The following is a 57119-nucleotide window of genomic DNA, read 5'->3' as shown; positions in this document are numbered from 1 at the left end:
GAAGAGCGTGCTGATCAGGGCCGTGCCACCGGCCGAGATCAACGGCAGTGGCACCCCGAGCACGGGGAGAAGACCGAGGACGACGGCGATGTTCACGAGCCCCTGTCCGAGGAGCCACACCAGCACCGTGCCGGTCACCACCCGTGCGAACGGATCCGTCGCCGCCGTGATGATACGGCAGAAGCTGAACGCCAGCAGCACGAACAGCGCGAGCACCAGGATTGCTCCGATCAGTCCGAGCTCCTCCCCCGTGATGGCAAAAATAAAATCTGTCGAGGACGCGGGCAGCCACGACCACTTCGAGCGTGAATTGCCGAGCCCGACGCCGAAGATCCCGCCGTTCGCCAACGCGAACATGCCCTGCTGGATCTGATAGCCACTGTCGGTCGGATCCGCCTTGTGCGGCTGAAAGAACGCAAGGATGCGGTCCACCCTGCTCGGTCTGGACAGCGCGATCACGACAGCGGCGCTGCCTGCGACCAACACATACATGATCAGGTGGCGAATCGGCGTACCCGCGAAAAACAAGGCGCCGACCACCATCATGGCCATGATTACGGTCGTGCCGAGGTCGCCGCCGAGCATGACCAGGCCGATCGCGACGCCGCTGACCAGCGCGGCGGGAATCACAGAGTGCCGCCACTGGCCGATCTTGTCCCGTTTCTTCAGCAGGAACATGCCGAGCCACAGCACGAGCGCAATCTTGATGGCCTCCGACGGCTGGAAGACGACGGGGCCGATTTTCAACCAGTTCTTGTTCTGGTTGATCAACACGCCAAGAGGTGTGAACACCACAAGTGCTTGCAGAAAACAGGCGACACCGAGCCCCAACCACGCCCACTTCTGCCAAAAGCGCGCTGGCACCCTTGAGACCACCAGCATCAGCGGAACCCCGATCGCTGCGTACACCCCTTGACTGAGGAAACGGGCGAAAAAGTTGTTGTCGTCCACGTGAGAGACGACGGCGGAGGAAGACAGCACCATCATCAGACCGAATGCGACCATGAACAGGGTGACGCCCAATAGCAGAAAGTAGTTTGCAGATTCTGCTTGAAAGACTCGGCCGAGGGAAATCCGCGCCGACGTCATGGTACCTGCGCCGCGCTCATCGATGGGATGCGCAGTCGGAACAGCGGCGCGTTGCCTAGCGGACCGGGCCGCGCGAGGCGGACTCGTCGTCATCCGCCTCACCTCCCAAGTAGTCGTGCACAGCACCGGCGAAACGTCTGCCGCGTTCTGCATAGTCGGTGAACTGATCCATCGACGCGGCCGCTGGGGCAAGGAGAACGGTGTCTCCCACGCGGGCCACCCGCGCCGCCAGACCAACTGCGGTCTGCATCACATCATCAGTTTCGTCGGGGTCGACCTCGAAGATCGGGAAGGCCGGCGCGTGTCGTTGGAATGCCGCGCGCAGCGCAGAGCGATCGACGCCGATCAGCACGGCTGCGCGCATTCGAGAAACGTGCTCTGCGACGAGCGCATCGATGTCCACGCCCTTCAGGAGCCCCCCTGCGATCCATACGACGGACGGGTACGCGCGCAGCGATGCGGCCGCCGCGTGCGGGTTGGTCGCCTTCGAGTCGTCTACCCAGGTGACGCCATGCGCGCTGACTACGACCTGGATGCGGTGCGCATCGAGGTGGAATTCGCCGAGCACGAGACGGATGATGGCGGGTTCGACCCCGTACGAGCGCGCTAGAGCGCATGCCGCCAGAATGTTCGCGACGATGTGCGGTGCAGCCAGCCCCACCGACCGCAACGCATCGAGTGTTGTGAGTTCGACGGCGCTCGTGGCGCGGTTCTCGACGAACGCCCGATCGCACAGGATGCCGTCGACGATTCCGAAATCACTCGGCCCCGGGATGCCGAGGCCGAACCCGATCGCGCGCGCACCCTCCACCACTTCCGCGTCGCGCACGAGCTGTTCCGTCGCGGCGTCCGACTTGTTATAGACGCACGCGATGCGTGTGTTCGCGTAGACGGCGCCTTTGGCGGCCGTGTATGCCTCGACCGAGCCGTGCCAGTCGATGTGATCGTCGGCAATGTTCAGGCATGCGCTGGAAAACGGTGACAGCTGTCCGCCACGATTGCGATTGACCCAGTGCAACTGATAGCTGGAAAGTTCAACAACGAGTACATCGAATCCATTCGGGTCGCGAACGGCATCCAGAACCGGCACCCCGATGTTCCCGCATGGTGCCACGCGCAGCCCTGAGGCAGCCAGCATGGTCGCCGTCAGCTGCACGGTCGTTGTCTTGCCGTTTGTGCCGGTGACTGTGATCCACTCGGCGGGTACGCCGACCTTGTCGCGCAGGCGCCAAGCGAGTTCGATGTCGCCCCATACCTCGATCGACGACGCCGTAGCCCACTTCAACACCGCGTGGTCGGGATGGAAGCCGGGTGAGACAATAAGCAGTTCGGGGCCGAACTCGATCAATCGGGCCGGAGGGGCGGCGAGTTCTGGCTCTACCACGAGTTGCCCCCCGATCACCGCCAGCAGCCGAGAGCGCTCATCGTCGGCAGACGCAGCAACGACCAGAACCTCCGCGCCCAGTTCGGCCAGTGTGTCTGCTGCAGCGAAGCCGGTCACGCCGAGTCCAAGAACGGCCACGCGAAGCCCGGACCAGTCGCTATGCCAGCTGGTCAATGACGCAAGTCGAGACGACAGCGATTCAGAGGGCACTACTGTGACAGCCATTCAAGATAGAACGTGCCGACGCCGGCAGCGACCAACATCCCTCCAATAATCCAGAACCGCACGACGACCGTGATTTCAGCCCAGCCTTTGAGTTCGAAATGATGATGGATCGGGCTCATGAGAAAGATCCGTTTGCCGTGGGTCAACTTGAAGTACGCGCGCTGGACGATGACCGAGCCGGTTTCGATGACGAACAAGCCGCCGACCAGGATAAGGAGGAGCTCTGTTTGGCTGAGGATCGCAAGCGCAGCGACAGCACCGCCCAACGCCAGCGAACCCGTATCGCCAAGGAAGATCTGCGCGGGCGACGTGTTCCACCAGAGAAAGCCGACCAGTGCCCCGACGATGGCGGTGGCGACGATCGCCAAGTCGAGCGGATCTCTGACGGTGTAGCACTTGTACAGATTGACCGCAGGAGTCTTCGCGCTGAAGCAGGACTGGTTGAACTGCCAGAAGCCGATGATGATATACGAACCAATGGCGAGGACCGATGCCCCGCTGGCGAGTCCGTCGAGTCCATCGGTCACGTTGACGCCATTCGAGGTCGCCGTTGCGATGAAGTTGATCCAGAGCAGGTAAAGCAGAAATCCGATCGCGGGGATGCCGCCCAGGGCGATCAGATCGATCGGTACGTTGCGGATCACAGAGATGTCTGTTGACGCGGGGGTATAGCCCTGCTGGTTGGGAAAGTTGACGGCCAGAATAGCGAAGACCGTTGCGACGATCACCTGTCCGGCGACCTTCGCCCAGCCACCGAGACCGAGGCTGCGCTGATGACGGGTTTTGAGAAAATCGTCGACGAATCCGACGATGCCCAGACCGACCATCATGAACAGTACGAGCAGCGCAGAGACCGACCAGCCGTCCCCGCCACTGGTCAGCACCGCGATGAAGTAACCGACGAGTGTCGCAACGATGATGATGATGCCGCCCATAGTGGCGGTGCCTCGTTTGGCGTGGTGCGACTTGGGCCCGTCGTCCCTGATGAACTGGCCCCACTGCAGACGATGGAACAGTTTGATGAACAGGGGGGTCAGGAAGAGCGAGAAGGCCAGAGATATCGCGCCGGCGGTCAGGAGTGCTCTCACGAGAACAATTCTCCCAGTCGATCGCCTAAAAACCGTAAGCCGGCAGCGTTCGACGATTTCACGAGCACGAGATCGCCTGGCCGCAACGTTTCTGCGAGCAGTTCGTACGCGTGTTCCGGCGTGTCGGAAAACGTCGACTCACCGTCGAACGAGCCTTCGCGGATCGCTGAAATGTGCATCCGGCGCGCGCCGGCGCCGACGACAACCAGCTGATCGATGTTCAATCGCACCGCAAGCAGCCCGATGCGGTCGTGTTCCTCTCCGGAAAGCTCTCCAAGCTCTGTCATTTCGCCGAGCACCGCGACGGTGCGCGTTCCGGGTTGCGCCAACTGCGCAAGTGTGCGCAGGGCCGCGGCCATCGAGTCGGGAGACGCGTTGTACGCATCGTTGATAATCGTGACTCCGCCTGAACCGCCGAGAACCTCCATCCGCCAGCGCTCTGCGCGCGTGACACGCTCCAATCCGGCGACGACATCGTCGATCGGCACGCCGAGGGCGTGCGCCGCAGCCGCGGCGGCCAACGCATTCGTCACGTGATGTTCTCCGAGCACTCCGAAGTGCACCGGGCGCCGGGCGCCATCAGGGAACACCAGGGTGAATGCGGTGCCCGTTCGGTCGGCCACGATGTCGTACGCCGCGACATCGGCACCGGCGCCGAGCCCGAACCACAAGACGTTCGCAGCAGTCTTGTCCGCCATTGAGGCCACACGTGCGTCGTCCCGATTGAGCACGGCAACGCCGCTCGCGTCCAGATCACTCACCATCTCGGTCTTGGCGGCCAGCGTCGCCTCGATGCCTCCGAATTCACCGGCGTGGGCCAGGCCCACCGTGAGGACGATTCCGACATCGGGCTTTGCCATGCGCACGAGTCGTGCGATCTCGCCGATGGCACTGGCCCCCATTTCGGCGACCAGGTATTCAGTCCGCTCGGTGACCTCGAGCATGGTCAGGGGCGCGCCGACCTCGTTGTTGTACGATTCGCGGGCGGCCACAGTCGATCCGATCGGTGTGAGGATGCTGCGCAGCAGGTTCTTCGTCGTCGTTTTGCCGTTCGAGCCGGTGACGCCGATGATCTTCAGGTAACCTGCCGCCCGGGCGCGTGCGATGACGGCCGTCGCGAGAGCGCCGAGTGCCCGCACGGTGTCTGCCACGAGCACCTGGTCGACGTCGAGATCGAGCAGATGATCCACGACGAGGAGCACAGCGCCGTTCTGCACCGCCTGGGGAGCGAACAGGTGTCCGTCTGTCACCTCGCCCGGCTTGGCGAAGAAGATATCGCCTGGGGTCACTTCACGGGAATCGGTGTGCGAGAGTCCCGTGATGACTCGCGAATCCGGGCTGTCACCTGCGTGCAATTCACCGGATACAGCCCCGGCGATTTCTGCAAGAGTCATGGCGATCATCTACAACCACCCTGCTTCTCGCAGCGCCAGCCGTGAATCTTCCCTCGCCGAATACGGGATGTGCACACCCGCGACCTCCTGATAGTCTTCGTGCCCTGGACCGGCGTAGAGCACAACATCACCCTCGCCAGCCAATGCCAGCGCCGCGCGGAAACCGGCACGCGGGTCGGGGACTTCGTACAATTCGGCATCAGGAACCGCTTCCCGGGCCCCCGCCAGCAGGGCGGCTCGGATCGCAGCGGGATCTTCATTTCTGGGGTGGAAGTCAGTGATCACCACCGCATCGGCGCCGCGCACCGCAATCGCGCCCATCTCGGCCCGCTTGGTGGTGTCTCGATCGCCGTCTGCGCCGAAGACCATGATGATGCGGCCGGTGACGACCGCGCGCAACGCGTCGAGGGTGCGCTGAAAGGCATCCGGGGTGTGCCCATAGTCGATGAAGACGACGGGGCCGTTCTCCCCCGAGATCCGTTCTGCTCTGCCCGGAATGTACGCGTCGATGCCGCCGTCGCGTTCCAGCACGTGGGCGATCGCCTCGAGATCGAAACCTGACTCGACAAGCATCACGATGGCCAGGGCCGCGTTGGCCGCCATGAACGAACCGAGCAGCGGAACGCTGGTGACCAGTGACCTTCCGTCGGGTCCCTCAAGCCGAAATGTCGTTTGGAAGATCGACTCGGCGAGCACCGTCATGCGCCAGTCGGCTGCAGACACTCCGTCGGTTGCGAGCGTGGTCATTGGAATGCGTGATTCTTCCGCGAGCCGTCCCCCCCACGCCGTGTCGATGATGACGACACCGCGTTTGGAGCGATCGGGCTGGAACAGCGCAAGCTTGGCCTGGTAGTACTCATCCAGATCCGCGTAGTCGTCGAGGTGATCGTGGCTGAGGTTGCTGAACCCAGCTACGTCGAAGGTGAGCCCGTCAACCCTGTGCCTGGTCAGCGCCTGCGCGGACACTTCGATCGCGACGGCCCGCACGTTCTCTTCATGCATCCGGGCGAGGAGAGCGTGGAGTTCGCTCGCCTCCGGCGTCGTCAGGCTGCTGACAACGGCGGTGTCGCCGATGCGCCGCTCCGCCGTCGAACTGAGTCCTGTGACGACACCGAGCTGTCGCAGGATGGCGCTCAGAAGGTAGACGACGCTCGTCTTGCCGTTCGTGCCGGTCACCGCGAACAGGGTCGCCGGGTTCTCGTCGGTGCGGTAGATCCAGGCGGCGACATCGCCGAGCGCGGCGCGCGGGTCTGCGGTCAGCACGATCGGCAGGCCTGCCTCTGCGGCGAGCTGCGCACCGGCCTCGTCTGTGAGAACGGCGACAGCGCCGCTTTCGGCAGCGGCGGATGCGAATCGCGCACCGTGTGCATGCCGGCCAGGGACCCCGACATACAGATCGCCCGGTTCGACAGTGGCCGAGTTCAAGCTGACGCCGGAGATCTCGACGGGGTCGATCGCCCCCCGATGCTCCAACGCGAATTCGGCGACCAACTGCGACAGCGAGCGAGCCACGGGATGCTCAGGGCGAAGGGAGGCCAACGCCGGTACGGTCACGTGGCTCGCTTTCAGTAGTAGGGCGGGAGGTTCGACGGTGCTGTCGTTGACGGCTTGACGCGGTACGTTTTCAGCACCTGACTCATGATCGTCTTGAACAGCGGAGCGGCCGCAGCCGACGATGTAATCGTAGTCGGATAGCCGATATTGACCGAAACGACGTATTGCGGATTATCGACCGGTGCCACGCCCATGACGGAGACGTAATAGTACTGCTGGTAGCCGCCGTTACCGTCCGGCTCCTGCGCTGTTCCGGTCTTCGCGGCAACCCGGTAACCGGGGATCTGCAGCTGCTTGGAGACCTCGCCCGTTGTAACAACGGATTCAAGCATGTCAAGTACGGTGTTCGCCGTCGCCGCGGATACGACGCGTGTGCCCTTCGTCGACGGTTTGTCTGTGATGGTGCCGTCCGCCTGTTTGCAGCCTTCGACGAGCGTCAACGGCATACGCACCCCCCCGTTGGCAAGGGTCTGATACGCGCTGACCATCTGAGCCTGCGTCGCTGAGACACCTTGCCCGAACATCGTCGCGTACTTGGTCTGGTCGTCCCACTGTGAAACCGGCGGCAGAATTCCGCTGGACTGGCCAGGAACCTTGACGGCCGTGTTCGAGCCGATGCCGAATTTCTTCAGATAGTCGTAGCGGGTCTGATCATCGAGTTTGGAGCCGAGGATCGACATCCCGGTGTTGGAGGACTCCATCAGCACACCGGTCAAGGTGAGCCGCTCAGGCGCATGGTACCCGGCGTCGTGCAGGTCTGCTCCGTTGCCGGACATAAATTGATACGGCGCAAGCACCTCGCTGGTCGGCGTCGCCTTGCCTGTGTCGATCAGCGCCGCTGCCGTCAGCGATTTGAACGTTGATCCCGGCTCGAACGGCGTACTGAACATCAAGGATCCCCGGTAGTTCGGGTCTGTCGCCCCCACATTGTTCGGGTCGACGGCGGGATATTGCGCAGCCGCCTTGATATTTCCCTTGATGTCCGTCACCGTGACCATGCCGAATTGCGCACCGAGAGCCGGGACCGTTTGCGCCAGCTGCTGGCCGGAGAACCAACTCAGATCAGGGTCGAGCGTCGTGATCAGCGTGCCTCCCGGCTTGGCCTTCTTGGTCACGATGGTCGACCCCGGCAAAGTAACACCGTCTTCGCTGTGCTGATACGTCTCCTGACCGTTGTGCCCCGCAAGACAGGAGTTCTCGCTAAGTTCGAGACCTGCCTGCGCTTGCCCCTCCGATCCGACGAAACCGATGATGTTGCCTGCGACCGCACCGTTCGGGTAGACCCGGGCCGGGTGCGATTGCGCGTACAGCCAGGGAATGTTCAGCGCCTGCAGCTTTTCGTATGCGGGCACGTCCAGGTTTTTGGCGATCAGCGCGTACTGCGAATTCGGGTTGGCCTTGAGCGCGTCCGCGATGATCGCCAGGATCTGCGCTGCGGTTTGCCCGGTGACCTTGCCGATCTCGGCGGCCGCCTGTGCGCGCGTGACCTTTGTGGTCTTGCCCGACGCATCCGTTTGCGGGAAAGTCCCCGCGACATTCGGCGCCGCCGCGAAGTCGTAACGCAGCACGCTGTCAGCCAACGCCGTGCCGTCCGCCGCCACGATGGCTCCTCTGGCGCCATAGATCGGCACCGTGTTACCGCGGCTGACGGCGGCTTGCGCGTCGAGCGAGTCCGCATGCACGACTTGGATGTCCACCAGTTTCACCACGAGAACAGCAACAAGCGCCAGAATTGTAACGATGGCAACGGCCGCCCGACGCCTTGTCGATTTCACGGTCGTTGTCACAGCGCAGCACCTTCCGATTGAAAGTCAGTGCGTCGTCGGTGAAGGCAACGCACCATTCAACGCTACGGGGCCGCTAGGCGTAGGCGTCGCATTCGCCGCCGGTGTGGCTGCAGTCTTCGCAGCAGATCCAGAGGTTGCCGCCGCGGGACCATGTCCGGTAATGGGTTGTCCTGCCAGGGGCACGCCAGCCAGGAGCGCGTTCGGCACGAGATTGCCGGATGGGCCGGTCACTGCGCCCGCCGCCGCTGACGCGGGGGCGGGCGACCCGAGAACGGCGCCATCCGAAAGTCGCAAATACACCGGGGTTCCGTTGCTGACCATGCCCAACGCGTTGGCGTTCGCGGCAAGGTTCTGCGGAGATGACAGCGTGTCAACCGCTTCGGATGCCGCCTGAAGACTGCGTTGAAGAGCTGCGTTTGCGCTGTTCAAGCCGCCGATCTGATACGCACCCTGCGAGACACCGATGCTGAGCAGGAGTTGGGTGACCACGATTGCCAGTACCGTTGCGACGGTAACGCTTGCGTAGAACAGTCGCGGTTTTGCCCGACGCCGTGCCCGACTTGAGACCGCTGCCAGATGAGTCGACCGCTCCTGCGGCGTAGCGCGACCTCCCCAGCGGCTCGGCTGCGCCGGCTGGAGCGGCTCGATCTGGGCCGTTGCATTCATGAGTTCCCCCGTACTCGTTCGGCTGCGCGCAGACGCACGGGCGTCGCCCGCGGATTCGCCGCCTTTTCACTGTCGTTTGCGAGCTCGGCCCCACGCACGAGCAAACGCAATTCCGGTTGGTGTTCTGGCAACTCGACCGGTAGGCCGAGCGGTGCGCTCGATGACGAGCGCGCGTGCAAGAACTGCTTGACGATCCGGTCTTCCAATGACTGATAGGCCATCACGACGATGCGACCGTGCAGCGCCAACGCGTCCACTGCGCGCGGAAGCGCTCGCTCGAGGGAGCCCAACTCCTGGTTGACTTCGATGCGCAACGCCTGGAAGACCCTCTTGGCCGGATGCCCCGCACGCTGCACCGCGGCCGGTGTCGCCGCAGCGATCACATCGACGAGCTGTGCTGAATGCACGAACGGTTCACTCTGCCTTAGCTGCACGATGCGCCGCGCGTAACGGGCGGCCAGCTTCTCCTCGCCGTATTGGTGGAAGATGCGCCGCAGGTCCGCCTCGGAGTACTCCGCGAGGATGATCTCGGCGGTCAACTCGCCGGTGGAGTCCATCCGCATGTCCAGCGGTGCATCCTTCGAGTAGGAGAACCCGCGCTCGACGCGATCCAGCTGCAGTGAGGACACGCCGAGGTCGAACAGCACCCCCTGCACGTGCGCGATGCCCAACCCGGCCAGAGCATCGTCGATGCCGTCGAAGACCGTGTGCACGAGCCGCAACCGGCCGCCGAAGGCGGCGAGGCGCTGGCCGGCCAAATCGAGGGCCTCGGCGTCGCGGTCGAGACCGACCACCGTCAGGTGCGGAAACCGGGTAAGGAGTGCTTCGGTATGCCCGCCCATGCCGAGCGTCGCATCCACGAGCACGGCGCGATCGCCCTGGAGCGCAGGTGCGAGCAGTTCGATGCAGCGTTCGAGCAGTACGGGGGTGTGCAGGTCGCGAATCGCCATACTCGGCCGGAGTCCTTGCCCCTGATTCCTGATCCCCATCCATTCCGACCTGGCACCGGGGAAGTGTGTCAGGGCGGTGAATGGCTGGGAGTCGGGCGCCAGGCGCTAGAACAGTCCCGGGATCACCTCCTCGGTCGTGTCTGCGAATGTTGCTTCCTGCTGGGCGAGATAGGTCTCCCATGCCTCGCTGTCCCAGATCTCGGCGCGGGATCCGGCGCCGATCACAATCAACTCGCGGTCGAGCCCCGCGTAGCTGCGCAGCATCGGCGGAATCGTTACCCGGTGCTGCTTGTCCGGCGTCTCAGCGCTCGCGCCGGACAGGAACACGCGGAGGTAGTCCCTGGCCTGCTTGCTGGTCACCGGCGCCTGACGGATCTTCTCGTGCACCGATTCGAACTCGCGCTGGCTGAACACGTAGAGGCAGTGCTCCTGACCGCGTGTCATCACGATTCCGGATGCGAGCTCCTCGCGAAACTTCGCCGGCAGGATGATCCGCCCCTTTTCGTCGAGCTTGGGGGCATAGGTGCCAAGAAACATTGGCTTTCCCCCACATCTTCCGGCCAAGGTATCGGTGTTGCCCCACTTTACTCCACATCCATCCACAAATTGGGATCATTTGATCAAATCCGGACTCAACTCGGATATGAGCCCCGGAAATCAAGGGTCCTCTAAGTGGAGGAGAATGGAGCAACTGGAGCAATCTGGGTCAAGTTTCGGCCGCAGGAGTCGCACTCTCGCGCAACACGACCCGATTTTGGGCGCAAAAAAAGGGCCGATCAGATGATCGACCCTGGTGTGCCCGTGCTCAGCTGCTGCCGTCTTGCCGCTTGTCCCACCGTTCGTTCAGCTTGTCCATGAACCCCTGATTGTCGCGGCCCTTTTCGGCTGCAGCCGTCGCATTCGGCGACTCGTCGGGTTCTCCTGCTCTGTGCCGCGGCGGTGCGATCGCCATCAAAACACCACCGAGCATAATCACGAAGCCGAGAATACCGACAAGTGCGATCTGAACGAGGACGCCAACGACCAGGCAGGCGATCCCGACAACGGTGATCAGAATACCGAGCACAATCGACCGGTAGGCCGGTTTACCCCGTCGACCACCGACAGTCGCGACGAAATCCGCGTCGTTGTGATAGAGGCTGCGCTCCATCTCTTCGAGGAGGCGCTGCTCGTGCTCCGAAAGCGGCATCCCAATCCCCCTCTTTTCGGGTTCAATGCGTTACGTACATCTCATTCTAGCCGCGTCCGCGCGGCTAGGCTAGGCGCGTGGCTGAAAGCAATCGACTCGCCGAACTCGTGCAAGCTCGAATCGATCGATTCCTTGACGAACGCACCTCTATTCTCACCTCGATCAGCGACGATCTCCTGCCATTCTGCGAGTTCTCCCGGCAGTTTCTCAGTGGCGGAAAACGGTTCCGGGCACAATTCTGCTACCGCGGTTGGCAAAGCGTGCACGGAGCGAATGCCAGGCTCGGCACGCACGACGCTGCGATCGGCACCGCAGCCGCCTTGGAGATGTTCCACGCCGCCGCCCTGGTGCACGACGACATCATCGACAGCTCCGACACCCGCAGACGCGCACCCAGTGCGCACAAGCGTTTCGAGGCGATGCACGAAGTTCTCGGTTACGCGGGAACCGCGCACGACTTCGGTGCAGCATCCGCACTGCTCCTGGGCGACCTGCTGCTCGGCTGGAGCGACGAACTGCTCGACGAGGCGCTCGGCAGCCTCGACCGCCCGGAGCGCGCGAGCGCAGCGCGCAGCCAGTTCAACCGGATGCGCACCGAGGTGACCGCCGGGCAATACCTGGACATCCTCGAGGAACGCGCCTGGAACGCCCGGGCCGAGGACGAGCTGCTGGCTCATGCCCACAGGGTGATCATCTACAAGTCAGCCAAGTACAGCGTCGAGGCCCCACTTCTGATCGGAGCGACAATCGCCGGCGCCAGCGTGGCGCAGCGCGAGACGCTGCACGAGTTCGGCCTGCCGCTCGGCATCGCCTATCAACTCCGCGACGACCTGCTCGGCGTGTTCGGCGATGCCGAGGTCACCGGCAAGCCGAGCGGCGACGACTTGCGCGAAGGCAAACGCACCGTGCTCGTCGCCATCGCCCGCCAGAAACTACCGGGCTCGGCACGCCGCCTTGTTGACGAGCTGCTCGGAGACCCCGACCTCGACTCTGCGCAGATCGCAACGCTTCAGCGGACGATCCGAGCCAGCGGCGCGGTCGAGGATGTCGAGCGGCTCATCGAGAGCAACGCCGAGCAAGCCAATGCTTCCCTCGATGAAGCGCCGCTTGACCCTGCGGCGATCGCGCAGCTACGCACCCTGGCCCGTTCCGTCACGAACCGCGCGGCGTAGCAACCAACCGGGCCTGTTCAACCCGGCGCCAGTTCAACCCGGCGCCTGTTCAACCCGGCGCCAGTTCAGCCCGGCGCCTGTTCAACCAAGCGCTTGAGCGACGCGACGCACCTCCGCCTTGCGCCCGGCGAGCAGCGCGTCGATCGGGGCGATGCTCAGGCTGTCCTCCGCTGTGAGCAGCCAATCCATCGCATCCGCGTCGGAGAAACCCGCGTCCGCGAGCACGAACAAGGTGCCACGCAGTTCGTGCATCGGTTCGCCGTCGACGATGAAATCCGCGGGAACCTGTAGGACACCGCCGCGACGAACGGCCAACAGGTGGCGGTCCTCGATCAGCCTGTGCACTCTGCCGACACTGACGCCAAGCACTTCGACGAGGTCGGGGATGGTCAGCCAGGTTCGTTCGATCTTCTGCTCGGTCACAGCACTAGATTGCCACGAATTTCACCCTCGCCGCGCACCGCGAGAAAGTCACGGTTGCCTCAATCTCGTCACGCTGCGCGAGGCTCGTTGACTCTTGCGCCTTTCCGTGTCAGCGTGTGCCGCAGACAGCAATCGGTTGAGCCGAGTGCGAACCACTGGGGGTGTTCATGTCGCCGTTGCGGCCACCGGACCTACCCGAACCAGGCGCCGGGAGGGTTTCCGAGTCACCGGACTCGCAGGAGCAAGCAACATCGCGCTCATCAACGGCGCGGGAACCGCGGCATCTGGTCGATCCGACCCCCGTGCGCCGGGCAAGGGCCCTTCTCGCGACGGTGCCGCTGGTCGTCATCAGCACGATCGCGTTCTCGGTCGGCCTCGCCGGGCCAGCCACTGCTGCGCAGTCCCGGCGAGCCGATCGCGTGCGGCCGAATGACAGCGCGCCACGCGGCATCCGGCCGACGGTGCAACCGCGAACTGGAGAAAATGCCCCGCAGTCCTACATCGTGGTCGGCGGGGATACCGTCAGCGGCATCGCCGCACGCTACGGGCTGTCGACTGCGGGAATTCTCGCGTTGAACGGCTTGAGTTGGAAGAGCCTGATCTTTCCGGGGCAGACGTTGATCTTGACAGAAGGACAACTCCCGCCCACGCCGCACGCACAGGTCAGCACAACGCCGATCACGCGCCACACGGTCATCGCGGGCGACACCGTCAGCGGCATCGCGGAAACCTACGGGCTCAGCACCCGCACCGTGCTGACCGCGAACGGGCTCGACGAATCCAGTGTGATCTACCCGGGCGAGACACTTGCAATTCCGGATGCCGCCCCAGCCGATGCTGAACCTGTCACGGCAGCGACCCCCTCCTCCGCTGCCACAGCGGCCCCTGCCGGTTCGCCGCCGGCCGACGCGGCGTCGGCTGACGCGGCGTCGGCTGCGGATTCCGTGACGCCGTTGAGTGCCGAAATGCGCGCGAATGCCCAGACGATCATCGCCGTCGGGCGAGCCGAGGGTGTCGATGACTACGGGCTGGTGATCGCCCTTGCGGCGGCCATGCAGGAGTCCGGCCTGCGCAATGTGCAGGTCGGCGATCGAGACTCGCTCGGCCTGTTCCAACAGCGTCCGAGCACCGGCTGGGGAACCCCGGAACAGATCATGGATCCAGAGTTCGCCACGCGGTCGTTCTTCGGTGGCCGGGGCAATCCGCACCCCGGGCTGACAAAGGGTCTGCTCGATATCCCCGGTTGGTCATCGATGACGCTCGCGCAGGCGGCTCAAGCAGTCCAGCTGTCCGCGCATCCCGAGGCGTACGCACGATGGGCGGCATCCGCACGAGCGTGGCTTGCCGAACTCGGATGACCAGGCCTGCGCACCGGCGCTCACGGTGTTTTATCCGGATAGCTGCCCCATCGATCTCTAGACTCGAACGGTGAGCACCAGCCAGCCCGACCCGATGATCGGCCGCCTCATCGACGGTCGATATCAGGTGCGCTCACGGATCGCCAGAGGAGGCATGGCGACGGTGTATCTGGCCACGGATCTGCGCCTCGAACGGCGCGTGGCGATCAAGGTGATGCACGGACATCTCGCAGACGACAGCACGTTCAAGAGTCGCTTCGTGCAAGAGGCGCGCAGCGCGGCGCGGCTGGCGCACCCCAACGTTGTCAACGTGTTCGACCAGGGCCAGGACTCCGACATGGCCTACCTGGTGATGGAGTACCTTCCCGGCATCACCCTGCGTGAGCTGTTGAAGGATTACGGCAAGCTCACGCCGGAGCAGACCACAGACATCATGGAAGCGGTGCTCAGCGGGCTCGCGGCTGCCCACAAGGCAGGGATCGTGCACCGCGATCTCAAGCCGGAGAACGTGTTGCTGGCCGATGACGGGCGTATCAAGATCGGAGATTTCGGGCTGGCACGCGCGGCGTCGAACAACACGGCAAGCGGGCAGGCCCTGCTCGGCACGATCGCCTACCTCTCCCCAGAACTCGTCACCCGTGGTGTCGCCGACGCGCGCAGCGACATCTACGCGCTCGGCATCATGATGTTCGAGATGCTGACGGGTGAGCAGCCGTTTCAGGGTGAACAGCCGATGCAGATCGCCTATCAGCACGCGAACGAGTCCGTGCCCGCGCCGAGCACGAAGAACCCGGACGTGCCCCCAGAGCTCGATCAACTGGTGTTGTGGGCGACGGCGCACGACCCCGAGGACCGGCCGCGTGACGCGAAGGTCATGCTGGAGCGGCTGCTCGAGGTTGAGCGAGCCCGGCGCGGCGGCACAGAGGCCCCCGCCGGGTTGCAACCGACGATGGTGTTACCACCTGCAGCCGATTTCGCCTATCAGACCGGTGACACCCAGGTTCTCGCCGGCGTGCTCCCTCCGACGGCGCAGGTGCGACCGGAGGCATCGGCAACTGATGCTGTGGTCACGCTCGCCACGGCGGCTCGCAAACGCCGCAGCAGAGGCTGGTGGGTGTTCGCGCTCGTGCTCCTGCTGGCTGCAGCAGCCGGAGGCGGCGGTTGGTATTTCGGAGCGGGCCCCGGCGCACAGGTTGCGGTGCCGAGCGTGGCATCGCAGCCGCAGGCCGCTGCGACGGCAGCGTTGAAGCAGCTCGAGTTCACGGTGAAGGCCGATCGGGTGTACAGCCTGACCGTGGCCGCCGGCCTGGTCGTCGGCACGGACCCGGCCGCAGGAGTGCGCGCGCACAAGGGCAGCACCGTGACGCTGCACGTTTCCCAGGGTCGCAAGCCGATCACGCTCCCAGCCCTTGCCGGTCTCAGTCAGGCCGCAGCGGAAAAGGCGATCACGGATGCCGGTGCCCTGGTCGGCAAGGCCATCGACAAGCAATTCAACGCGGATGTGCCGAAGGGCACCGTGATCTCCGCTGCGAAGGCCGAAGACGACAAGGCCGACCTGTCCAAGGGAGGCGGTTATTTCGAGGGCCTGACCGTCAATCTGGCAGTTTCGCTCGGGCCGGTGCCTGATGTGTCAGGAGCATCCGTCGCCGACGCGCAAGCCAAGCTTGTGGCGGTCGGCCTCAAAACCCAACCAGGGTCGCAGTCGTACAGCGACACGGTTCCAGATGGAGCTGTGATAGAGGGTGTGCAGCAGAATGCAGGCGTCGTGCGCCCTGGAGACGTGATTCTGCTGAACACCTCGCGGGGGCCGGCACCCGTCGACGTGCCTGGCGTCGTCGGCAAGACCTGGGCAGACGCGAAGAAGGCTCTGACGGACGCCGGGTTCAAACTGTCATACTCGGCGATCGCCGACGGCGCGCCGACACTGTTCGTCGTGCAATCCACTGACCCGGCCGGAGGCGTTTCAGCCGCGAAGGGATCCACGGTGAAGGTCACATTCGCAAACCCGTTCGGCGGGTGATCCGACCGGCAAGCGACACGGCCAGCGGGCTGGGCCCGTCGGCAGCAGTGTCGGCCGGCAGGGCAGCGGTTTCGGACGACTGGTCAGTGGCGCGGGGCACCGAGCTCTTCCGCGACCAGGAACGCAAGTTCCAGGGACTGCATGTGGTTCAGTCTCGGGTCGCAGAGCGATTCGTACCGCGTGGCCAACGTCGCCTCGTCGATGTGTTCGGACCCGCCGAGGCATTCCGTGACGTCATCCCCCGTCAACTCGACATGGATGCCGCCGGGGTGCGTGCCCGCGGCACGATGTGCGTCGAAGAAGCCTTTGACCTCGTCGACCACGTCGTCGAACCGACGGGTCTTGTACCCGTTCGGAGTCGTCAGCCCGTTCCCGTGCATCGGGTCAGAGACCCAGAGTGGCAGCGCATCACTGGCCTTGATCGCCTCGAGTAGCGGCGGCAAGGCGTCGCGAATCCTGCCGGCACCCATCCGGGTGATGAATGTGAGGCGTCCTGGTTCGCGTTCGGGGTCGAGCTTGTCGATCAGTCGCAGCATGTCGTCAGCCGAGGTGGTCGGGCCGAGCTTGACGCCGATCGGGTTGCGCACCCTGGCCAGGAAGTCGACGTGGGCACCATCCAACTCACGCGTGCGCTCGCCGATCCAGATGAAGTGCGCTGAGGTGTTGTACGGCGTGCCGGTGCGGGAATCGATCCGGGTCATCGGCCGCTCGTAGTCCATGAGCAGGCCCTCGTGGCTGGCATAGAATTCGACGCGCTTGAGTTCGTCGAAGTCGGCCCCCGCCGCCTCCATGAACTTGATCGCGCGATCGATCTCCTTGGCCAGGCCCTCATATCGCTGGTTCGCCGGATTGGCCGCGAATCCGCGGTTCCAACTTTGCACCTCGCGCAAGTCCGCGAAACCACCCTGTGTGAACGCACGGATGAGGTTCAGGGTCGACGCCGCCGTGTGGTAGCCCTTGACCAGCCGTCGCGGGTCGGCCCGTCTCGACTCCGGCGTGAAGTCGTAGCCGTTGACAATGTCTCCGCGGTAGGCAGGCAGGGTCACGCCCCCGCGCGTCTCGGAGTCACTAGAGCGAGGCTTGGCGAATTGCCCCGCCATCCGCCCCATCTTGATCACGGGCATGGACGCACCGTAGGTGAGCACGATGGCCATCTGCAGGATGGTTTTGACGCGATCCCTGATCTGGTCGGCAGTCGCACCAGCGAAGGTCTCAGCACAGTCACCGCCCTGCAGCAGGAAGGCCTGGCCGCGGGCGGCCTGCGCCAGGCGCGTGCGCAACTGGTCGACCTCTCCGGCGAAGACGAGCGGTGGCAGGGTAGCGATCTCGGCGGACGCTGCGCGAACCGCTTCGTGGTCCGGCCAAGTCGGCTGCTGCTTGATCGGGAGCGTTCGCCAGTGGTCAAGCCCCGCAATCACGGTCTCGTCAGCCAGCACGACGGGCTCGTTCGGATCTACCACACGAGGAGCCTATCGTGAATGCGAAGCCTGCTTTTCCTTGACGGTGGTGGCGTACACGTCCGAATACTCTTGCCCGCCGAGCGAGTGCAGGTTGTAAACGATCTCATCCGTGATCGAGCGCAGGATGAACCGATCACTCTCCATGCCTTCGAACCGAGAGAAATCGAGTGGTTCGCCGACGATGATGCCGATCCGCCCCACTTTGGGCAGCCGTGTGCCGATCGGCATGACCTTCTCGGTGTCCACCATGACGACGGGCACGACTGGAACGCGCGCTTCGAGAATCATTCGGGCGACCCCGGTGCGCCCACGATAGAGCTTCGCATCCGGGCTTCGCGTGCCCTCTGGATAGATGCCGAGCACTTCACCGCCGGCAAGCACTCGCAGGCCGGTGTTCAATGAGGCCTCCGACGCCTTGCCGCCCGATCGATCGATCGGCAGCTGGCCCGTCGCCTTCATGAAGCTCTTTGTGAACCATCCGACGAGACCTTTTCGCGTGAAATATTCGCTCTTAGCAAGAAACGAGAGCCGGCGCTCGATCATCAGCGGCAGCACGATCGAATCGATGAATGAAAGATGGTTGCTCGCCAGGATCAGGCCGCCGTGTTTGGGGATCTTTTCGGCGCCGATCACCCACGGCCGAAAGATTGACTTGATGATCGGGCCTGCGACCAGATACTTCATGAACCAGTAGAACATCGTGGATGGCGCCCCCTCACACCGTGCGTTTCAGCTTAGGACCACAGCTGACTCCGTGGTCCTGCTCCAGCGCGTTCATCGCGTTTCAGCGTGCAGTCGGGCCAGATCTGCCGCGCCAACCACCCCGGCATTGTTGACCAGTTGCGCGATCCGGAATTCCGGTTCCGGATGATAGCCGCGCGCGGGAAGGTTCTCCAGGAATGCTGCACGAATCGGCTCTAACAGTAGTTCGCCCGCCTGCGCTACACCGCCGCCGAACACGAACAGCTGCGGATCGAGCACCGCCCCAAGGCTTGCGCACGCCTGGCCCAGTCCATCTCCGAGTTGGCGCAGAGCGGCCAGCGCTCCGGCATCGCCGGCCAGGATGAGCGCGCTGATGTCCTCCCCGGAGAGTGTGCCCGTGCGGCGTCGCGCATCCGCCAACGCCTGGCCGATGCCCCCTGCGTCTGCCAGTTCGTTCGCCATCCGCTGCAGCGCTCTGCCCGATCCGTACTGCTCGATGCAGCCGCGCGCGCCGCAGCCGCACGGCAGGCCGCCTGGCACGAGCCGCAGATGCCCCAGTTCTGCTCCAGCGCCGAAGCCTCCACGGAAAAGTGCATCGTTACTGACGATCGCCCCGCCGACCCCTGTGCCGATGGTGAGCATGACCATATCGCTGACCAGACGCCCGGCACCGAAACGGAACTCCGCCCACCCCGCGGCGTTCGCATCGTTCTCTACGACGACCGGGATATTCAGTCGCGCCTCGAGTTTGTCCCGGAACGGCTCATTGCGCCAGGCGATGTTCGGTGCGTAGTAGACGATCGACTGAGCGGCATCGATGAAACCGGCAGCAGCGACGCCGGCCGCAGCAACTTCTGCGCCGACAGAAAGATCGGCGACCATCGACACCACAACCTCGACGATCCGCTGCGGCTGGTCTGCACCCGTCGGAGTCGGCCTGCGATCCTCGCGCACAATCACGCCGAGCTCATCAACGAGCGCTCCTGCAATCTTCGTGCCGCCGATGTCGATTCCGATCGCGTGCGTCACCGATTGCCTTTCCATACGAGCGTTTGGGTCGCGCCCGAGGCAGAAGACCTCTCAGGCGCACCAACTAGAGTGTAGTTAACCAGTTAGCCGAAGGCTATGTGGCCATCGGGAAGCCCCGGAAGACCGAAACCGCCGCACAGCCGCACCGGTATCAAAGGAGTTACCGTGGAACAGTTCGACGCACCCGCGCTTGTCGCTGCAGACCCCGAAGCGAACATCACCGATCTGCTGGTCGATCGGGTTGCGCTGACACCGGATGCCGCCTTGTTCTCCGTGCCGACCGGCGACGGCTGGCGCAACGTGTCGAGCGCGGAGTTCCTCCGTCAGGTTCGCGCCCTCGCCAAGGGCCTGATCGCAGCAGGAATCGAACCCGGCGACAAGATCGGGCTGATGTGCCGCACCCGCTATGAGTGGACGCTGATCGACTTCGCGGTGCTGTTCGCCGGTGCGATCCTGGTGCCGGTGTACGAAACCAGTTCGCCGACGCAGGTGCAATGGAACCTGACGGACTCCGGCGCGAGCGCTCTGATCGTCGAAACGCCGGAGCATTTCGCCCGGTTCGACGAGGTCCACCCCGACCTCCCGCTGATTGAGAAGGTCTGGCAGATCGACCTGGGCGACCTTGACAAGCTTGCCACATCCGGAAGCGCCGTCGAGGACGCCGAAGTGGAACGTCGCCGCAACCTGGCCAGGGCCGATGATATCGCGACGCTGATCTACACGTCCGGGTCAACCGGTCGACCGCGCGGCTGCGTGCTGACCCACGCCAACTTCGTCGAACTCTCCCGCAACTCTGCCGTTGCGCTGAAAGAGGTCCTCGAGGATCCGAACGGGGCTTCAACACTGCTGTTCATCACAACAGCACACGTCTTTGCACGGTTCATTTCGATTCTGTGCGTGCACGCCGGTGTTCGTGTCGGCCATCAGCCGGACACCCGTCAGCTGCTGCCGGCACTGGCATCATTCAAACCGACCTTCCTGCTCGCCGTGCCGCGCGTCTTCGAAAAGGTCTACAACTCGGCGGAGGCGAAAGCGGATGCCGGCGGCAAGGGCGCGATCTTCCGCAAGGCGGCGGCGACAGCCGTTGCCTACTCGCAGGCCGGCGCGGCCGGCTCTGTTCCGCTGGGCCTCAAACTGAAATACCTGCTGTACAACACGCTCGTCTACGGCAAGCTCCGTGCTGCGATGGGCGGCAACGTGAAGTACGCAGTGTCCGGCTCTGCTCCGCTTGGTGCTCACCTCGGGCACTTCTTCCACAGCTTGGGCATCGTGATTCTCGAGGGCTACGGACTCACAGAGACCACGGCGCCTGCGACGGTGAACCTCGCTACTCGTTCGAAAATCGGCACCGTCGGCCCCGCACTGCCTGGCGTATCGTTGCGCGTGGCCGACGACGGCGAAATCTCTGTCAAGGGGATCAACGTCTTCAAGGAGTATTGGAACAACCCTGAGGCGACGGCTGCCGCTCTCAAGGACGGGTGGTTCCTCACCGGCGACTTGGGCAGTTTCGACTCAGATGGTTTTCTCACAATCACCGGGCGCAAGAAGGAGATCATCGTCACAGCCGGCGGCAAGAACGTTTCACCGGCCGCGCTCGAAGACCCGATCCGGGCGAACTCGCTGGTCAGCCAAGTGATCGTCGTCGGAGACAAGAAACCGTTCATCGCCGCGCTCATCACCCTCGACGCGGAGATGCTCCCGGCGTGGCTGTCAAACAAGGGGCTGGACCCGCAGATGAGCATCTCGACTGCCGCGACCCACCCCGCGGTTCTCGAAGAATTGCAGAACGCGGTCGACCTCGCGAACTCCCGAGTGTCGCGCGCGGAATCGATCCGCAAGTTCGTGGTGCTCCCCGTTGAGCTCAGCGAGGACAGCGGGCACCTGACGCCGAAACTGAGCATCAAGCGGCAGGTGATCTTGGACGACTACGCGGACACCATCGAGAACCTGTACAACGCTGCGCCGGCCACTGAGGGCATCTCGCTCCACCACTAGGTGGCCGTGCGACAACAACTGACTGCGGCTTAGAACCAGGAACTCTCCCGCACCTGTTTCATCGCTTCACGCCGGTTCGGCTTGTCAAGGCGATCAAGGTAGAGCAGCCCGTCAAGATGATCCGTCTCATGTTGCAGGGCCTGCGCCAGAACACCGCTGCCCGCAACCTCGAGCTCGTTGCCGTCGAGGTCGATCCCGCGCGCTCGGGCCTGCGGGTATCGCAAAGTCGGAAACCAGAGCCCGGGAACCGACAGGCAACCCTCGTCCATCAGCTCTTGCTCGCCGCTCAATTCGATGAGTGTGGGGTTTAGAAGATACCCGATCTCGCCGTCGACGTTGTAGCTGAACGCACGGAGGTTCACTCCGATCTGCGCCGCCGCGACACCGGCCCGGCCTGGCGGTCGCACACTGTCGATGAGGTCGTCGACGAGAGCGCGAACCCGCTCGTCAATGACGCCGATCGGGTCGGAAACGGTCTTCAGGACCGGGTCGCCGAACAAGCGGATCTGACGTTCGGTCACAGCACCTCCTGCGTCTTCACAGCGCCTCCTCGGCCTTCAGCAGGGCATTTTCCACGACCTCTGTCGCGGCCGGATGCGGCCAGAACTGGCCTCGAGCAAGGCCGCGCACGCTGCGCTCCTCGCTCGCTGCCTGGATCAGCGGCTGGAGCAGAATGCTCGCCTCCGGTCCAATGATGTGCGCCCCGAGAAGACGCCCGCTGGCGCGATCGACAACGAGCTTGCAGAAACTCGTTGTGTCCTCGAGCGCCCAACCGTACGCGGTCGTGCGGTATTCCTGGCTGACGGCTACAACATCCGCCCCGCCCGCGCGGGCCTCCCGCTCGGTCGCACCGAAGTGCGCGATCTGCGGTCGGCTGAAAACCGCTGCTGGCACGGGCCCAGGTCGCCCACCCGTCAGGTCGGACGGATGCGCGAGGTTATGCTGCACGACCCGCGCTTCATGGTTCGCCACGTGTTTGAGTTGCCACGGCGAACTGACGTCGCCTAGTGCGAAGACACCGTCAACCGGAAACCCGCCTGTGAGGACCCGCTGCTGCGCGTCCACCGCGATGCGGCCGTCTGGGTGCAGATCGAAGCCAACGGATGCCGCAGCGAGCGTGTCACTGTTCGGCACGCGTCCGAGTGCGACGAGCACGCGCTCTGTTTCCAGCTGTACCCCGGAACTCGTGGTGACACACAGCTTGTCGCCGATCCGGTCGATCGCTTCGACCGTCTCGCCCGTGCGAAGCGTCCACCGTTCTCGGGCCAATTCGGTGTAGCGGTCGGCTATCTCATCGTCCAGATGCGTCAGCATCCGTTCTGAGCGGGTCACGACAGTGACGTCGACTCCGAACGAACCGAAGACGTGTGCGAATTCCGCAGCAACGGCTCCCCCGCCGATGATCACCAGTGACTCGGGCAGCGACTCGATGCGCATGATCGTGTCTGAATCCGTGATCGCGTCATCCGGCTCGTACGCCGCGTTCAGCACGCGCGGACGCGAACCCGCCGCGACAACGATGCGCGGTGCCCGAATCCGTTCCCCGCTCGCGCTGACCAGCGTGTGCCGATCCTGGAATCCGAACGATTCCCTGAAGACGGTGACGTTTGGCGACTTCACGTCCCGATAGCGGAAACCGGCGTTGGAGATCTTGTCGGTTTTCGCAAATACGCGATCGCGGATCGCTGGCCAGTCGACCGGGTCGATTGTCGCACTGACACCGATGTCCCCACCGTCCACTGCATCAGTGATGACATCAGCGACACGCACGAACATCTTGGTCGGAATGCAACCCGCATTCAGGCAGGTCCCTCCGAACCAGCGGCCGTCGTCGATCAATGCGACGGACCAGTCGTCGAACTCCGGGCCGATCAACGAATTGCCGGATCCGGCGCCGATCACGATCAGGTCGAAGTCGCGAACGGCCTCAGCCTGCTCCGCCTCTGCAGACTGCATGGCTGTTCACACCTCCAGTGGTGTGACGACGACCAGGAGGTCGCCGGCGTCGACTTGTTGGGTTTTGGGGATGGCGAGCCGTTCGATCATGCCTGCGATCGGGGAGGTGATCGCTGCTTCCATCTTCATGGCCTCGATGGATGCGACGGGTTTGCCGGCCAGGACGGTGTCTCCGACCGCGACCTGGAGTGTGACGACGCCGGAGAACGGGGCGGGCACGTGCCCGGGTTTGGCGGTGTCTGCCTTCTCGGCGGCTTTGGTTTGGATCTGGATGGAGCGGTCGCGCACGAACACGGGCCGTAACTGCCCGTTCAGGGTCGTCATCACGGTGCGCATGCCCTTGTCGTCTGCTTCGCCGATGGCCTCCAATCCGACGTAGAGGCGCACACCCTTTTCGATCTCGATGACGTGTTCCGTGCCCGGATTCAACCCGTACAAGTAGTCGACGGTGTCCACGACGGAGAGGTCGCCGAACAGTTCCCGGATCTGCTCGAACTGCCGGGTCGGCGCGGGGAACAGCAACCGGTTCAACGTCGTGCGGCGGGTGGCGCTGTCACCGGCCAGGCCGGCGCGTTCCTCCGCGGTGATGTCGGTCACGCCGATCCGCACGGTTCGCCCGGCGAGCACCTTGCTGCGGAACGGTTCCGGCCAGCCGCCGGGCAGGTCGCCCAGTTCCCCAGCCATGAACCCGACGACCGAGTCCGGCACGTCATAGTTGCCGGGGTTCTCGGCGAAGTCGGTCGGGTCCGCGTGCACGGCGGCAAGATACAACGCCAAGTCGCCGACGACCTTGGACGACGGGGTGACCTTCGGGATGCGGCCCAGGATCGCGTTCGCTGCCGCGTACATGTCCTCGATCAGTTCGAAGTTCTCCGCCAACCCCAACGCTGTGGCCTGCTGGCGCAAGTTGGACAGCTGCCCGCCGGGAATCTCGTGCTTGTACACGCGACCGGTCGGACCGGGCAGACCGGACTCGAACGGCCGGTACATGGTGCGCACCGCCTCCCAATACGGTTCCAGATCGGTCACAGCCGCAAGCGAGAGGCCGGTATCGCGTTCGGTGTGTTCCAGCGCCGCCACCAGGGCGGATGCCGAGGGCTGGCTGGTCGTGCCCGCCATCGGCGCGGACGCCACGTCCACCGCGTCGGCACCCGCCCGCGACGCTGCGAGCAGGGTCGCCAGCTGGCCGCCGGCCGTGTCGTGGGTGTGCACATGCACGGGCAGGTCGAATCGTTCCCGGAACGCCGCCACGAGTTTCTCGGCCGCGGCAGGCCGCAGCAGCCCGGCCATGTCCTTGATCGCCAGGATGTGCGCACCGGACTGAACGATCTGCTCCGCCAGGTGCAGGTAATAGTCAAGCGTGTAGAGATTCTCCGCCGGGTCCGTCAGATCCCCGGTGTAACACACGGCAACCTCCGCCACGGCACTTCCCGTCGCCAGCACGGCATCGATCGCCGGACGCATCTGTTCCACATCGTTCAACGCATCGAAAATTCGGAAGATATCCACACCGGTCGCCGCAGCCTCGCCGACGAACGCATCCGTCACCGCCGTCGGATACGGGGTGTAACCGACGGTGTTACGGCCACGCAACAACATCTGGATCGCCACGTTCGGCAAGCCCTCACGCAGGGACGCCAACCGCGCCCACGGGTCCTCACCAAGAAACCGCAACGCAACATCGTAGGTCGCACCACCCCACGCCTCCACCGACAACAACTGCGGTGTCAACCGGGCAACATACGGGGCCGCCGCCAACAGGTCCTTCGTGCGCACCCGCGTCGCCAACAACGACTGATGCGCGTCCCGGAACGTGGTCTCCGTGACGGCCAACGCGCTCTGCGCCCGCAACGCCGCCGCGAACCCGACCGGGCCCAACTCAAGCAACCGCTGCCTGGAACCCGCAGGTGCCGGAACACTCAGATCAACAGCAGGCAACTTCTGCGCCGGCTCGATCATGATCGGCCGCGCACCATTCGGCTGGTTCACCGTCACATCCGCCAACCACGCCAACACCTTCGTACCGCGATCCTTGGAGACCCGGCCACGCACCAACTGCGGACGCTCCTCTATGAACGACGTCGACAGGTCCCCTGCAATGAACGAGGGATCCTCCAACACCGCCTGCAGGAACGAAATGTTCGTCGACACTCCTCGGATGCGAAACTCCGCCAAGCCCCGCCGCGCGCGCGCCACCGCCGCCGGGAAATCCCGACCACGACACGTCATCTTCGCCAGCATCGAATCGAAATGCGCACTGATCTGCGCCCCAGGATTGATCGTGCCGCCATCCAAACGGATGCCGGCGCCACCCGGCGACCGATACGTCGTGATCTTGCCGGTATCCGGCCTGAACCCCGCCGTCGGATCCTCCGTCGTGATCCGGCACTGCAGCGCGGCACCCCGCAGGTGTACGCTCTCCTGACTCAGCCCCAATTCGGCCAGGCTCGAACCCGAAGCGATCAGCATCTGCGACTGCACCAAGTCCACATCGGTGACCTCCTCCGTCACCGTGTGCTCGACCTGAATGCGCGGATTCATCTCGATGAAAACATGCTGACCGGCCCGCTCCCCCACCGTGTCGACCAAAAACTCCACCGTACCGGCATTCACGTACCCGATCGATTTCGCAAACGCAACAGCATCCCGATACAACGACTGCCGGATCTCATCAGACAGATTCGGCGCCGGCGCGATCTCCACAACCTTCTGATGCCGCCGCTGCACAGAACAATCACGCTCGAACAGGTGGATCGTGTTGCCCTGCCCATCCGCAAGAATCTGCACCTCGATATGCCTCGGCCGCAACACCGCCTGCTCCAAGAACATCGTCGGATCCCCGAACGCACTGTCCGCCTCGCGCATCGCCTCGGCCAGCGCGCCGCGCAACTGCGATTTCTCGTCGACGCGACGCATCCCACGACCGCCACCGCCTGCAACCGCCTTAGCGAACAGCGGGAACCCGATGCCCTCCGCCTGCGCGATCAATTCGTCGATATCCCTCGACGGCGCCGTCGAGGCCAGCACCGGCACACCCGCGGCAACCGCGTGCTCCTTCGCCGTGACCTTGTTGCCGGCCATCTCCAAAACGTGCGCACCCGGACCGATGAACGCGATGCCCGCAGCGCGAGCCGCCTCCGCCAATTCCGGGTTCTCCGACAAGAACCCGTAACCGGGATAGATCGCGTCCGCACCCGACTCCCTGGCCACCCGAATGATCTCGGACACATCCAAATAAGCGCGCACCGGATGCCCCGGCTCACCGATCTGATACGCCTCATCGGCCTTCAGCCGATGCAACGAACTCCGGTCCTCAAACGGGAAAACCGCGACCGTGGCCGCCCCCAACTCATACGCCGCGCGAAACGCACGAATAGCAATCTCACCGCGGTTGGCAACGAGGATCTTACGGAACATGAAAACCTTTCGGGCAGGGTGCAAGGCACACAGGCAACGGTTAGGTTCTCTAAGACTAGTGAAGGTAACGTAGGTGCTTGTGCATGTACTCAGCGTCAGCTCCCTCAAAGGCGGTGTCGGAAAGACAACCGTGACGCTCGGGCTCGCCTCGGCAGCGTTCGCGAAGGGCTTGCGAACATTGGTCGTCGATCTCGACCCGCAATCCGACGTCTCAACCGGGATGGACATCTCTGTCGCGGGCCACCTCAATGTGGCCGATGTGCTGGCATCTCCGAAGGAGAAGATCGTGCGCGCCGCGATCGCTCCGAGCGGCTGGACCAAGGGTCGTGCCGGCACGATCGACGTGATGATCGGCAGCCCGTCCGCCATCAACTTCGACGGCCCACACCCGAGCATCCGTGACATCTGGAAGCTGGAGGAGGCGCTTGCCACAGTCGAGGCCGACTACGACCTGGTGCTGATCGACTGCGCCCCGTCGCTTAACGCCCTCACCCGCACCGCCTGGGCGGCGAGTGACCGGGTGACCGTCGTCACAGAACCGGGTTTGTTCTCGGTTGCGGCTGCCGATCGGGCGCTGCGGGCCATCGAAGAGATCCGGCGCGGGCTCTCCCCCCGACTTCAGCCGCTCGGCATCATCGTGAATCGCGCCCGGGTTCAGTCGTTGGAGCACCAGTTCCGCATCAAGGAGCTCCGCGACATGTTCGGCCCGCTGGTGCTCAGCCCGCAGTTGCCCGAGCGCACATCCCTTCAGCAGGCTCAAGGAGCGGCGAAACCGTTGCACATCTGGCCCGGCGAGAGTGCGCAGGAGATGGCGCACAACTTCGATGTCTTGCTCGAGCGCGTGCTACGCACGGCACGGATCGGCGAATTCGCCGACACCCCGGAGCCGGTCTAGCAGCTTTCTTTCCAGAGTAATCGGTGGTCGAGTAGCCCGCGAGCTTTCGGTCCCTGAGCGTAGCCGAAGGGCGAGCAGGCGTATCGAGACCGACCGCCGACGTAGCGCTCAGGAGATTTTGCGCGCCGTGCGCCGAGCGGCCAGTTCGTCCTGCGGATCGACGACGTGAGTATCCAATTCCACGAGGCTCGTCTCGACTTCGCGAAGCACTTTGCCGACCGCGATCCCGAACACGCCTTGACCGCGGCTGACGAGGTCGATCACCTCATCGTTCGATGTGCACAGGTACACGCTGGCGCCGTCACTCATCAACGTCGTCTGTGCGAGGTCGTTGACCCCGGACTCACGCAACTGATTGACGGCCGTGCGGATCTGCTGCAGCGAAATCCCGGTGTCGAGTAGGCGCTTCACCAACTTCAGGACCAGAATGTCGCGAAAACCGTAGAGTCGTTGCGAGCCGGAACCCGCAGCACCCCGAACAGTCGGTTCGACGAGTCCGGTGCGCGCCCAATAGTCGAGTTGGCGATAGCTGATACCGGTCGCCCGTGCGGCGACGGCGCCGCGGTAGCCGCTGGTGTCGTCCATTTCCGGCATACCGTCGGTGAAAAGCAGTCCTTGATCGTAACGAGAACGCTCATTCGGACTGAGTTCACTCATTCGCTTGCCTCTCACCCCGAGTCTTACAACGCCGATCGAATCGCGTTGAGTCAAAGGTACCCATGCTCGCGGTACCGGGCAATGACATTCGGTGGATCGACCTCGGCGTGTCGGAACAGGTCATGGTAAGAGCCGCCCGAGTGCCGAGCGGATGAGGCTGGAACGCACGACTTCCAGTTGCTCTGCAATCTCGCGAGCGAGCTCGGCAGCCTGCGCACGGCTGGACGCGTCCTTGCGGCGTGCCACCGGCATCAAGGCACTCTCGATCAGACCGAGCTCGCGTTCGGCTGACGCACGGAAGCCGCGAAGGTGGCGCGGTTCGATTCCGCAGCGTTGCAATTCGACCATGGCACGCAACACTCCGAGGGCGTCCTCGCCGTAGATTTCCGCAGGTACGATCAGGGCGGCGGAGATGGCATCCTGCAACAGCATCGGCGACGCGCCGGCCTCGCGCACCAGGTCGGCGCGTTTGAAGCGCCGACCGGTTGACAGCATGGACGGCACGCGCGGTTTACCCGAGCCGGGCATGATCGGGCTCAACCCTGCGTCGATGTCGGCGAGATAGGTTTTGATGACCTTGAGCGGCAGGTAACGATCACGCTGCATGGTCAGAATGACGCTCAGCCGTTCGAGGTCGTCCGCGCAGAACTTGCGATATCCGGAAGGGGTGCGGGCCGGCGTCACCAGGCCCCGCTCCTCCAGGAAGCGTAATTTCGACGGAGTCAGATCGGGAAATTCCGGAGTGAGTCGCGCAAGAACCTGGCCGATACTGAGCAGCGCCGCCGGCCCCGCAGCGCGTGCCTCGGCGGATTGGCGAGACACTATTTCGACGCCGCAGCGCCCAGATCAGCACGGGAAGAATAGAACGTCAGGCGGAACTTGCCCACCTGCACCTCGGTACCGTCAGTGAGCAGAGCACTCTCGATTCGCACACCGTCGAAGTAGGTTCCGTTCAGCGATCCGAGGTCTTTGACCTCGAATGCGCTGCCGTGGCGCGTGAACTCCGCATGCCGCCTCGAGACGGTGACATCGTCGAGGAAAATATCCGCATCCGGATGCCGCCCCGCCATCGTCACGTCGGCGTCGAGCAGAAAGCGGGCACCCGCGTTGGGTCCCCTCCGCACGACCAGCAACGCCGATCCGGAGGGCAGTGCCGCTATCGCGTCCTGCTCCTCCTGTGTGATTCCGGCACCATCGGCGTTCATCGCCGAAGCGAACTCCTCACCGAAACGTGCGGTTGTGTCCTCATTCCCCCGGGACGAATCGCGCAGGGGGTTGGTCTCCTCAGCCACCATCAACCTCCTTGACCTCAAGCGTATCGGATCGAGGGCCCCGCGGTGCGGCCGAGCTTCGAACAACACGCGCGGTTTCAATGATGTAGACGATGCCGGCCCACCAATACAGGAATGCACCCCATAATGCCAGCGCCCAGCCCAGAGGGGCGGACACCCCAATCACACCAGGAAACGCCTCACCGAGCAGCAGCAACGGCAGCGCGAACAGCAGACAGAAGGTTGCGACTTTTCCCAGCCGATGCACGGGCAGCGGCCCGTAGCCGAAGTTCGCAAGGATGATGCCGAGCACCGTCAGCATGATGTCTCTCGAGACGACGACTGCCACCAGCCACCATGGAATGAGTTCACGCCAGGCGAGACCGATCAACGTCGCGAAGATATACAGCCTGTCGGCAGCCGGATCCAAGAGTTGCCCTAGGCGAGACACCTGATTGAGCTTGCGAGCCAGATACCCATCGAAGAAGTCCGTAGCACTGGAAACCACAAGCGTGATCAATGCGAGCGTGTCCTGACCGATAACGATCAAGGCGATGAAAACAGGCACAAGCGCAAGCCGAAAGAAGCTGAGGAGGTTGGGCACAGTCAGCACCCGCGAACTGACCGCTCCGGTGTCTGTCACGGTGACCGATTCTAGCGGCCAGAACGTGACGGCGGCAGCGCTTGGCGCGTCTGAAGCAAATCCGCAAACATCGACCGGGGAACATCGCCCGGAATACAATGCCGCTGTGGAAGCCCTGACCGTTTGCGTGTGGATTGTTGCACTTGCCTGCCTCGCCACCTGGGTCTTGTCTGTTCTGACACACGAACACTCCTGGGTCGACAGAGTCTGGTCTGTAATGCCGGTGATCTACCTGTGGGTCTTTGCGATCGGCGGCGGCATGGCGAACCCTCGAGGATTGCTGATGGCGGGCCTCGCGACGGCGTGGGGTGCTCGGCTCACGTTCAATTTCGCTCGAAAAGGCGGCTACCGTCGCGGCGGCGAGGACTACAGATGGGTGGCACTGCGCAGCCGGATGCACCCGCTCGTCTTCGCCGCATTCAACCTGTTCTTCATCTCGATCTACCAGAACCTGCTGCTCTTTCTCATCACTTTGCCCGCTCTCACCGCATTGCAGCACCCGACCGGGCTGGGCGTGCTCGACGTCGTCGCGGGTGTCGCATTCATCGCGTTCCTGATCGGCGAGACGATTGCAGATCAGCAGCAGTGGAAATTCCAGAGCTGGAAGGCTGCAGAAATCGCGGCAGGTCGTTCGCCGAGACCTCGGTTTCTGCAAAGTGGACTGTTCCGTTACTCGCGGCATCCGAATTTCTTCTGCGAGATCGCGCAATGGTGGATCATCTTCGCATTCGGCGCGATCGCCGCCGGATCAGTTCTGCAGTGGACGGCGCTCGGCGCAATGCTGCTGACCGTGCTATTCATCGGTTCGACAATCTTCACCGAGCGGATTTCTCGCTCCCGCTATCCGGAATACGCCGCATACCAGCAAACGACCTCGCCGATCATCCCGTGGAGGCCGCGAGTGTCGAGCGTGGCGGCGCGCGAGGCCGGGCTACCCTGAGCTCATGTCGTGCATCAGATTCAACACGCCGGCTCAGCGCGAGGCCATGCGTCGTGCCGCCCCATCGATGCTGTCCCCGCAGGAGGTGGCCGCGCTGCACCCATCGCCGCCAGTGACGGCCAGCAAGATCCGGCGCCTTCGGGTGCTTGCCACGAACACGAACCCGAAGATTCGCGAGAGCGTCGCCAGTAGTTACAACACGCCGGTCGATCTGTTCGAAACACTCGCGAACGACCCGGATGACGGCGTGCGCGCCTGCGTTGCGCGCAATGAGGCAGCACCGTGCGATGTACTGAGAGCGCTTGCCACAGACGATTCCGAAGTCGTGCGCGGGTGGGTCGCGATCAACTATTTTGTGCCGGCGGATGCGATGGAACGCCTCGCACAGGACGACAGCCCGACCGTGCGCGGATTGGTCGGCTGGAAGAGCCGGCTGGCGCACGCATAGGCGAGCCCTTCACGCGGCGAGAACCCGCAGGACTTCGGCACGAAGGCCGGGCCAGGCCACGGCGAAGCCCGGATGCAGCGGTAACTCCGCAACGTCGCCAAGCGCGACCCAGCGAAGCTCCAGGCTTTCCGCGTCGCCGATGACCGCGTCGAAGTCGCGAACCGTGCGAGCGACCACCGTGGTGTAGCTCCACCAGCCCAAGTCGAGAACGGATGTGAAGAGCACTCGCACAGCATCGCGCGGCACGCCCGCTTCTTCATCGGCTTCCCGCAGCGCACCGTCGATCGCGCTCTCCCCCTCGTGCCTGGCACCGCCGGGAAGCCCCCACGTGCCGCCGAAGTGCGACCACTCCGCGCGATGCTGCAGCAACACTCCGCGCCGCTCGCTCACCGCAAGCAGCCCCGCGGCGCCGAACGTGCCCCAGAAACGACGACCGCCCGGGCCGGAGACCCACGCATCGCCACTGCCGTGCGGTCGACGAGGCAGATCAGGTGTGCTCACACATCCAAGCATTCCACGTTCGTCGTAGAGTCGATTCATGGCAGATGCCTCCTCCGCGCGCGTTGATAGCTGGTGCTGGGGAATCAGACTCTTCAAAACCCGCTCGCTGGCTACTGCAGCGTGCCGCGCAGGTCATGTCAAAGTCAATGGCGAGCGGGCGAAGGCGGCCCAGCCCGTTCACGTCGGCGACGAAGTGCGGGTACGCAGCGCGGGGTTCGATCGCGTCGTCGTCGTGAAGCGGATTGTGGACAAGCGAGTGGGCGCATCGGTTGCAGCGGAATGCTTCACAGACCTGACGCCCCCGCCGATTCCACGCGAGTCTGTCGCAGCGCCGCCAATACGCAATCGTGGGGCGGGGCGCCCGACCAAACGAGAGCGTCGGGAATTCGAACGGCTGCGCGGCCGCTGATTCGGGCTCCTGCCGAATCCGGGCACGGCTGAACAAACCAGCCACACCATCCAGCCAAACAATCTGGCCAAACAACAAGATCGAAATCGTGGTGACACGCGAGACTCCCAGTTTGACCCCTTATGCTCAAATCATCTGAGCGGGCCCGCCCGCTGGACGCCTCGGCTGGGAAGTCGAATAAGACCCCCCGAACGAGGATCCATGGCTATGACAGCCCACTCCGGAGAAATCCGGGCTACTAAGCCGCGCCGTACCGACGGCACGACGATCACAAGCACATACAGCGCATTGCTCCAGACCGTGAAGGATGCCGGCCTGCTGCGGCGTCGGCGCGGCTTTTACATCACCGTCTTCGCCCTGCTCGTTGTCGCCGCTGCGGGTGCAGGTGCCGGCTTCGTGCTCCTCGGCAATTCATGGTTCCAACTGTTGATCGCCGGGGCGCTCGGCATCATCCTGACCCAGTTCGCCTTCCTGGCCCATGAGGCGTCGCACCGGCAGGTTTTTGCATCCGGCCCGGCAAACGACAAGGCCGGGCGCATCCTGGCCAACGGGTTCGTCGGCATCAGCTACTCCTGGTGGATGACCAAGCACACTCGGCACCACGCCAACCCGAACACCGTGGGCAAAGACCCCGACATCGAGGTCGACACCATCTCGTTCATTGAAGAAGACGCAGCCAAGCGCACCGGGATCATGGCGCTGATCACGCGGAAGCAGGGTTATCTGTTCTTTCCGTTGCTGATGCTCGAGGGTTTGAACCTGCATGTGACGTCCGTGCGCTCCCTGTTCGAGAACGGCCCGGCTCGAGGCCGCAGCCTCGAATTGACCCTGATCGGTCTGCGTCTTGCGCTCTACGTCGCCGTCATCTTCTGGTTCTTGCCGCTCGGAATGGCGTTCGCCTTCATCGGCTTGCAGCTGGCGGTGTTCGGCGTCTACATGGGTGCGACCTTCGCACCGAACCACAAGGGCATGCCGATCATCCCCGCCGGCAGCAAAGTCGACTTTCTGACCAAGCAGGTGCTGACCTCGCGCAACATCAGCGGCGGCTACCCGATGAGTATCGCGATGGGCGGCCTCAACTACCAGATCGAACACCACCTGTTCCCGAGCATGCCGCGACCCAGTCTGGCTCGTGCCCGTATCATCGTGCGAGAGCACTGCTCACAAATGGGCGTGACGTACACGGAAACAACCTTGATGCGGTCATACGGAATCGTCGTGCAGTACCTCAACCGCGTCGGCCTCGCTGCCCGTGATCCATTCGACTGCCCGATGGTCAACCAGTTCCGCAGGCCGTAGCGGCGCTGCGCGTCGATCCCTCCTGCCGTTCTTGAAAGTCGGTCTAGCAACCACGCCGAATCCGTTCTACTGTGACTCTGTTCCACTGTCCGCAGAGTCGCAAGGAGAGCAGCATGGACTGGAAGATCGAACTCATCTTCTTCCCCGTCACCGACGTGGACCGCGCCAAAGCGTTCTATGTCGACCAAGTCGGCTTTCACGCGGACTTCGACATGGTCGTTGACGAGAACGTCCGCTTCGTGCAATTGACCCCGCCCGGTTCTGCGTGCTCGATCTGTTTCGGGCTCGGCTTGACTCAGATGGCACCCGGGTCGCAGAAGGGGGTGCAGGTCGTCGTGCCGAACGCGGACGACGCGCGCCGCCACTTGGTCGACAACGGTGTCGAAGCCAGCGAGGTCGACGAACAGGCGTGGGGCAGGTTCGTCTACTTCTCCGACCCGGACGGCAACTCCTGGGCGCTGCAGGAACTGCCCAAGCGCGACTGATTCTCGCGGGGCTCAGCCGCAGGATTCCGCGCGAGAGAGAAGCTGCATGCGTTCTCGCTCGTTGCGCGTCAACGCAGCCGCGCGTTGAAACTCCGCGCGTGCCTCGTCGGTCCGGCCCAGCCTGACCAGCAGGTCGGCGCGCGCGGCGGGCAACAGGTGATAGCCGCCCAACTCGTCGCGCGCAACCAAATCGTCGACAATGTCAAGGCCTGCCTGCGGGCCGTATGCCATCGAAACGGCAATGGCGCGGTTCAGTTCGACGACGGGCGACGGCAATACTTGCGCAAGCGCTTCGTACAGGGCAGCGATCGTGTGCCAGTCGGTGTCGGATGCTCGCGCCGATCGAGCGTGGCACGCCGCGATCTCGGCCTGCAGTGTGTACCCGCCGAGAGGCCTGCCACCGCGTCGTACCCGAACCAGTTCCGCTCGAGCCAACGCGGTGAGGCCGTGCGAAATCAGAAGGTGATCCCACCGGGCGCGATCCTGGTCCAGGAGCAACACAGGATCCCCGTTGGAATCCGCGCGGGCGCCGAGCCGGGATGCCTGCAGCTCCATCAGCGCGACGAGGCCGTGAACTTCAGGTTCCGCAGGCACGAGGCGGGCGAGCACGCGGCCGAGACGCATCGCCTCCTGGCACAGGTCGGGTCGCATCACATCGTCGCCCGCCGTTGCGGAATATCCCTCGTTGAAAATGAGATAGACGACCTCGAGCACAGATCCCAGGCGAGCGGCGAACTCGTCACGGCCGGGGACCTCGAACGGAACACGCGCGGCTGCCAGCGTCCTCTTCGCCCTCACGACACGCTGAGCGATCGTCGCCACCCCGACGAGAAAGGCCCGGGCGATCTCCTCCGTCGTCAGCCCGCCGAGCAGTCGCAAAGTGAGTGCCACGCGCGCCGGAGCGTTCAAGACGGGGTGGCATGACACGAACACCAGCCGGAGCACGTCATCGTCGATCGGTTCGTCCAAGTCGATCAGCTCCGGGCGACCCGGCGCCTGGCTCGGATCATGCATCTGGGCAATCTGCGCATACTTCGCGTCCCGACGTTCCAGCCGTCGCCAATGGTCGATCGCCCGCCGCTTGGCCGTGGCAGTCAGCCACGCGCCGGTGTTGCGCGGGATGCCCGAGACCGGCCACTTCTCGAGAGCTTCGACGAGTGCGTCTCCCGCACATTCCTCGGCGAGCGAGATATCGCCGGTCATCCGCACGAGCGTGGAGATGATCCGCGCCGACTCGATCCGCCAGACCGCGTCGACCGCCCGGGTGACCTGCTCACGCCCGACCACCGGGGCTGCCGGCACGGTCATGCCCACTCCCTCATCGCAGTGGCGTCACGCCGTGCGTGACTCCCCGTGCTCTTCGCGCCACCGCAGTTCCTTCTGCACGAACTCGTTCTCCTGATCGAACTCAGAAACGTCGTAGACCTGACGCACCTCGATCCTGCCCGAACGCAACGGCACCCGCCGCGCCCGTTCAACGGCTTCATCCAGCGATCCGGCCTGCAGAATCCAGAACCCTGCGATCAGCTCCTTGGTTTCGGCGAACGGCCCATCTGTCACTGCCCGCTCGTCACCGTCGAAGTCGACGCGTGCACCCTCAGAGCTCGAGTGCAGGCCCTCTCCGGCCAGTAGCACGCCATCATTGATGAGCTCCTCGTTGTACCGCCCCATGGCGGCGATCTCCTCGTTGCTCGGTTGCCGGCCCGACTCGGTCGCCTCGTCGGCCTTGAGCAGAAGCATGTACTTCATGGTCATTCTCCTTAGTGATGTGCTTGGCACGAAGTGCCTCTTGCAGACACGTCGAACAAGCCCCGCCGAATTCGACAGCGTGCCATCTCACAGCGCCACCAGTCCAGCCTGTCAGGTCGGGGAGGAATGCGCGAGGGAATATCCGACGCACCTGAACTGCTGCACCCACTGTGAAGAGCATCGGTTTTCTCTCGTTCGGCCACTGGCAATCGGTGCCCGGTTCTCGAACGCCCACCGCTTCCGATTCGCTGCTGCAGGGCATTGACCTTGCGGTCGCCGCCGAGGAAGTGGGAGCAGACGGCGCGTTCTTCCGCGTGCACCACTTCGCACCGCAGCTGGCGTCACCATTCGCGCTGCTGGCCGCGATCGGTGCGCGAACCAGCACCATCGAAATCGGCACGGCCGTGATCGACATGCGCTACGAGAACCCGTTCTACATGGCGGAGGACGCCGCAGCCGCGGATCTCATCTCTGGCGGCCGCCTGCAATTGGGCATCAGCCGAGGCTCCCCTGAGCCTGCCCTCGCCGGCTACGAGTCGTTCGGCCACGTTCCCGCGGACGGTGAGAGCGATGCCGACATGGCAAGACGTCACGCGGAACTCTTCCGCTCGGCCATCTCGGGCGCCGGAGTCGCGATGTCCGATCCGCAGATGACAGGGGTCAGTCGGCCGCTCGCGATCGAACCGCGATCCCTGGGACTTCCTGAGCGCATTTGGTGGGGCGCAGGCAGCCGCGCGACTGCCGTATGGACGGCTGAGCAGGGCATGAACCTGATGAGTTCGACCCTCCTGACTGAGGACACCGGCGTGCCGTTCGACCAACTTCAGGCCGAGCAGATCGCGATGTTCCGCGATGCGTGGAAGCAGGCGGGTCACGAACGCGAGCCCCGTGTTTCGGTGAGTCGCAGCATCCTGCCCCTCATTGACGACGAGACCAACCACTACTTCGGTCTGCGCGCGCAGGCCGACGCCCACGATCAGGTCGGTTATCTCGACGGCGGGTTGGCGCGGTTCGGGCGCAGCTTCATCGGCGAACCTGATGAGCTGGCAGCGGAACTCGCAGCGGATGCCGCGGTGCAAGCCGCGGACACCATTCTGGTCACCGTGCCCAATCAACTCGGGGTGGATTTCAACGCCCGCGTCCTGGAGTCGATCGTGAAGGATGTCGCACCCGGCGCCGGCTGGCGATGACCCCTGTGTGCGGCTGCCATGCGGCGGCGGCAGGGATCAGGCAACTGACGAGAAATAGGCGAGAATGTCGTCGAGCGACCCGGCGGTCATCCGGGTGATGCCATGCCCGTGGCCGAGCTTGAGCACGTCGAAGCTCGTCCCGTCGATGCGCTCGGCGAAACCGAGCACGCTGCCGGCCTCGCCGAACGGGATCGTCGCGTCGCTGATTCGCCATTCCGACCCGGAAATCGGAACCAGCCGAATCGAGCCCCGCTGAAGTGTCGGGGCGGCGGGTGGCGCGGCGTGACGCTGAGCTGGTCGCTGCCCGGCGACTGTGCGTAATTGCGTGTGAAGAGACATCCGTGAACCTCCCGAATCGCGCTGTGTCACCAGTCTGACGCCGCCAGATTAACGGGAGTTTTCGGGCCCATCAACATTCGGTGAGGATTTGCGGCAACAAATCAGGTCAGCTGATCGAAATCACCGCGAACCCAGGCCGCGTACCGGCGTGCAGAACGACGGATCACGTCATGCGCATCCGCATCCACGACACCGCCGAAATTGCCGTAGAGGCGATCGAACGGCAGCTCCAGGCTCGCGCGCGCGACGCGTTCGACGACCGCGGCCGACAGCGGCAGCATGTTCGGGTAGCTCCGCAAGAACGACACCGATGTGCCGTTCGGGTTCGGAAAGATGCTGTCTCCTGTCAGGAGCACTCCCCGCCCCTCGGCCCCGGCAGGCCACAGCGCGACAGCGCTGCCCGGAAAGTGCCCACCGACAGTGCGTAACAACACGTCACGCAGAACCTGCAGGTCGCCGCGCCAACTCCGGATGCTCGACACCGCACGCCGCGCACACCCACACCGTCATCGTCTGCTCCTCACGGTCTACCCCTCACTGTCTACCGGTCATCGTCTACTTTCAGCGGTTTGAGCACAGCATCCAAGCCGCACGCTATCAGCGCCGTCGTTGACAGTACCTATCACATCCCTGCCTGTCACCGGTCAGTGAGATGATAACGAGCATGGTCTCCGCACTTCTGGATTCTCCCCTGGTCGGGCGCGACCGCGACCTGCAATCAGCGCACCAGACCTTCGCGGACGCCATAACCGATTCGATGCGTACCCTTCTGATCGCGGGCGAGGCGGGCATCGGCAAGACACGCCTGGTCGCAGAGTTTCTCGCCCAACTTCCACCCCGCACCGTCGTCGTGCGCGGGCAGTGCGTCGATTTCGACCGGGACGCGCCCCCCTACGCGCCGCTGATCGCGATGCTGCGGCAGCATCTGCAAGAGGAAGGCACCGACGCGTTTCTGGAAGCGGCCGGCCCCACCCGCTCGGCACTGCGAGCATTGCTGCCAGAACTCGACGCAGATTCGTCGAGTGACGTACCCCCGGAAGACTCGACCAGCGACGGCCGCGGCCGACTGTACGCCGCCATCGCAGCGGTGCTGGAAAGTGCCGCGCAGACCAACCCGCTCGTGCTTGTCGTCGAAGACCTGCACTGGGCGGATCGAGCGACCCTCGGCGTCCTGCGGTTCCTGCTGAAAGTCGTCGACACGCGCGGCCTGCTGATCGTCTTGACCTTCCGTACAGACGAATTGGCACCCGGACACGCTTTGCGCCTCTGGCTTCCTGAACTCGAGCGAAGCCCACGCGTCGTTCGCATCGACCTCGCTCGGCTAACCCGCACCCAGGTGAAGCGGATGGCGCTTGCCGCCTGGGACGAGCCCGTCACCCGCGCTGAGATCGACACCGTGTACGAACGCTCGGACGGCGTGCCGTTCTTCGTAGAAGAACTCGTCTGTGCCTGCCAAAACGATGCTGGTCAAAACGATGCCGGTCAAAACGGCGCCGGCCCGAACGGAGCCGGGAAAATCAGTGCCGGGCGCAGCTTCGATCGAGCAGCGTTTCCCGGAACTCTCCGCGGCATCCTGCTCGCCCGCTACGACACACTGGACGACTCGACACAACGGCTTCTGCGAGTCATCGCCGCCGGCGGGCAGCGAGTGGAACATGAACTCTTTCTGCGCGTCACAAGCGAAGACGAGTTCGACATCGACGACGCCGCACGCAAGGCCGTCAGCGCGGACATCCTCGTCGTCGACGACACGGGATACGCATTTCGGCACGCACTCATGCGCGAAGCGATCCATACGCAGCTGTTGCCCGGGGAGCGCGCTCGCGTCCACACACGCTACGCGCAAGCCCTGAGCGAGAACGCGGCAAACGAGAGCGAGCCGAGCGCATCCGTCGATGCCGGTCAGATCGCTTACCACTGGATGGCCGCTCACAACCTGCGCAACGCCTTCACGGCGTCGCTGACAGCCATGGAACAGGCGCAAGGCAGCTATGCCACCGAGCGCGCGGCGCGCATGGGTGAGCGGGCGATCGAACTGTGGGACAGTGTTCCCGATGCTGCTGAACTCGCCGGACGCAACCGGGTGACGCTGCTGTCTGAGACGGCGTACATCCTGCGCAACGCAGGCGAGAGCGAACGGGCGCTCGCCCTGATCGACGAGGCGCTGGCCGACACGAGCGTAATGAATGCCGAACAGCACGCGGCAATGCTGCGCAACAAGGCTTCCTTCCTCGCCAACCTCGGCCGAACAGGATCAATTGAACTGTTGCGTGAAGCACTGGCACTGCTCGAGGGCGAATCGCCCACCGTTCTGCGAGCCAATGTGCTCGGTGAACTGGCGGCACGCTTGATGCTCGCGGCGCGATTCGATGAGGCGATTGAAACTGCCGATCGAGCATACGTGGAAGCGCGTGCCGTCGACTCCCCCACCCGCACATCGATTGCGGCGAACATCCGCGGGTTCTCCAGACTGTCAAGCGGGCATATCACCGAAGGACTCACAGACTTGGCACTCGCCGGGGAAGTGGCGGCAACTGCGATGGACACCGCACGCATACGCTTCTGGGTGAACCAATCGGATGCGCTGAACACGCTCGGCCGGTTCGACGATGCGGTGCGTGTTGCAGAGGAAGGCGTGGCGGTCGCCCGCCGACGCGGCGTCGAGCGCACGTCCGGCGCCATTCTCGCGTGCAACGTCATTGCACCGTTGTATGCCCTCGGCAGTTACGCACGAGCACGAGAGCTCCTCGACAACGCACTCGAATTGGACCCGCCGATCGGCTTCAGCGCACCACTCCAACGACTCGCGCTCCAGATGACACTGTGGGGTGGCGACCCGGGCACGGCCGACCAGCTGCTGCACCGCTGGCGGGCCGGGTTGGACAGGCAACGAAGAATCGACGCAGCATCAGACCGCCAACTCGCCGGCATCGCCGCCGAGATTGCGTTGGAACGGGGCGACGCCGCACTGGCGTGGCGTGAAGTGTCGGCCGTTCTCGAGCCGGATCGGCGCAGCTTCGCGGCTTACGACGTACCCCTCCTCGCCGTTGCGGCGCGTGCGCTGGCGGCATTGCCCGCGAGTGGCAACGCACCGCAGAATGCCAGCGACGAGCTCCGCCGAATCCTTGAGTGTTTCGCCTGGTGGCCGACCTTCCCCGTCTATGCAGCGCTCGCAGCTGCCGAACTCGGCGGAAACGCACACGCGGGCGACGAACCGGAGCTGTGGCAGAAGGCCGTTTCCGCCGCACAGCAGCCTGTCGCCCCGGCACAATTGTTGCCCTATGCGATGTTCCGGCTCGCTCGGGCGCTGCTCGGCCGCGGCGATCGGCAGGGCGCACACACCCAAGCGACCGCAGCCCGGGAGCGCGCAGAGGAGATCGGCTGCGGCCTGATCGTGCAGCACATCGACGAGCTACTCGCGCGGGCCGGGTTGAGCGGTGCTGCGCTGGCACGTGTTGGTGTCGCTAAAGTCACGCTCACCGAGCGCGAGCAACAGGTGCTTGAACTCCTGAGTGAAGGACTCAGCAACAGAGAGATCGCAGAACGGCTCTATATCTCGGTGAAGACTGCCAGCGTGCACGTTTCTAACATCCTCCGCAAGACGGGCACGACTTCGCGAACCCAGGCCGCCTATCTGACGCGTGTGTGAGCGTCGAAGATGCACGGAGTCACCAGCGGGGTGCCGACCCGCCGACCTACGACAGGATGTCTTTCGACGCGAATCGCCCATAGGCGAGCGCCCCACAGACCGCGATGTAGCCCAGTTGCAGCATGGCGTTATCTCCGAACGTGCCCCACGAGATCGGCTGACGGAGCAGATCCGCGAAGGATAGCCAGTAATGGCTGAATAACCAGGGTCCGAGCCAGGCGAGTTGCGGAACCGAATCCAGCACCTGCGACATGACCGCGAGGACCACGGTCGCGGCCATCGCACCGACGGGGACATCCGTCATGGTCGAGATGAACAGGCCGATCGCGCACAACCCCAGCAGCGAAACGACGACGAACGCGCCGATCAGAAGCAGCCGAAGACTCGCTTCGCCGAAGCTGACCGTACTGCCGGACAGCAGCGACACGGGCCCGATGGGGAACAGAGCGGCACCGATCGCGAGTCCGGCGGCGACGACGACAAGAGTGCCCGCGATACAGAATACGGCGGCGCCGACGTATTTCACGATCAGTAGGCGGATGCGACCGGCCGGTGCGATCAGGAGGTACCGCAAGGTGCCATGGCTCGCTTCGCCCGCGATGGTGTCGCCTGCAACCACGCCGACCGTCAGCGGCAGAAACAGCGGGATGCACACGAGCAGGCCGGTCAGCCCGACGAAGAATCCGTTGTGCGTGATCTGGCTCAAGAACTGAGGGCCGCGCCCCGCCGGCGGCTCATGCGTCGTCAGGCGCACTGCGATCGCAATCAGAATCGGCACCGCGGCAAGCGCCCCGAGCATCGCCCAGGTGCGCCAGCGCCGGAACAGCACACTCAACTCGGATGCCATCAGCGACCAACCGGCATTCGACCCGAGTTTGACCGTCGCGATTTCAGCCTGCAACGTCGAACCCCTCACCGGTCAGTTCGACGAACCGATCTTCAAGGCTTGCCCTCTCGACGGCGAACCCGCGCACACGCACTCCGCCGTTCACGAGAGCCGCGACGATCTCCTCGGCCGCCGGCGACGCCGCACCTGCAACCTCCGCGCGTGCAGCATCCGCATCGGCAGCTTCCGCATCGGCCGCGTCCGTAAGCTCGGCTTCAACCCACTCCCCTGCCCGCTCCCCCGCAGGCACGTGCTCACAGCCGAGACCTAATCCAACGAGAATGCGTGCCGCCAATTCCTGATCGGGGGTCTGCACTCGCACGCGCGCACGACCGGAACGGCGTAAATCGTCGATCGTGCCCTGCGCGACCAATTTGCCCGTGCTGAGGACGGCAGCGTGCGTGCACATCTGTTCGATTTCGCTGAGCAGATGACTGGAGACGAAAACCGTGGTGCCGTCGTCGGCGAGCGACTGCACGAGATTGCGCACCTCGCGGGTGCCCTGAGGGTCGAGCCCGTTGGTCGGCTCGTCGAGCACGAGCAGTTCGCGTGGCGACAGCAGCGCCTGGGCGATGCCGAGACGCTGCTTCATGCCGAGCGAGTAGGCGTGCACCTTTTTGCCCGCCGCATGGCTGAGCCCGACCCGATCGAGCGCCCGAGCGACTCGAGCGCTGCGCGTGGCTATGGACGCGTGCCGATCGGCCGAGTCGAAGCGGTGCAGGTTCGCGGTGCCGGACAGGAACGGATAGAACGCCGCGCCTTCCACGAGCGCGCCGACGCGCGGTAGCACGTCGGCGAGCGATTCCGGCATTGCCTGCCCGAGTACCTCCAGTTCGCCGCTCGAGGCGCTGGCGAGTCCCAGCAGCATCCGGATGGTGGTCGTCTTGCCGGAGCCGTTGGGCCCGAGGAAGCCGAACACGGCACCGCGTGGCACGGCCAGGTCGACGTGATCGACGGCGACGCGACGACCGAACTGCTTGCTCAAACTTCGGGTGCGGATCGCCAGTTCGGCGTCCGGCGCTCGGCCCTGCACTAACCGGCGGCCGCGGCCTGCAGCGCCGCCACCGGGACGGACCCGACGAACACGCGTCCGTCCGTGGTCAGCAGCACGTTCACAAGCGTCGTGCTGAGAACGCGGCCCCCCGCGACGGAGGTCGTGAGCTGGTTCAGCAGTGGCATGTCGAACACGTTCGCGGGCACTGCGCCTGCTGGCACCTGCACGACGGTCGACCAGTCGCTGCCGGTGACGACCCGCTTCTCGGTCGTGCCCGGGCTCGGCGCACTCTTCTGCGGCTGCGACTTCGTCGGCAGGACGTGCTGCTTCACAGTGGTTCCTGCCGGCGGCGAGAAGGAGAACAAGTCTGCAGACGGCGCCTGGTAGTTCAGATCCGAGAACGCGACGCTGAACGCCAGTGCCTGCGCACCACGCGCCGTCACAGCCACGCTCAACGGGAAGCCGTTCTGGGCATCCACGGCGATGGAGACCGAGCCGACGAGGGTGCCGGACGTTCGCGGAGTCAGCACGAGATCGTAAGCGTCATGGCCGGCCACGTTCGTATTGGCCCCGAGCGTGACCGCCGTACTCGGGGTGAGGTTGGCGAGCAATTTCTGCGCGAGCTGGGCGGGGGTCTGCATTGTGGCATCCGGCTGGGGGGCGGATGCGCTCGGCAACGTCACGTGCGTTGCCGTCGCCTTCTGCGAGTCGTACAGCCACAGATCGCTACCGCTGCGCACCAGATCCCGTTCAGCGAGGGTGTCCATCACTTGGACACGCTCCTTGGTGGGGCCGTCCGCGTAAACCCTGAGCGTGTGTGAGCCGGTCAACAGCTCGAGCGCGGACGCGGCCGCGGCATCCGTACTTGAGGCCCCCATGGATCCGGCTGCACCGGCCGCCGGCCCCGTTGTCGGCAGCTCGGGCAGGCCAAGATCAGAACTCTGCTGCACGGTGCCGGAGAACGCGTTGACAGAGTTGCCGGCAATCAGCGCCACCACCTGTTCGGGTGTCTTCGCCGGCAGAGTGACATCGGCCACCGCATTGGCTGCCAGAGTTCCGCCGGCGATCAGCACCGGAACCACCACTGCAGGCAGCCAGCGCAACAAAACACGACTCATCTGGAAGCCTCCTCAAGGCGACACCTACTGCGAGCCTACGCCGCGTGGCGCTCCCTCGACGGCATTCACCAACGACCCTCAGCTATCGATCATCTGCTCCTCAGAGGACCTCCTTGTCGAATTCACGTCGGCGGTCTTCGAACGGTGCGCGGCGCGGCAGACTGGAGTTATGACAGCAACGATCCCCACCGCCTTTCGTTACCTGCTCGACCAACCGGTTTTCGGCTGCCTGGGCACTATTCGTCCCGACGACACCGTGCAGGTGAATCCGATGTGGTTCGAGTTCGATGGTGAGCACGTGCGTTTCACACACACGACGAAGCGGGCGAAGTTCCGCAACTTGCAGCACAATCCGTCGATGAGTCTCGCGATCATGGATCCGCAGCATCCGGTGCACTACCTGGAACTGCGCGGCACCCTGACCGAGGTCATCCCTGATCCCGAAGGCGCGTTCTACGTGCGGCTCGGCCGTCGCTACGGTGACCCCGACACGCCGGCACCCGCCGATAAGGCAGACCGTGTCATCCTGGTGATGAGCATCGAACACACGACCCACCAGTAGACCGACTTTCGAGGAGCACGGCGTGCCTGAACGGAACGTTCGCATCGGGGTGCAGATCGCACCGCAGCACATGAGTTATCCGGCCATCCGCGACACCGTCGCAGAACTCGAAGACATCGGCATCGACGTCGTCTTCAACTGGGATCATTTCTTTCCCCTTTCCGGCGACCCGGATGGCCTGCACTTCGAGGGCTGGAGCATGCTGGCCGCGTGGGCGGAGCAGACCCGCACGGTCCAGTTCGGACCTCTTGTCACCTGCAACTCGTATCGCAATCCCGACTTGCTCGCGGACATGGCGCGCACAGTCGACCACATCAGCCGTCATGGGGGCGAAGCGGGCCGCCTCGTCTTCGGTATCGGTGCCGGTTGGTTCGAACGCGATTACACCGAGTACGGCTATGAATTCGGCACCGCGGGACGACGCCTGGATTCATTGAGCGATGCGCTGCCGCGCATCAAGGCGCGCTGGACGGCCCTGAACCCACCGCCGACCCGTTCGATTCCCGTGCTGATCGGCGGGGGCGGCGAGAAGAAGACGCTGCGTATCGTCGCAGAGCACGCCGATATCTGGCACAGTTTCTCCAACGTCGACACGCTCGCACACAAGCTGGGTGTGTTGCGCGATTGGTGCACCACGGTCGGGCGCAATATCGACGACATTGAGCTCTCGACGGAGCTGCCCCCTCACCACGGCGGCGGCATCGGCGACCGAACGCGACTCGAAGCACAACACTCTCTCGGCGTGCGACTGTTCACGATCGGGCTGAAAGGACCGGAAATCGACCTCGGGCAGGTGCGCGCGCTCGTTGACTGGCGCGATGCCGCCAATGCTCACTAGCGCGGACTCTGCCCGTGCGGAAAGATCGAGTCATGCAACCCTCGGTCATGTTTCCGGTCGTACCGCCCGTTTCGCCGATGCTGGCGAAGGCGGTCGACGCCGTGCCCGCGCCGGACAGCGTCGCGGGCGGCTTGAGCTATGAGCCGAAATGGGACGGATTTCGCGGCATCGTGTTCTTCGACGGCGAATCGTGCGAAATCGGCAGTCGCGGTTCCAAACCGCTAACCCGGTACTTTCCTGAATTGACGGATGCGTTCACCCGACTGCTGCCCGGCCCGTGCGTTCTCGACGGAGAAATCGTGCTCCGCCAAGGCAAGCCCGGAGCCGAGCGACTCGACTGGGAGGCGCTGTCGCAACGCATCCACCCGGCGGCGAGCCGCGTCCGCACGCTGTCGCTCGAGACGCCCGCAATGTTCGTGGCATTCGACCTGCTCGCCGACGGCGAGACCAGCTACCTCGACCGACCTTTCGGCGATCGCCGGGCGGCGCTGGAAACACTGATCGCGCCACTTGGCGACCCGATCCGGCTTTCGCAGACCACTGCCGATGTCGTTCTCGCCCGCCGTTGGCTCGTTGAATTCGAGGGCGCCGGTCTGGACGGCGTGGTCGCCAAACCGTTGGCTGCAGCGTATTCCCCGGGCAAGCGCGTGATGCTCAAGATCAAACACCACAGAACGGCGGATGTCGTCATCACCGGCTATCGCGTTCACGCCAGCGGCAACGGGGTCGGCTCTCTCCTGCTCGGGTTGTACGACGCAGACGGAGAACTGCGCAGCGTGGGAGGGGCATCCGCATTCACGAACGCGCGTCGACTCGAGTTGATCGACGAACTCGCGCCGCTGGTGCTGCGGGATGAGTCCGGCGACGTGGTGACGGGCGAGGGCGAGCGCAACCGGTTCTCGTCCGGAAAAGATGTCTCGTTCATTCGGCTCGAGCCGACCCTGGTCGCCGAGGTGCGCTACGACCAGATGGAGGGCATGCGGTTTCGGCACACCGCGCAATTCGAACGCTGGCGCCCCGACCGCGAAGCGCGCTCGTGCACGTTCGAACAACTCGATCGCCCGATCGCGTATGACCTCAGCCGAGTGCTCGGCCCGACGACGCGAGGCTGACGGGCACTCGGCCGACGGGCACTCGGTTGACGGGCACCTGCCGGCGGTCACTCTGCTTTGCGCGCCCTGCTGGGCTGCACGCGCGGCGGCTCTCCAGGCATCTTCGGAAAGTCGGGCGGGAATGGCAGTTCGCCCAGACCGGCGGCGAGATCCCTCTCCCACCACGCGAGCAGTTCGTCGATCCCGCCCGGCTGAGCCTGGATGTCCGCCCAGGGGTCCCCCAGCGCTCGTAGGCGGTCTGGCACGGTCGCGATCGTGAAGCGGGTCGGATCGGCATCCGAAAGCTCATCCCAGTTCAACGGGCAGGAGACGGGCGCGTGTGCCAGTGCCCGCGGACTGTACGCGCCGGCCATTGTGCGGTCGCGGTTGGCCTGGTTGTAGTCGAGGAAGATCCGCGATCCGCGTTCCTCCTTCCACCAGGCGGTCGTGACCTGGTCGGGCATCCGCCTCTCTAATTCGCGAGCCGCCGAGATCACCGCGTGCCGCACGTCGAGGAACTCACGCACCGGCCGGATCGACGCGAACACATGCAGACCGCGATTGCCCGACGTCTTCACGAACGCGGTCAGACCGACCTCGGCAAGCAACGCCCGCAACCGGTGCGCTACCAGGATCGCGTCGCCGAAATCGGTGCCCGGCTGCGGGTCAAGGTCGATGCGCAGCTGATCCGGATTGTCGGAGTCTTCTGCTCGCGAGGGCCACGGATGGAAGACCACCGTGTTCATCTGCACCGCCCAGACGGCCACGGCGACCTCGTCGATGACCAATTGCGGATGCGTGCGCCCGCTCGGGTAGACCACCGGCACAGAGCGCACGTAGTCCGGCGCTCCCTTCGGTGGGTTCTTCGAGAAGAACTGTTCACCGTCGATACCGCCGGGGAATCGCTGCAGGGAGACCGGCCGGTCGCCGTTCGCGGCAACGAACGCGTCGCCGACCGCGATGAAGTAGTTCGCGAGGTCGAGCTTGGTGATCCCCGCCTGGGGCCAGATCACTCGACCCGGGCTGGAGAGTCGCACCTCGCGTTCGCCGTGCGGTCCGCCGACGGTGAGCATCGTTGCTTCGCTTGCCATGCAGTACAACTTAGCCATCTGCCGACCCGCGCGGAACAGCTTGCGGCGTGCGGCGCGTTGCGGTTGCCACCGCCAGGTTGCCACCGCCTAGTTGCCACGGCTCGCCGACCCGGCCACACTGAGGACGAGGGCGCCCACAAACCGCCTCAGGAAACGGGATGCAGATGACCGAGACGGTCGAATCACGAGTTGCGGTCTACATCGACTTCGACAACATTGTCATCTCGCGCTACAACCAGTTGTTCGGCAAGGGGCAGTTTCACGTCGACAAAGCACGAGAGCGCGACCACGCCGACAGCGAAGATGGCAGAGAAAGCCTGTTTCAGGAGCGGGCATCGGAAGCCACCGTTGAACTCGGTGCTGTGCTGGACTTCGCGTCATCGTTCGGCACGATCGTGGTCAGCAGGGCCTATGCGGACTGGTCCGTTCCGGTCAACGCAGGCTACAGCAGACAGCTGCTCGCGCGGGCGGTGGATCTGACCCAACTGTTCCCGACAACGCCGTGGATGAAGAATGGTGCTGACATCCGCCTGGCCGTCGATGTCGTTGAGGATCTTTTCCGATTGCCTGACCTGACCCACGTCGTCATCGTGGCCGGCGACTCGGATTACATCGCTCTCGCCCAGCGCTGCAAGCGACTGGGACGCTTCGTGGTCGGCATCGGCGTAGCCGGGTCGACGAGCAGGCTGCTCGCGGCGGCATGCGATGATTTTGCCGACTACGACGCCTTGCCCGGCATCGGCGACGCCGTGCAGCGTGCTGCGGCCGCCAAAAAGGCGGCGGCGACAAAGAAGGCAGCGGCCACAACCGCAACGCAACCCCCGAGTGCGAAGTCGGCGAAAGGGACGAAGGGCAAGAACACGACCCCCGCCTCGGCGGAGCCGGTACCGGAGGACGACGCAGATGCCGAGGCTGAAGATCCTCAGGAAGTGGCAACCGGGCTGCTCGAACGTGCGCTGCGGCTCGGGCACGCGAAAGACGACGCAGAATGGTTGCACAGTTCGACCGTGAAGACGCAGATGAAGCGGATGGACCCGTCATTCAACGAGAAGGCGCTCGGCTTCCGCTCGTTCTCCGACTTCGTGACCTCGCGCAGTGACATCGTCGAAATGAAAGAAGACGGACAGGCCCGCCGCATCCGGCTGCTGCCGGTGCTGCAAGACAAGCAATAGAGCACGGCGGCGCATTCGAAGAGACGGGTTCGTCAATTCCGACTGTGTTCATAGACCCACGGCCGCCCGCGCGTGTCCAACCGGTGACGCGGGCCTACAGAGTCGAACAAATCCTCATCGTTGTACGCCACATCCCCTTGCCACAGCAGAATGCGACCCTGTTCCGGCGTGTAGAGGTGCGTCGCGTATTCCTGCGGAACCGCACCCCGGGCGCCGGCGAGTACCTCGTCGACGGACGCGGCATCGATAAGTGAATGCAACGTCACCCAGGTTGGTGCCACCAACTGCAGGTGTTCCTCCTTGTGCAGCTGCAGGGCTGACGCTGGATGGATCCATCGGTAGCCGACGCTCTCAGCAGGCGAAAGCGCTATCTCGCCCTCCGGCGCCGAAGCGTAGTAGAACCATGTGCGAAATCGCCGCGGGACGGCCGCGGGCGGCGTCCAGCAGGAGACGAGTGCGAGCGAACCCTCCTGCAGTTCAAGGGCCGATTCTTCGTAAACCTCACGCACAGCCGCTCGACGCGCGGCCTCCTCTTCACCGGGTGCAGCCTGCGCACCCGGGGCTCCTGGCAGGCCGTCCGCGGCGTCCACGCTTCCTCCGGGGAAAACCCATGCGCCAGCGAACGAGCCGCGATCGCTCGGCCGCTCGAGCATGAGCACTTCGGGGCCGCGATCGGTGTCTCGCAACAGCACCGCAGTGGCCGCCACGCGGTGCACCTGCACGGTGCCGGCGCCGGCATCGGCGTTGTGCGTCATGGGTATGCCTTCCAGCTGCTTATCGAGGGTCGAGAGTCGCGTGCACTACCAGTCTCACACCGACAGCAGCGCGGATTAGGCTTCAGGCATGCATGAACACGCCACCGACGGGCAGCAGATCGGCGAACGAACCAGCGCGCTGACCCGTCGAGTTCGTGCACCGAACCCTGGCCCGATGACGCTGACGGGCACGAACTCGTACCTCATCGCCGCACCAGACGCCGACAGCGTCGTTGTGGTCGACCCCGGGCCGCTGGACGAAGGCCACCTCGCAGTCTTGGCGTCGGCCGGCCGGGTCGAGCTCGTCCTCCTCACTCACCGTCACGCGGACCACACCGAGTCAAGAGAACGATTCGCGGCCGTCACCGGCGCCCCGGTGCGTGCGTTCGATCGCGCGCTCTGCATCGGCGCCGAACCGCTTGCGGACCGTGAGGAGCTGTTCTCCGCGGGCACCCGCATCCGCATGATCTGGACTCCGGGACACACCTCGGATTCGGTCTGCTTCCAGTTGCCTGACGATGGTGCGATGGGCGCTGTTCTCACCGGCGACACGATTCTCGGGTCCGGAACGACGATTATCGACTCCCCAGACGGCACCCTAGGCGACTACCTGCACTCATTGTCCGTGTTGCGCGCGATCGGCCCCGCGCTCGTACTGCCCGCGCACGGTCCGACGCTGCCGGACCTTGTGGCGATCTGCGACACCTACCGCGCCCACCGCGAGGAACGGCTCGACCAGCTCCGCGCTGCGCTCGAGAAGCTCGGATCGGGTGCCACAGCCGAGGCCGTCACCGACCTCGTGTATGCAGAAACGGATGCCTCGGTGCGATTCGCCGCCGAGGCATCCGTTCGAGCTCAACTCGCCTACTTGCGTGAAGGACCACGCGCGTAGTCGCCTCGCGTCACCCGTCGCTGCGACGCCCGTCTACCCGCAATCCGTCATCGGCTACGCTCACGACGACTTGGCCACCGCCTCGCAGCTCGGATGCCACCAGCAGGTCAGCGATCCGGTCATCGAGTTCGCGCTGGATCAGCCGCCGGAGCGGACGCGCGCCGTATTCGGGTTCGTAGCCGTGTTCTGCGATCCAGTCGATCGCGTCTTCGCCGACCGTGAAACCGATCTGCTGCGCACTCAAACGCGCTTCGGTCTGAGCCAGGAGCAGCCGCACGATGTCGCGCAGTTGGCCGGGCTCGAGTTTGCTGAACACCACGATCTCATCGATCCTGTTGAGGAACTCTGGCCGCATCGACTCGCGCAGTTTGCCCATCACCCGGTCGTTCAATGCCTTCGCAGAGCCATAACCGTTGCCGGAACCGTCGCTGTCTGCGACGAAACCGAGGGCGCCGCTCTTGCTGGCCAGAAACTCCGAGCCCAGGTTCGAGGTCATGATGACCACCGTGTTGCGGAAGTCGACGGTGCGGCCCTGGCCGTCGGTCAGCCGGCCGTCGTCCAACACCTGCAGAAGCAGGTTGAAGACATCCGGATGGGCCTTCTCGATTTCGTCGAGCAGGATCACCGAATACGGGCTGCGACGTACGCGTTCGGTCAGTTGCCCGGCTTCGTCGTAGCCGACGTACCCGGGAGGGGCGCCGACCAGTCGGGAGACCGTGTGCCGCTCACTGAATTCGCTCATATCGAAACGCAACATGGCGGTATCGGAACCGAACAGCGATTCGGCAAGCGCCTTCGCCAACTCGGTCTTGCCGACCCCGGTCGGGCCGAGGAACAGGAAGCTGCCGACCGGGCGTTTTGCGTCTCCCATGCCGGTGCGGTTGCGGCGCACCGCCTTGGCCACCCGCGTCACCGCATCATCCTGCCCGATGACCCGCTTGTGCAAATCGGCCTCGAGGTGACCGAGGCGTTCACGGTCGCCTTCGGTCAACCGCGCTGCGGGAATGCCGGTCGCGCGGGCGATGATCTCGGCGATCTCGGGCTCGTCTACCACCGTCGAGCCGGCAGCTTTGCTATCCGCAGACTCCGCCTCGGCGATCCGGGCGCGCAGCGGCTCCAACTCGTCGCGCAATGCGGTCGCCTCCTCGTAATTCTCGGCGGTAACCGCCGCAGCCTTGCGCTCGTCTAGTTCGGCGAGCTGCTCGTGCAGCGCCTTGAGGTCCGTTTGGTTGCCCAGCTTCAGTCGCAGCCGCGCACCCGCCTGGTCGATCAGGTCGATCGCCTTGTCCGGCAGGAAGCGATCCGGGATGTAGCGGGCGGATAGCTCGACCGCGGCGCGAATCGCCTCATCCGTGTAGTGCACGCCGTGGTGAAGCTCATACGCACCCTGCAGACCGGCAAGAATCCGCACGGCATCCTCCGTGCTCGGCTCGCCGACGTGTACGGGCTGGAAACGGCGCTCCAGCGCAGGGTCCTTCTCGACTTTGCGATACTCCTTGAGCGTCGTCGCACCGATGACGTGGAGTTCGCCACGCGCCAGGCGCGGCTTCAGGATATTTCCGGCATCGGTACCGCCCTCGCCGGAGCCGCCCGCGCCGACGACGGTGTGCAACTCGTCGAGGAACACGATGAGCGTGCCCTTGTTCGCGCTGATCTCGTCCATCGTCTTGGTCAGCCGCTCTTCGAAATCGCCTCGGAAACGCGTTCCGGCCAGCATCCCCGGAAGGTCGAGGGCGACAACTCGCTTGTCGCGCAACTGCTCCGGCACCTCGCCGGCGACGATCGCCTGTGCCAGGCCGTCGACGATTGCCGTCTTACCGACTCCCGCTTCGCCGATCAACACCGGGTTGTTCTTGGTGCGCCGCGACAGAATCTCGATCGTCTGTTCGATCTCGTCGGCCCGGCCGATCACGGGATCCAAGGCGCCGCTCTTGGCCAGTGCCGTCAGATCGGTGCCGTACGTGTCGAGCATCGGCGTTTGTGAGGTTCCGGATGCCGCCGGCAGGCCGGTCGCACCTGGCTGCCCTGTTGCGGTCGCGCCGCCAGCTTCCGACTCACTGGCACTTTGTTGCAGCGCCTGCGGCGTGACGCCTGCCGCACTCAGCAGCTGACCGGCGGGAGCCTCCTGATTCACAACGAATGCGAAGAACAGGTGTTCCGGGTCGATGTACGTCGAACCGAACGCTCGTGCGACCTGATGCGCGTCGAGCAGCGCGCGCTGCGCAGAGTGTGTCAGCGCCGGCGTTGCGTCCGCCGCCTCGCCTGCCGGCGCGGGCAGGCGCTGGTCGATCGCGGCCACAATCGATGCCGGGTCGACACCGACGCGCTTGATCACGTCGCTGATCGACGATTCGCCGATCAGCACGCGCAGAATGTGCAGGGCATCGACATCGGAATGACCGTGCTCGAGGGCGAATCGCGCCGCCTGATTGATCACCGCGTGCGTGCGTTTGCTCAGCAGCCGGGTGATGTCGATCGCTCGTCCTGACTGGGCTGCCCGCTGCCCTTGCAGGTACCGGGCAAGAAACTCGTCGAACGAGCCGGCTCCGGATCCCACCGGGCCGAAGTATGTAGGCATCAGACCTCCTGTTAAACTTGAGTGCCTTTCACTCAAGTTAACGCCGAGGGTGACGATTCATTCCCGCTGCCGGGTCGCCAATTGTGCAAGATCCTCCGAGACGAATCGCCGGATGCGCCCAGCGCGCTCCCGCAGGTAGCGTGCATCGACTGGGATCCGCCGGCGCTCGAGCGTGTCTTCGATTGACGATGCAATGTCACCCCAGGCGTCGTCGCGGGCACGCTCGATGAGTCCCAGCAGAAAAGTCTCGTCTTCCGCTCGCTCTCGCAGGGTCGTCGCCATCACCTCGGAGAGTTCCTCGCGACGGCCGAGATTGGTCAGGTCGGCCGCCCGATAGTCGTGCACGTGCTCCGCATCGCCTTCCAGCGTCGCAGACCAGCGCCGCTCCCCTGCGATGCGCTCTGCGACATCCTCCGCCTCGGCCGCCAGCACATCGAGCGCTTCACGCGCCTCATCGCGGTACCGTTGGGTGCTGTACGGCAGGTCCTCGGTCAGCGCTCCGATCACGATACGGTTCTTGAGTCTCATCCGGCTCGCATACTCGGCTAACAGCAGCCCCTCGTCAACTGCATCCGCAAGGCTGACCGGATCCGGCCTCGGCAGCGCCGCCTCGTCGAACGGCCGCACCAGCACGCGCGGCGCACGTCGACGACGAAACCACATCCAACGCCTCATTATCCGATCACAGAAATTTCACGGCTGTGCACGCCACAGCGCGGCGCAAGCCGAAGACTTCACGTTACTCTGGATCAGCGAGGAAGGGACCTCAGATGGCCGCACGGCTACGCGGATCGTGGACGATCGCGCTGCCGGTGCTCGCATTCATTGTCTTGCTGGTGACCTGGCAGCGCAGTCTGCCGCTCGTACTCACTGTGGTGGTGGGGCTCGTTCTGATCGGTGCCGTGCTGATGGCCGTTCATCACGCCGAGGTGGTCGCGCATCGCGTCGGTGAGCCTTTCGGCTCGATCGTTTTGGCAGTGGCAGTGACGATCATCGAAGTCGCGCTGATCATCACACTGATGCTCTCCGGCAAACCGGGAACGGAGTCACTCGCTCGCGATACCGTCTTCGCAGCGGTCATCATCACCTGCAACGGAATCGTCGGCCTTGCCTTGCTGCTCGGGTCGATCCGCCATGGGATCCCGCGATTCAACCCGGAGGGAACGGGTGCAGCACTGGGAATCGTCGCCACGTTGACAACGCTCACCCTGGTCTTGCCGACGTTCACGACGACGGTCGCCGAACCGGAGTTCTCGGCATCACAGTTGGTCTTCGTCGCGATCGCCGCCCTGGTGCTTTACGGCGGCTTTATCTACACGCAGACGGGGCGCCACCGTGAGTTCTTCTTGCCCGTCACAGAGGGCGGCAAAGTCATCGACGGAGACGATCACGCGACACCGCCCACGGTGAAAGCCGCGCTGCTCTCCCTCGGCATGCTGCTGGTTTCGCTTGTCGCGGTTGTTGGGCTGGCCAAGACGATCTCACCCGCGATCGAGGCGGGCGTCGCATCCGCCGGCATCCAGAACTCATTCGTCGGAGTCGTCATCGCTCTGCTTGTGCTCCTGCCGGAGGGCATCGCCGCGTCGAGGGCCGCGCTTCGCAATCGAGTTCAGACCAGCTTGAACCTGGCGTTCGGCTCTGCGATGGCCAGCATCGGGCTGACCATTCCTGCGATTGCTGTTGCCAGCATCTGGTTGCCGGGCCGTCTGGTGCTTGGCCTCGGACCGGTGCAGTTGGTGATCCTGATACTGACGGTCGCCGTCGCGACATTGACCGTGGTTCCCGGTCGTGCCACTCGGCTGCAAGGCCTCGTGCATTTGGTGATCTTCGGGGCGTTCATCTTTCTCGCGATCAAGCCCTGACCTCGCACGATCAAGCCCTGAATTCTCTCGACCGAGTTTCTCGACCGAGCCCCGACATGCACTCAGCGCGGGCGCGACCACCAGAACTCGAGCTGGATGTTGTCGGGATCGCGGAACACCAGTGCAGCGCCGTTCGCGGTGTCCTCTGCCGGGGAATGCACCACGTTCAGCCCGGCCAGCTGTGTTTCCCAGGCATCCAAATCTGCGCGTTCTGCGACGCTGAACCCAATGTGATCCAGCCCCACGTTGCGGTCATCGAAGCGCGGCACCGGCACCACCGTGTGCTGGTTCAGCCCGATCACAAGCCCCGTCGCCTGGTGCACGAGCACGATCATGATGCGGTTGTCGAGATCGACCCTGCGCACACGTCGCAGCCCGAGTACGTCGACGTACCAGCTGGCGCTCGCCTCCACATCGGAAACCGAGAGATCGATGTGCGACGGCGTGCCGAATGCAGGCATGGGCTCCTCCTCTTTCACGTCCAGGCTATCGCCATCCTTCAACTCTCGATCTGCGCGATCTCGATTCAGGCAGCACGTGCCGGTTTCGGCCGGCACCTCCCCCTTTCGGGGATTGACTTGGCGGAGCACCACAATGAAGCTGAGGTATGGCAATCAGCAAGGTGCAACTTTTCTCCATTCCCGTCACCGACCAGGATCGTGCCCGCGACTTCTACGTCGATGCGCTGGGCTTCACACTCAACATGGACACCCAACTGAGCCCCGAGATGCGTTGGGTGATGGTCTCACCGCCCGGTGCCGCGACCGCAATGACCCTGGTGAACTGGTTTCCGACCATGCCTGCAGGTTCCCTCAAGGGCCTCGTATTGGAGACGGACGATCTCGAAGGCGACGCCCAGCGCCTGGCAGACAAAGGCGTGACTGCGGCGGGCGACATTGAGGATGCCCCGTGGGGCCGGTTCATCCAATTCGACGACCCGGACGGCAACGGCCTGATCCTTCAGGCATCGGCCCAACCGAGTTGAACCTCACGCGCAACCGGCGGTTGCCTGCTAGCGAGGATCTCTATACTGCGAACTATGCCCGAGTCGCCGCGATTGCTCCTCATCGAGGATGACGGTCAATTGTCGACCATGCTCGATCGCCTCCTCACCTCGGAGGGCTATGAGGTCGCGCATGCCCCTGATGGCCAGAAGGGGTTGCACAGGGGGCTGACCGAATCGTTCGACGTGATGATCATCGACCGTGGCCTTCCCGTCGTGACCGGCCTCGACCTGCTGGCAGCGTTGCGCCGTAACGGTGTGGCAACTCCGGCGCTTGTGCTGTCCGCTCTCGGCAATCCGTCCGATCGGGTTGAGGGCCTGGACGCGGGCGCTGAAGACTACATGTCCAAGCCATTCGACATCGACGAGCTGCTGGCTCGGTTGCGAGCGGTGCGCCGGCGTGCGATCAGCACAATCGAACTGCTCGGCATCGCGGGTGGCAAACTCGACTCCGAACGCCGGATCGTGTATCTGGATGACGATTCGACGGTCACGCTGTCAGCTCGCGAGTGCGCATTGCTTGAAGAGCTCGCCCGCTGGCCCGAGCGGGTGTTCAGTCGCGACGAACTGCGCGAGTATGTCTTCGCGAACGCCGAAGAAGACGGGGTCGTGGACACTTATGTGCACTATTTGCGCCGCAAACTGGGGCGTCACGTCATTCGTACCGTCTACGGCCTCGGCTACGCGCTCGGGACCGCTCGGTGAAGCGATCGCCGCTCGGACCGGGCCGACCCGACAACATCCGGCGGGCGTCCAATCGTCTTGCCATACAGACCGGCGGGCTCCTTGTGGTGCTGCTCGCCGCGATCGCAGCAGCCGTCTTCATCATCGTCGGCGCCAACCAGAGCGCAGCGGCCAGTCGATTGCTGGAGGATGCGACACAGCACGTCGACTCGGTAGCCGATGCCCCGGCCGGTGTCTGGTTGGCCATCGACGATCACGGC

General features: G+C 64.3%; 55 protein-coding genes (2 of these 55 cut by a window edge). 21 read left to right on the top strand and 34 right to left on the bottom strand.

Annotation, left to right across the window (positions count from 1 at the left end; genetic code table 11):
* From ftsW to QU604_RS09960, 10 genes are all read right to left on the bottom strand, one after another.
* Positions 1-1182, bottom strand: partial view of a putative lipid II flippase FtsW gene (ftsW, locus tag QU604_RS10005; RefSeq protein WP_308468657.1) — the 5' portion only. It extends 51 nt beyond the left edge of the window; only the first 1182 of its 1233 coding nucleotides appear in the window; its start codon is at positions 1180-1182; the stop codon falls past the left edge of the window.
* Positions 1145-2698, bottom strand: a complete 1554-nt coding sequence (murD, locus tag QU604_RS10000; RefSeq protein ID WP_308468656.1) for a UDP-N-acetylmuramoyl-L-alanine--D-glutamate ligase — start codon at positions 2696-2698, stop codon at positions 1145-1147. The genes ftsW and murD overlap by 38 nt, the downstream gene beginning before the upstream one ends.
* Entirely contained in the window at positions 2683-3786 is a 1104-nt protein-coding gene (mraY, locus tag QU604_RS09995) for a phospho-N-acetylmuramoyl-pentapeptide-transferase (RefSeq protein WP_308468655.1), read from the bottom strand. Before mraY ends, murD begins: the two co-directional genes overlap by 16 nt.
* Positions 3783-5189, bottom strand: a complete 1407-nt coding sequence (locus tag QU604_RS09990; RefSeq protein ID WP_308468654.1) for a UDP-N-acetylmuramoyl-tripeptide--D-alanyl-D-alanine ligase — start codon at positions 5187-5189, stop codon at positions 3783-3785. Before QU604_RS09990 ends, mraY begins: the two co-directional genes overlap by 4 nt.
* A complete protein-coding gene (locus QU604_RS09985; protein ID WP_308468653.1) occupies positions 5190-6734 on the bottom strand; it encodes a Mur ligase family protein in 1545 nt (514 codons plus the stop codon).
* Between the two features lie 11 nt (positions 6735-6745).
* Positions 6746-8521, bottom strand: coding sequence for a peptidoglycan D,D-transpeptidase FtsI family protein (locus QU604_RS09980; RefSeq protein ID WP_308468652.1), 1776 nt, complete (start codon positions 8519-8521; stop codon positions 6746-6748).
* A 24-nt stretch (positions 8522-8545) separates the two neighbouring features.
* On the bottom strand, positions 8546-9187 hold the full coding sequence (locus tag QU604_RS09975; protein ID WP_308468651.1) for a cell division protein FtsL: 642 nt from the start codon (positions 9185-9187) through the stop codon (positions 8546-8548).
* The gene (gene rsmH / locus QU604_RS09970) at positions 9184-10137 is read right to left on the bottom strand and encodes a 16S rRNA (cytosine(1402)-N(4))-methyltransferase RsmH (protein WP_308468650.1); all 954 of its coding nucleotides are present in this window, start codon (positions 10135-10137) and stop codon (positions 9184-9186) included. The genes QU604_RS09975 and rsmH overlap by 4 nt, the downstream gene beginning before the upstream one ends.
* A gap of 105 nt (positions 10138-10242) precedes the next feature.
* Positions 10243-10674: a division/cell wall cluster transcriptional repressor MraZ gene (gene mraZ / locus QU604_RS09965; protein WP_308468649.1), complete on the bottom strand. Its 432-nt coding sequence runs from the start codon at positions 10672-10674 to the stop codon at positions 10243-10245.
* 268 nt (positions 10675-10942) lie between these two features.
* A complete protein-coding gene (locus QU604_RS09960) occupies positions 10943-11326 on the bottom strand; it encodes an SCO2097 family morphological protein (protein WP_308468648.1) in 384 nt (127 codons plus the stop codon).
* A gap of 77 nt (positions 11327-11403) precedes the next feature.
* Between QU604_RS09960 and QU604_RS09955 the strand changes: the two genes are divergently transcribed.
* A complete protein-coding gene (locus QU604_RS09955; RefSeq protein ID WP_308468647.1) occupies positions 11404-12498 on the top strand; it encodes a polyprenyl synthetase family protein in 1095 nt (364 codons plus the stop codon).
* Positions 12499-12579: 81 nt separating this feature from the next.
* Here QU604_RS09955 and QU604_RS09950 read toward each other — a convergent pair whose 3' ends face one another.
* The gene (locus tag QU604_RS09950; RefSeq protein ID WP_308468646.1) at positions 12580-12921 is read right to left on the bottom strand and encodes an Rv2175c family DNA-binding protein; all 342 of its coding nucleotides are present in this window, start codon (positions 12919-12921) and stop codon (positions 12580-12582) included.
* Positions 12922-13223: 302 nt separating this feature from the next.
* Between QU604_RS09950 and QU604_RS09945 the strand changes: the two genes are divergently transcribed.
* Positions 13224-14279: a lytic transglycosylase gene (locus tag QU604_RS09945; protein ID WP_308468645.1), complete on the top strand. Its 1056-nt coding sequence runs from the start codon at positions 13224-13226 to the stop codon at positions 14277-14279.
* A 70-nt stretch (positions 14280-14349) separates the two neighbouring features.
* A complete protein-coding gene (gene pknB, locus QU604_RS09940) occupies positions 14350-16299 on the top strand; it encodes a Stk1 family PASTA domain-containing Ser/Thr kinase (RefSeq protein ID WP_308468644.1) in 1950 nt (649 codons plus the stop codon).
* A gap of 83 nt (positions 16300-16382) precedes the next feature.
* Here pknB and QU604_RS09935 read toward each other — a convergent pair whose 3' ends face one another.
* From QU604_RS09935 to QU604_RS09925, 3 genes are all read right to left on the bottom strand, one after another.
* Entirely contained in the window at positions 16383-17759 is a 1377-nt protein-coding gene (locus QU604_RS09935) for a class II 3-deoxy-7-phosphoheptulonate synthase (protein ID WP_409350016.1), read from the bottom strand.
* Between the two features lie 9 nt (positions 17760-17768).
* Positions 17769-18458, bottom strand: a complete 690-nt coding sequence (locus QU604_RS09930) for a lysophospholipid acyltransferase family protein (protein WP_308468643.1) — start codon at positions 18456-18458, stop codon at positions 17769-17771.
* 75 nt (positions 18459-18533) lie between these two features.
* Positions 18534-19490 (bottom strand): ROK family glucokinase, encoded by a 957-nt coding sequence (locus QU604_RS09925; protein WP_308468642.1) that lies wholly within the window; start codon positions 19488-19490, stop codon positions 18534-18536.
* Positions 19491-19655: 165 nt separating this feature from the next.
* Here QU604_RS09925 and QU604_RS09920 point away from each other — a divergent pair, with 165 nt between their 5' ends.
* Positions 19656-21485: an AMP-dependent synthetase/ligase gene (locus QU604_RS09920; RefSeq protein ID WP_308468641.1), complete on the top strand. Its 1830-nt coding sequence runs from the start codon at positions 19656-19658 to the stop codon at positions 21483-21485.
* A gap of 29 nt (positions 21486-21514) precedes the next feature.
* Here QU604_RS09920 and def read toward each other — a convergent pair whose 3' ends face one another.
* Genes def through QU604_RS09905 form a run of 3 tightly spaced genes read right to left on the bottom strand, consistent with a single transcriptional unit; the run spans position 21515 to position 26858 of the window.
* Positions 21515-22006: a peptide deformylase gene (gene def, locus QU604_RS09915; RefSeq protein ID WP_308468640.1), complete on the bottom strand. Its 492-nt coding sequence runs from the start codon at positions 22004-22006 to the stop codon at positions 21515-21517.
* Between the two features lie 16 nt (positions 22007-22022).
* A complete protein-coding gene (locus QU604_RS09910) occupies positions 22023-23441 on the bottom strand; it encodes a mycothione reductase (protein ID WP_308468639.1) in 1419 nt (472 codons plus the stop codon).
* Between the two features lie 6 nt (positions 23442-23447).
* The gene (locus QU604_RS09905; RefSeq protein ID WP_308468638.1) at positions 23448-26858 is read right to left on the bottom strand and encodes a pyruvate carboxylase; all 3411 of its coding nucleotides are present in this window, start codon (positions 26856-26858) and stop codon (positions 23448-23450) included.
* A 79-nt stretch (positions 26859-26937) separates the two neighbouring features.
* Between QU604_RS09905 and QU604_RS09900 the strand changes: the two genes are divergently transcribed.
* Complete coding sequence (locus QU604_RS09900; RefSeq protein ID WP_308468892.1) at positions 26938-27753, top strand: ParA family protein; 816 nt, start codon at positions 26938-26940, stop codon at positions 27751-27753.
* Between the two features lie 108 nt (positions 27754-27861).
* Here QU604_RS09900 and QU604_RS09895 read toward each other — a convergent pair whose 3' ends face one another.
* The 4 genes from QU604_RS09895 to QU604_RS09880 all read right to left on the bottom strand — a co-directional run bounded on the left by QU604_RS09895 (position 27862) and on the right by QU604_RS09880 (position 30324).
* A complete protein-coding gene (locus QU604_RS09895) occupies positions 27862-28410 on the bottom strand; it encodes a MerR family transcriptional regulator (protein WP_308468637.1) in 549 nt (182 codons plus the stop codon).
* Between the two features lie 120 nt (positions 28411-28530).
* Positions 28531-29232, bottom strand: coding sequence for a transcriptional regulator FtsR (gene ftsR, locus QU604_RS09890; RefSeq protein ID WP_308468636.1), 702 nt, complete (start codon positions 29230-29232; stop codon positions 28531-28533).
* Positions 29232-29705, bottom strand: a complete 474-nt coding sequence (locus tag QU604_RS09885; RefSeq protein WP_308468635.1) for an FHA domain-containing protein — start codon at positions 29703-29705, stop codon at positions 29232-29234. Before QU604_RS09885 ends, ftsR begins: the two co-directional genes overlap by 1 nt.
* Positions 29695-30324: a CDP-alcohol phosphatidyltransferase family protein gene (locus tag QU604_RS09880; RefSeq protein ID WP_308468634.1), complete on the bottom strand. Its 630-nt coding sequence runs from the start codon at positions 30322-30324 to the stop codon at positions 29695-29697. Before QU604_RS09880 ends, QU604_RS09885 begins: the two co-directional genes overlap by 11 nt.
* Positions 30325-30430: 106 nt before the next feature.
* Between QU604_RS09880 and QU604_RS09875 the strand changes: the two genes are divergently transcribed.
* Both QU604_RS09875 and QU604_RS09870 read left to right on the top strand, forming a co-directional pair.
* Positions 30431-31264, top strand: a complete 834-nt coding sequence (locus tag QU604_RS09875) for a DUF1295 domain-containing protein (RefSeq protein ID WP_308468633.1) — start codon at positions 30431-30433, stop codon at positions 31262-31264.
* A gap of 4 nt (positions 31265-31268) precedes the next feature.
* Positions 31269-31712 carry a hypothetical protein gene (locus tag QU604_RS09870; RefSeq protein WP_308468632.1) on the top strand — a complete coding sequence of 148 codons (444 nt, stop codon included), beginning with the start codon at positions 31269-31271 and terminating at the stop codon, positions 31710-31712.
* A gap of 9 nt (positions 31713-31721) precedes the next feature.
* Here the strand turns inward: QU604_RS09870 and QU604_RS09865 are convergent, their stop codons facing one another.
* A complete protein-coding gene (locus QU604_RS09865; RefSeq protein ID WP_308468631.1) occupies positions 31722-32213 on the bottom strand; it encodes an NUDIX domain-containing protein in 492 nt (163 codons plus the stop codon).
* A gap of 37 nt (positions 32214-32250) precedes the next feature.
* Here QU604_RS09865 and QU604_RS09860 point away from each other — a divergent pair, with 37 nt between their 5' ends.
* The 3 genes from QU604_RS09860 (at position 32251) to QU604_RS09850 (ending at position 34406) form a co-directional block, all read left to right on the top strand.
* On the top strand, positions 32251-32622 hold the full coding sequence (locus QU604_RS09860) for an Hsp15 family ribosome-associated heat shock protein (RefSeq protein ID WP_308468630.1): 372 nt from the start codon (positions 32251-32253) through the stop codon (positions 32620-32622).
* 201 nt (positions 32623-32823) lie between these two features.
* Positions 32824-33921 (top strand): fatty acid desaturase family protein, encoded by a 1098-nt coding sequence (locus QU604_RS09855; protein WP_409350015.1) that lies wholly within the window; start codon positions 32824-32826, stop codon positions 33919-33921.
* A 113-nt stretch (positions 33922-34034) separates the two neighbouring features.
* Positions 34035-34406: a glyoxalase superfamily protein gene (locus tag QU604_RS09850; protein ID WP_308468628.1), complete on the top strand. Its 372-nt coding sequence runs from the start codon at positions 34035-34037 to the stop codon at positions 34404-34406.
* 12 nt (positions 34407-34418) lie between these two features.
* Here QU604_RS09850 and QU604_RS09845 read toward each other — a convergent pair whose 3' ends face one another.
* Together QU604_RS09845 and QU604_RS09840 are read right to left on the bottom strand one after the other, a co-directional pair.
* Positions 34419-35714, bottom strand: coding sequence for an RNA polymerase sigma factor (locus QU604_RS09845; RefSeq protein ID WP_308468627.1), 1296 nt, complete (start codon positions 35712-35714; stop codon positions 34419-34421).
* A 24-nt stretch (positions 35715-35738) separates the two neighbouring features.
* The gene (locus QU604_RS09840) at positions 35739-36155 is read right to left on the bottom strand and encodes a YciI family protein (protein WP_308468626.1); all 417 of its coding nucleotides are present in this window, start codon (positions 36153-36155) and stop codon (positions 35739-35741) included.
* Between the two features lie 170 nt (positions 36156-36325).
* On the opposite strand from QU604_RS09840, the gene QU604_RS09835 reads away from it, so the two are divergent.
* Complete coding sequence (locus QU604_RS09835; protein ID WP_308468625.1) at positions 36326-37345, top strand: LLM class flavin-dependent oxidoreductase; 1020 nt, start codon at positions 36326-36328, stop codon at positions 37343-37345.
* A 36-nt stretch (positions 37346-37381) separates the two neighbouring features.
* Here QU604_RS09835 and QU604_RS09830 read toward each other — a convergent pair whose 3' ends face one another.
* Both QU604_RS09830 and QU604_RS09825 read right to left on the bottom strand, forming a co-directional pair.
* On the bottom strand, positions 37382-37684 hold the full coding sequence (locus tag QU604_RS09830) for a hypothetical protein (RefSeq protein ID WP_308468624.1): 303 nt from the start codon (positions 37682-37684) through the stop codon (positions 37382-37384).
* A gap of 101 nt (positions 37685-37785) precedes the next feature.
* Positions 37786-38166, bottom strand: coding sequence for an MBL fold metallo-hydrolase (locus tag QU604_RS09825; RefSeq protein ID WP_308468623.1), 381 nt, complete (start codon positions 38164-38166; stop codon positions 37786-37788).
* Positions 38167-38348: 182 nt separating this feature from the next.
* Here QU604_RS09825 and QU604_RS09820 point away from each other — a divergent pair, with 182 nt between their 5' ends.
* Positions 38349-41333, top strand: a complete 2985-nt coding sequence (locus QU604_RS09820; protein ID WP_308468622.1) for a helix-turn-helix transcriptional regulator — start codon at positions 38349-38351, stop codon at positions 41331-41333.
* A gap of 46 nt (positions 41334-41379) precedes the next feature.
* On the opposite strand, the gene QU604_RS09815 is transcribed toward QU604_RS09820, so the two are convergent.
* From QU604_RS09815 to QU604_RS09805, 3 genes are read right to left on the bottom strand one after another with little or no spacing between them, the layout of a single operon-like run.
* Positions 41380-42180, bottom strand: coding sequence for an ABC transporter permease (locus QU604_RS09815; RefSeq protein WP_308468890.1), 801 nt, complete (start codon positions 42178-42180; stop codon positions 41380-41382).
* A gap of 43 nt (positions 42181-42223) precedes the next feature.
* Positions 42224-43252 (bottom strand): ABC transporter ATP-binding protein, encoded by a 1029-nt coding sequence (locus QU604_RS09810; RefSeq protein ID WP_409350014.1) that lies wholly within the window; start codon positions 43250-43252, stop codon positions 42224-42226.
* Positions 43252-44331, bottom strand: a complete 1080-nt coding sequence (locus tag QU604_RS09805) for a LolA family protein (RefSeq protein WP_308468620.1) — start codon at positions 44329-44331, stop codon at positions 43252-43254. Before QU604_RS09805 ends, QU604_RS09810 begins: the two co-directional genes overlap by 1 nt.
* 169 nt (positions 44332-44500) lie before the next feature.
* Between QU604_RS09805 and QU604_RS09800 the strand changes: the two genes are divergently transcribed.
* Genes QU604_RS09800 through QU604_RS09790 form a run of 3 tightly spaced genes read left to right on the top strand, consistent with a single transcriptional unit; the run spans position 44501 to position 46843 of the window.
* Positions 44501-44893 (top strand): PPOX class F420-dependent oxidoreductase, encoded by a 393-nt coding sequence (locus QU604_RS09800; RefSeq protein WP_308468619.1) that lies wholly within the window; start codon positions 44501-44503, stop codon positions 44891-44893.
* Between the two features lie 22 nt (positions 44894-44915).
* Positions 44916-45731: an LLM class F420-dependent oxidoreductase gene (locus QU604_RS09795; protein ID WP_308468618.1), complete on the top strand. Its 816-nt coding sequence runs from the start codon at positions 44916-44918 to the stop codon at positions 45729-45731.
* A 32-nt stretch (positions 45732-45763) separates the two neighbouring features.
* A complete protein-coding gene (locus QU604_RS09790) occupies positions 45764-46843 on the top strand; it encodes an ATP-dependent DNA ligase (RefSeq protein WP_308468617.1) in 1080 nt (359 codons plus the stop codon).
* A 47-nt stretch (positions 46844-46890) separates the two neighbouring features.
* On the opposite strand, the gene ligD is transcribed toward QU604_RS09790, so the two are convergent.
* A complete protein-coding gene (gene ligD / locus QU604_RS09785; protein WP_308468616.1) occupies positions 46891-47913 on the bottom strand; it encodes a non-homologous end-joining DNA ligase in 1023 nt (340 codons plus the stop codon).
* 164 nt (positions 47914-48077) lie between these two features.
* Between ligD and QU604_RS09780 the strand changes: the two genes are divergently transcribed.
* Entirely contained in the window at positions 48078-49085 is a 1008-nt protein-coding gene (locus QU604_RS09780; RefSeq protein ID WP_308468889.1) for an NYN domain-containing protein, read from the top strand.
* 32 nt (positions 49086-49117) lie between these two features.
* Here the strand turns inward: QU604_RS09780 and QU604_RS09775 are convergent, their stop codons facing one another.
* Complete coding sequence (locus QU604_RS09775; RefSeq protein ID WP_308468615.1) at positions 49118-49840, bottom strand: NUDIX hydrolase; 723 nt, start codon at positions 49838-49840, stop codon at positions 49118-49120.
* Between the two features lie 88 nt (positions 49841-49928).
* On the opposite strand from QU604_RS09775, the gene QU604_RS09770 reads away from it, so the two are divergent.
* On the top strand, positions 49929-50732 hold the full coding sequence (locus tag QU604_RS09770) for an MBL fold metallo-hydrolase (RefSeq protein WP_308468614.1): 804 nt from the start codon (positions 49929-49931) through the stop codon (positions 50730-50732).
* A gap of 10 nt (positions 50733-50742) precedes the next feature.
* Here QU604_RS09770 and QU604_RS09765 read toward each other — a convergent pair whose 3' ends face one another.
* Together QU604_RS09765 and QU604_RS09760 are read right to left on the bottom strand one after the other, a co-directional pair.
* Positions 50743-53310: an ATP-dependent Clp protease ATP-binding subunit gene (locus tag QU604_RS09765; RefSeq protein WP_308468613.1), complete on the bottom strand. Its 2568-nt coding sequence runs from the start codon at positions 53308-53310 to the stop codon at positions 50743-50745.
* Positions 53311-53367: 57 nt separating this feature from the next.
* Positions 53368-53973, bottom strand: coding sequence for a hypothetical protein (locus tag QU604_RS09760; protein WP_308468612.1), 606 nt, complete (start codon positions 53971-53973; stop codon positions 53368-53370).
* Between the two features lie 107 nt (positions 53974-54080).
* Here QU604_RS09760 and QU604_RS09755 point away from each other — a divergent pair, with 107 nt between their 5' ends.
* On the top strand, positions 54081-55172 hold the full coding sequence (locus QU604_RS09755) for a calcium:cation antiporter (protein WP_308468611.1): 1092 nt from the start codon (positions 54081-54083) through the stop codon (positions 55170-55172).
* 62 nt (positions 55173-55234) lie between these two features.
* Here QU604_RS09755 and QU604_RS09750 read toward each other — a convergent pair whose 3' ends face one another.
* Positions 55235-55633, bottom strand: coding sequence for a VOC family protein (locus tag QU604_RS09750; RefSeq protein ID WP_308468610.1), 399 nt, complete (start codon positions 55631-55633; stop codon positions 55235-55237).
* A gap of 146 nt (positions 55634-55779) precedes the next feature.
* Here QU604_RS09750 and QU604_RS09745 point away from each other — a divergent pair, with 146 nt between their 5' ends.
* The 3 genes in view from QU604_RS09745 to QU604_RS09735 are tightly spaced (at most 54 nt apart) and all read left to right on the top strand, a layout consistent with a single transcriptional unit that may run on beyond the window.
* Complete coding sequence (locus QU604_RS09745; RefSeq protein ID WP_308468609.1) at positions 55780-56157, top strand: VOC family protein; 378 nt, start codon at positions 55780-55782, stop codon at positions 56155-56157.
* 54 nt (positions 56158-56211) lie between these two features.
* The gene (locus QU604_RS09740; protein WP_308468608.1) at positions 56212-56880 is read left to right on the top strand and encodes a response regulator transcription factor; all 669 of its coding nucleotides are present in this window, start codon (positions 56212-56214) and stop codon (positions 56878-56880) included.
* Positions 56877-57119: the 5' end (the start) of a sensor histidine kinase gene (locus QU604_RS09735; protein WP_308468607.1), read on the top strand. Its footprint extends 1050 nt past the window's final position; 243 of the gene's 1293 nt are visible here — the first part of the coding sequence; the start codon lies at positions 56877-56879; its stop codon lies off the right edge, out of view. Before QU604_RS09740 ends, QU604_RS09735 begins: the two co-directional genes overlap by 4 nt.

It is taken from the genome of Rathayibacter sp. SW19, assembly GCF_030866825.1.
GTDB lineage: Bacteria > Actinomycetota > Actinomycetes > Actinomycetales > Microbacteriaceae > Rathayibacter_A > Rathayibacter_A soli.
This window is presented reverse-complemented; position numbering and strand designations above follow the sequence as displayed.

What these genes read in the sequence shown, in the direction of transcription:
- QU604_RS09800 (WP_308468619.1), top strand. Translation starts at nt 44,501, where the DNA reads ATGACAGCAACGATCCCCACCGCCTTTCGTTACCTGCTCGACCAACCG.
- QU604_RS09845 (WP_308468627.1), bottom strand. Translation starts at nt 35,714, where the DNA reads ATGACCGTGCCGGCAGCCCCGGTGGTCGGGCGTGAGCAGGTCACCCGG.
- QU604_RS09870 (WP_308468632.1), top strand. Translation starts at nt 31,269, where the DNA reads ATGTCGTGCATCAGATTCAACACGCCGGCTCAGCGCGAGGCCATGCGT.
- QU604_RS09860 (WP_308468630.1), top strand. Translation starts at nt 32,251, where the DNA reads ATGGCAGATGCCTCCTCCGCGCGCGTTGATAGCTGGTGCTGGGGAATC.
- QU604_RS09910 (WP_308468639.1), bottom strand. Translation starts at nt 23,441, where the DNA reads ATGCAGTCTGCAGAGGCGGAGCAGGCTGAGGCCGTTCGCGACTTCGAC.
- QU604_RS09840 (WP_308468626.1), bottom strand. Translation starts at nt 36,155, where the DNA reads ATGAAGTACATGCTTCTGCTCAAGGCCGACGAGGCGACCGAGTCGGGC.
- QU604_RS09990 (WP_308468654.1), bottom strand. Translation starts at nt 5,189, where the DNA reads ATGATCGCCATGACTCTTGCAGAAATCGCCGGGGCTGTATCCGGTGAA.
- QU604_RS09760 (WP_308468612.1), bottom strand. Translation starts at nt 53,973, where the DNA reads ATGTGGTTTCGTCGTCGACGTGCGCCGCGCGTGCTGGTGCGGCCGTTC.
- QU604_RS09850 (WP_308468628.1), top strand. Translation starts at nt 34,035, where the DNA reads ATGGACTGGAAGATCGAACTCATCTTCTTCCCCGTCACCGACGTGGAC.
- QU604_RS09780 (WP_308468889.1), top strand. Translation starts at nt 48,078, where the DNA reads ATGACCGAGACGGTCGAATCACGAGTTGCGGTCTACATCGACTTCGAC.
- mraZ (WP_308468649.1), bottom strand. Translation starts at nt 10,674, where the DNA reads ATGTTTCTTGGCACCTATGCCCCCAAGCTCGACGAAAAGGGGCGGATC.
- QU604_RS09750 (WP_308468610.1), bottom strand. Translation starts at nt 55,633, where the DNA reads ATGCCTGCATTCGGCACGCCGTCGCACATCGATCTCTCGGTTTCCGAT.
- QU604_RS09830 (WP_308468624.1), bottom strand. Translation starts at nt 37,684, where the DNA reads ATGTCTCTTCACACGCAATTACGCACAGTCGCCGGGCAGCGACCAGCT.
- QU604_RS09930 (WP_308468643.1), bottom strand. Translation starts at nt 18,458, where the DNA reads ATGTTCTACTGGTTCATGAAGTATCTGGTCGCAGGCCCGATCATCAAG.
- QU604_RS09790 (WP_308468617.1), top strand. Translation starts at nt 45,764, where the DNA reads ATGCAACCCTCGGTCATGTTTCCGGTCGTACCGCCCGTTTCGCCGATG.
- QU604_RS09775 (WP_308468615.1), bottom strand. Translation starts at nt 49,840, where the DNA reads ATGACGCACAACGCCGATGCCGGCGCCGGCACCGTGCAGGTGCACCGC.
- murD (WP_308468656.1), bottom strand. Translation starts at nt 2,698, where the DNA reads ATGGCTGTCACAGTAGTGCCCTCTGAATCGCTGTCGTCTCGACTTGCG.
- QU604_RS09745 (WP_308468609.1), top strand. Translation starts at nt 55,780, where the DNA reads ATGGCAATCAGCAAGGTGCAACTTTTCTCCATTCCCGTCACCGACCAG.
- QU604_RS09895 (WP_308468637.1), bottom strand. Translation starts at nt 28,410, where the DNA reads ATGAGTGAACTCAGTCCGAATGAGCGTTCTCGTTACGATCAAGGACTG.
- QU604_RS09755 (WP_308468611.1), top strand. Translation starts at nt 54,081, where the DNA reads ATGGCCGCACGGCTACGCGGATCGTGGACGATCGCGCTGCCGGTGCTC.
- QU604_RS09820 (WP_308468622.1), top strand. Translation starts at nt 38,349, where the DNA reads ATGGTCTCCGCACTTCTGGATTCTCCCCTGGTCGGGCGCGACCGCGAC.
- ligD (WP_308468616.1), bottom strand. Translation starts at nt 47,913, where the DNA reads ATGGCAAGCGAAGCAACGATGCTCACCGTCGGCGGACCGCACGGCGAA.
- QU604_RS09905 (WP_308468638.1), bottom strand. Translation starts at nt 26,858, where the DNA reads ATGTTCCGTAAGATCCTCGTTGCCAACCGCGGTGAGATTGCTATTCGT.
- QU604_RS09975 (WP_308468651.1), bottom strand. Translation starts at nt 9,187, where the DNA reads ATGAATGCAACGGCCCAGATCGAGCCGCTCCAGCCGGCGCAGCCGAGC.
- QU604_RS09885 (WP_308468635.1), bottom strand. Translation starts at nt 29,705, where the DNA reads ATGGTGGCTGAGGAGACCAACCCCCTGCGCGATTCGTCCCGGGGGAAT.
- QU604_RS09770 (WP_308468614.1), top strand. Translation starts at nt 49,929, where the DNA reads ATGCATGAACACGCCACCGACGGGCAGCAGATCGGCGAACGAACCAGC.
- QU604_RS09855 (WP_409350015.1), top strand. Translation starts at nt 32,824, where the DNA reads ATGGCTATGACAGCCCACTCCGGAGAAATCCGGGCTACTAAGCCGCGC.
- QU604_RS09815 (WP_308468890.1), bottom strand. Translation starts at nt 42,180, where the DNA reads ATGGCATCCGAGTTGAGTGTGCTGTTCCGGCGCTGGCGCACCTGGGCG.
- QU604_RS09740 (WP_308468608.1), top strand. Translation starts at nt 56,212, where the DNA reads ATGCCCGAGTCGCCGCGATTGCTCCTCATCGAGGATGACGGTCAATTG.
- rsmH (WP_308468650.1), bottom strand. Translation starts at nt 10,137, where the DNA reads ATGGCGATTCGCGACCTGCACACCCCCGTACTGCTCGAACGCTGCATC.
- QU604_RS09960 (WP_308468648.1), bottom strand. Translation starts at nt 11,326, where the DNA reads ATGCCGCTTTCGGAGCACGAGCAGCGCCTCCTCGAAGAGATGGAGCGC.
- QU604_RS09765 (WP_308468613.1), bottom strand. Translation starts at nt 53,310, where the DNA reads ATGCCTACATACTTCGGCCCGGTGGGATCCGGAGCCGGCTCGTTCGAC.
- QU604_RS09805 (WP_308468620.1), bottom strand. Translation starts at nt 44,331, where the DNA reads ATGAGTCGTGTTTTGTTGCGCTGGCTGCCTGCAGTGGTGGTTCCGGTG.